A 57,671-nucleotide genomic window follows, 5' to 3' on the forward strand; every position below is an offset into this window, starting at 1 on the left:
CCGATATGGCGTCGCGCTTTCCGCACGAGTTCTCCGGCGGTCAGCGTCAGCGCATCTGCATTGCCCGGGCGCTGGCGCTCGATCCGAAGGTGATCGTCGCCGATGAAAGCGTCTCGGCGCTCGACGTCTCGATCAAGGCGCAGGTCATCAATCTGATGCTGGACCTGCAGCAGAGCCTCAACCTCGCCTTCCTGTTCATCTCGCATGACATGGCCGTCGTCGAACGCGTCAGCCACCGTGTTGCGGTCATGTATCTCGGTGAGATCGTCGAGATCGGCCCGCGTGCTGCCATCTTCGGCAACCCGCAGCACCCTTATACGAAGACGCTGATGGCGGCCGTTCCCGTGCCCGATCCGGATCGCCGGCGCGTGAGACGCGGACTATCGACGGAGGAGCTGAAAAATCCGGTCCGACCGCTAGATTATGTTGGAGCAACGCCGCGTTACCGCGAGATCGGCGCTGGCCATCTCGTCCGGCTGGAACCTGCTGCATCACCGTGATGCGACGTTATTGAAATGTCGAACGTCACGACAATCAATCGTAGAGCTCGCCATGGCCAATCTGCTCTTTTGCAGCGCCACTTATCGAGGAATTGCCCGCCGGGTCAGGGTCCTTGCGATGGGCATCCTTGAGGAAATTTGCCGCCTCCGCAAAAGCGACGGTGATTTCTTCAGTGCCCCATCCTGCTTCGTTGGCGCTTGCAATCAGCTGTTCCAGGGCCTGGTGGGCGGCATCACTTGCTTCTTTGAAGCGTTGGGAAGGGACTTCGGTCATCGGTGATGGGAAGGTCATTGATACATCCTTCAATCGATCATGGATCTCGTAGGTCAACGCGGCCCCATCGAAATGGATGCAGCAGTGAGTACCTTTTCTTAGCCATCGCCATTGTGCGGCTTGATGCAACATCGTTGCGGACCTTTCGAAAAGGCCTCCTTCAGTATGGTAACCACGGCCATCGAAGAATTGGTAGCATATCCGGCCCACCTGGGAACTACCGGCATGATTGGCAATCCGATGCTGCAGGCGCAGCGCATGGTGGTCAAAACCGGTAGTTGGAAACCTAGTCCGGATATTGGAAGTCTTAAGGATGAGTATCAACCGCCGTTCGCAACCCCTTAAAACATTGGATCTTTTGGACAACCGTCGATTGACAGGCTTGTTTATCTCTTATGACGTCGGCCTTGTCATCGCCAACCTCGGACAAGCCGGTCGTGTTTAGCCCATTCATGGCCCTTACGGATTTTTCAACGCGGATTGACGAACGTCCCATCACTGGCAGACCTGCATGACCTCCACCAACGACTTTATCGCCGAAATCATCCGCGCCGCCAACAGGGTCGAAAGGCTAGGCAATGCCGAAAAGCGCCGACTCCTGCAGCGCGCAGTCGTGACAATCAGCAAGCTACGCGAGCGTACCGGGATACCGAGCAGCGATACGGACCACGATGCGGTTTTCGACTTGCAAGCGATCGAAGTGACCGTCGAGCGACGCAAGACCGGTGAAATCAAGCAAGCACTGCTTATGGCCGCCGACATGATCCGGACGCTGCACATCGTGTTGGATTCGGGAACAAAGATCACGACCAAGCTGCCGGAGTAAGCCGCCGCGAATCGCGTCAGCGGGCGCGGCTCTGCAGGCAGAACAGCAGACCGCACCGCTTCAGATCGAAGGCGAAAATCAGATTGCTTTATCAAACGGGATGACGGTCGACCCCAGGGCGCATTCCCCGCGCGGTCGGTACAGCGGTTCCCATCAGTGTGCTCGATCTCATTGCGTCACGCCGCAGCAACAGTCCGGCTCCGAGGCGATCCGACAGAGGCCAACCTGCGCTCCTCGGCCTCATGGCAAGATCAACGTCCAAGCGTCCCAAGCGCCTTCCCGGCCGGGCGGGAACTGTCGTGCATCTTTTACGTCTAGCAGGCATCCCGAGACGCAGCCTTAAACGAGCGTCATGGATGCGTTTGTTAATGAAGGCTCGCGCGCCATACATGGATTGGTACAGCAGCGCGAGGACTTTTGCAGCAAGCCGTGAATAGTCCTTCGGGGGGTGCGCCGGCAATGCCCGCCGAGAGTGACCCCGCGAGCTTTGAAGCATGGCGATGGCTGAGCCGCCTAGGCGTTCCCAATATTGCGGTCGTTGCTCGGTCCGACGAAACGGGGCATATCCTCGATTTCAATCAGCGTCCCTGCCTTCTTGACGAAGCGTTGGAAATTCTGACGCACCGCGCTCAAAGGAAATCTTCCCCAAGCAGTCTCCCCGCACGCACTTTGCCATGTCTCCATAGGAAACATCGCGCGTTAATCCCTCACCATTCGTGAATGAAATCAAAACTTTCATCGATGTTCATAATGTCTTCGATGAAGTTCTTGCGCTAACGTAAACAGGAAGGTCAAGTGAAAACCAGCCATTTTTGCCTCCTTGTCTTCGGCGTGTTGACGCCCAAAATTCAGGAGACGATTTGACGCGTTCAAGACCGCCAGTAAGGCTGCCGCGGACGATATAAAACCCGGGGCCCTCATTGGCTCTCAGGTCTCCAGGTCATGCGGAGGCCCATCGCGTCGGCAGGCTGAAAAGCTGCGAAGATCGTCGAACGAGGCCATATCGCCACCTTTGGTCAATCTGCAGAAGAGACGTTCGCAATTGTCGCAAGTCCGCGCTCGTATTTTAACGTGTCGCCTCCGGCTTGCCGCGCTTGGTCAAGATTGTCCTCGAGATCCGCCTGCTTGACGGGCCGTGCCAGCCGGTTGGCCATCGCCCGCCGCACAAAGACCTCGTCCTCCTCGCCTTGCCTTTTCGTCAATGCATCGACCGCGGCGAGGACGGCTTGGGAAAAGCCCTCTTCCTTCAGCCGATCGAGCGTCCATCCCCAGGCCTTTTCAGGCACATCGTGAAGGTAGGCGACCACTTTCTCGTCGTCGCCAGATACTGCGTCCGCGACCCTTCGACAGTGGTTAAAGTAAGGGTTTCCGAGCTTGTCCTGCTGGCCGTCGTGGGCCTCGGTTGCGATTTGAATGGCATGCTGGAGATGCTGTTCAGATTGCATCTAATTTCTCCTATCGGCGCGATTTTGCCTCGAGGCGAGCGACGATGAAGGGGATCGCTGCTGTCGCAAGCGCACCCAGAGGAACGTGTCTCAGCACCCGCGCGCCGACAGCGGTCGCGGCCATGGCGCCGACAAGCTTCGCCCATGGGTATGTGCCAAGTTGATCATGAGCGCTGGCGTCGGCCCATTCGAGGTTGGATCTGGCAACGATCACCGCTCGCTGCTTGACGAGCGACAGCCTTGAGCGGAGGTTTTCGATCTCGTCCCGCACATGATCAAGGTCATCTCTAACCCGCTGGAAAGGACGTGCTTCCGGCGGGCCGCTGTCGGACGCTGAATAGGTTTCGGCCTCAAGCGCGGCGAGATGAGCCTGCAGCTGGACGTCGGTGTCAAGGCCTTCCGAGAGGGTTGTGTCGCGCTTGGGCATGATGTTTCTCCAATAGATTTGCGGTCACAGCACAGCGCGCCTTGGCACTGCGAACACACGCCGGGCGCCCCTTACGTGCCTCGCCCCTTGACCGGATTGTCCCGTGATCGCTCGTGCGCTCAACTCCTGCCGGAAAGGATTGTTCCTGAGCTGATTGTCGTTTTGACATCGAACCGCCTCGACACTCTTGACTGCCGAAACGGCCGGTGGATGCAGTGCGATCGTCGCCCTTTAGGGAGGCATATGCCACCAGCCACGTCGCCTTCGAAATGGATCTCGATATGCAAAACGAGGTCCGAAACGCTGCAAGGACACTGCGCGAGGCTCTCGTTGCAAAGCGTCGCGGGGATATGATCGAAACCGGAAGTGACCTGGAGCATCCTCGCCAAAAATAGGGTGGTCGCAGATGCTAGGGCGCGCCATGCCATCACCATCGGTTCGAAGGTTCACAACCAAGCCGCTCAGATTTTGGGCGCGTGTGGCTTTCTGGTGATTGCTCATTGCCCGGCGACCGCTATCGTCATCCAAAAACGGGGTGACCATGGCAAAGACGGACTGGCCCAAAGAGCCGCTGACAAGCGAAACCATGAAGATGCTCGATCGCATTCTTCGCGAATGGTGCGCCGAGCAAGATTGCGAGCCATCGAGTGAGGCCGCCATCGTGCAGGCCAAAGCCCTCATTGACTGGTTTGAATTCGGCGTGCGGGATGAGGCGGAGCTTGCGAGACTGCTTCGCGACGAGCTTACGACGAAGCAATCGTAGGAACTCTGAGCGTCTTTGGAAGTTGTGTTGAGACACAGCCAAGGAGACATGAAACGCATTCCCGTCGCCTGCATCGCCACGGCAACCACCTAGGCGCTACAAAACGGTAGGACAATCGTGACCCGAACGCTTGGCCGCACGCTTGTCCAGCTTTCGAGCATCATCTCCAAATGGCCCAAGGACCTTAACACGCGACCCGTGGGAGATCGCCATGCCAAACTATCCAGCCCCGCCCTTCGACACCCCCAAGCAGCCAATGCCCGGATCGACGAACGCCATGTCGCCGTTGCCGGATCATGGCGAACATACTTACCGTGGCTCCGGTCGCCTCAAGGACAAGAAGGCGATCATCACCGGCGGCGACAGCGGTATCGGCCGGGCGGTCGCCATAGCTTACGCCCGAGAAGGTGCCGATGTTCTCATCGCCTATCTGGACGAGGATGATGACGCCAATGAAACGAAAAAATGGGTCGAAAAAGCCGGTCGCAAGGCCATCCTGTTGCGGGGCGACATCCAAAACCCCGAGCATTGCCGCCACATCATCGACACGGCCAGGGCAGAACTCGGCGGCATCGATATTCTCGTCAACAATGCCGCTCATCAGGCAAGCTTCAGCGACATTGGAGACATCAGTGACCAGGAATGGGAGCTGACATTCAAGGTCAATATCCACGCGATGTTCTACCTTTCCAAAGCGGCTGTCGCGCATATGAAACCAGGTAGCGCGATTATCAACACTGCCTCGATCAACGCTGACAGTCCAAGCCCGCACCTGCTTGCCTATGCCACAACAAAAGGCGCCATCCAGAACTTCACCGCTGGTCTTGCCCAAATGCTTGCCGACAAAGGTATCCGGGCAAATGCGGTGGCGCCCGGGCCGATCTGGACGCCACTGATCCCATCAACCCTGCCGGAGGACGCAGTCAGGAATTTCGGAAAACAGGTTCCAATGCACCGCCCTGGGCAGCCGGCCGAACTGGCGACGACCTATGTAATGCTCGCCGATCCCCTGTCGAGCTATGTCTCAGGCGCAACAATTGCCGTTACAGGTGGCAAACCGATCATCTGATCGCAAGCGCCGGCACATTGCGGACCGGCAAAGCAACTTGAAGCGCGCCAGCGAGCGTTTTGCCGGCCGCGTCTGGCGTCGTTCAAGTTCCCGATTCTCCGACTTTGGAACCTTGGACTTGATCAAGGGTTAGACAGCCAGGAACGATCTATAGCGATGGCAGCCGGCAAGCCTGCTTCAACCCCGCAATGACAAACGGAGAACTAAAATGGGCATGAATTTACCGAAGAATGGCCCACCAGGAACCACCGATCAGTCGCCACGTTGGGAAGGCCCCAAGGGGAATACTCCGAGAGGCTATCTCCCGCCGAAAGACGATCCGGACAACGATCGGGACGCGCTTGGTGAAAACAACCGTGATCCAGAGAGAAAAAATCTTTCCGATGCCTTCAAGACAAGAGGAGGAAGCTGACATGGGTGGAAGCCCCAAGAAAGATGCCGCCGGCCAATTCGCGAAGTCTCAAGCAGACAGAAAGGCTTCCGGCGTTCACAGCGCCAAGCCCACCGTCATAACGGGCTCGGAGGATGCCACGGTTCATAAAAATCCTCCAGGCAAGCAAAAGCCAGAAAAAGACTGGGACCTGAACTACGATCCCGCTGAGATGAACGAGGGTCAATCGCACTAGGTGTTGGCATCGGCGGCGCAGAAGAGGCGGCTGCCTCGTTCGTGCTATTCCGCTATCCGCTGGCCTGAGTTGGGTTTCCAGATGCCTGTTGTCGGCGCCGTCATCTATGGCGTAGATGTTGAGAAGAATGGAATTGGCGACGGTATTGGTGATTTCGTCGGCCTGACGGAAAGCTTCCATATCTTACGGCGCTCGGCGTAACTTGTATCTGGCTGCAGCCTTTCTACGCCATTAATCCGAAGCTCGGAATATCAAGATTGCGCCATATGGCTATCGATGGCTCGCTTCGAAGAAGGAGGCCGGCTGATGCATATAGGGTATCATGCGTCCCATGAGCAATTCACACCCTCGGACTTGCGACACTATGTGCAGCGTGCCGAGGCCGCCGGATTCCAGAGCATTATGTCTTCTGATCATTTCGCCCCGTGGAGCGAGCGCCAGGGCCAATCGGGTTTCGTCTGGTCATGGCTTGGAGCGGCAATGCAGGCAACCCGTCTGCCGTTTGGGCTTATCACGGTTCCTTCTGGTTGGCGCTATCATCCTGCGATCACTGCGCAAGCTGCCGCGACCGTGTGCGAGCTCTTTCCGGGAAGGCTGACATGGCTGGCGGTTGGCAGCGGCGAGGCTCTGAACGAGCACGTTGTCGGCGGCGGCTGGCCGTCCAAGGCGGAACGGAACGCCAGGCTGCTTGCCGGCGTCGAGATCATGAAGGAGCTTTGGGCAGGACAGACGGTCAGTCGGCTGAAGCCGATCAAGGTTGACGAGGCGAGACTTTACACGCTCCCGACCGAACCACCGCTGATCGTTGCCGGTGCACTTTCAGCAAGAACAGCCGAGTGGGCGGGCCATTGGGCAGATGCGCTAATTACGGTCAATCAACCCCGCGAGCGACTTGAAGAGATCATAGACGCCTTCAGATTCGGCGGCGGGAATGGAAAGCCTCTCTATCTGCAGGCCCATGTCTCCTACGCAAAAAGTCAGTTCGAGGCACGCGCGAATGCTTACGACCAGTGGCGCAGCAACGCGGTGACAGCGGCGATGGCGGAAGACCTCCGTCTCACTGGGGATTTCGACGATGCCTGTCGGCAGGTCCGCCCTGAAGACATGGATCAGCATGTCCGCATTTCGGCCGATCCTGCAGATCATATCGCATGGCTGGGTGATGATGCGCACATGGGCTTCGAAAAGGTATTCTTGCACAATGTCGGTCGCAACCAAGCGGAGTTCATCGATGTCTTTGCCAAAGACGTCTTAGCCGCGTTCAAAACTTAGGCGCGGAACCTCCCGTCACCCTAGGCTTCCCGCGGCACTGGTGATTAGAGCGTTTTCCCGCATATGCACCTGCCTGGACGACGGGGTCTAAGTGAACCTGTCATACGATCGAGAACTGCAGGACGGTTTCCAGCGCGTTCAATTCCGGCGAGTGCGGCGGCAGCAACGTCAAGATGATCTTGTCCGGCATCTTCAGTCTCAGCGTTTATTGGGCAACATTATTTCTTCCAAACGATTAAGTCTTAAGAGTTGACATTACGCAATGGCGGAAGGTAGCATATTGCATGACGGAATAAATGACATCGTTTTGCCGATACTGACAAGTATCGATATTGAGTAGCCTACACCTTTAAGACACTGTTCCCGCCTAAATCCCTTGCTTCGCGCAAAAATCGGTCGACATTCTTTTAACATAGCCCGCTGCAGCGACATTTATATTTGTACGAGGCGCGCGCTGTGTTGTTTTTTTAACTTTGAAATTCATCGTTAATGTAACACTAAATTCTGGAGCAGCGTGAAGAGCATATGATTAAAATCAATCTTTGCGGGCCTTTGAAAGGCGCTCAGAGCGTCATTGCTCTACGGTCGGGGGCGCTGCATCTCAACTGACCGCTAAACAAAGGGATACGAGGCTGGCAGCATGAAGTTTCACGGAACGCCTTTGGATGGTGCATACGTAATCGAGCCGGAACCGCGCGGGGACGAACGTGGATGGTTTCAGCGCGTCTTCTGCGAGCGAGAACTGGTCGACGCCGGCTTGGAGGGCCGCTTCGTACAAGTCAATAACTCGTTCAACGCCGAAGCTGGCACCCTGCGTGGGCTGCACTACCAACTCCCGCCGTCGCCAGAAGTTAAGATCGTCCGGTGCCTCTCCGGAGCACTGTGGGACTGTATCGTCGATCTGCGACCCGATTCCGCGACGTACCTTGGTTGGCACGCCGTTGAGTTAACGGGTGAGAACCGGCTGGCATTTTATGTGCCCCGCGGCTTTGCCCACGGGTTTGTGACACTAAAGCCCAACACCGAGACGTTGTACCTTGCCAGCGAATTCTATGACCCAAACTCGGAGCGCGGTGTGCGTTGGAATGATCCAAAGTTCGGCATCGCCTGGCCGGTTGAAGGGGTCGTAATTTCCGAGAAAGACGAGAAATGGCCCGACTTCGATGAGGATTTTCATGGCATGGAAAGCCTACGCGGCATCTAGCAGGAGGTTCTGATGGTGATTGACACGCTCCTGAAGAAACGGGAACAGGATGGCCGTCCCGTTAGGGTCGGGATGTATGGCGCGGGCTTTATGGCGAAGGGCATCGTCAACCAGATCTCCAACTCCGTGCCGGGAATGGTCCTTTGCGTGATCTGCAACCGAAACGTGGAGAAGGCTATATTAGCCTACCGCGCTGCCGGCCTTGAGGCATCCTACGCCTGCGATAGCAGCAAGCTCTCCGGCTTGATTGCCGAAGGCACGCCGGCTGTGACTGATAATCCAGCATTGCTGTATGAGTCGGGTGATCTGGATTGCTTGATTGATGCGACGGGTGCGGTCGAATATGGCGCCAACCTCAGCTTAGGCGCAATCGCGCACGGTCGCGATATGGTGACCATGAATGCCGAACTGGACGGTACGGTTGGGCCGCTTCTCAAGAAAAAAGCCGACGCGGCAGGGGTTATCTTCACGGCCTGTGATGGAGACCAGCCCGGAGTACAGATGAACTTGTGGCGCTTTGTCAATTCCATCGGCCTTACGCCGCTGATGTGCGGCAATATCAAGGGCCTACAGGATCCCTATCGCACACCGACAACGCAGGCCGAATTCGCGGCAAAATGGGGGCAGGACCCGCATATGGTCACCAGCTTCGCTGATGGTACAAAGATTAGCTTTGAGCAAGCTATTGTCGCCAACGGCACTGGCATGTCCATCTTGAAGCGCGGCATGACAGGTATCGAGCATCGTGGCCATGTCGATGAACTCGTCAACGCGTATGACATTGAGGCGCTGAAAGCCGTGGGTGGAGCCGTCGACTATGTTGTGGGAGCAACACCAGGTCCGGGTGTCTTTATTCTCGCCTCCCACGACGATCCGAAGCAGCAGCACTATCTGAACCTCTACAAGCTCGGAACCGGACCGCTTTACAGCTTTTACACACCTTACCATCTTTGCCATTTCGAGGTCCCCCTCTCAGTGGCTCGGGTTGTACTTTTACGCGATCCGGTGCTTCAACCGCTGGAGGGGCCAAGGGTGGAGGTCGTGGCGACTGCAAAGCGCGACCTCAATGCAGGCGAAACGATCGACGGTTTGGGCGGCTACATGAGCTATGGCCAGTGCGAGCGCGTCGATGTCGCCGGCGCGCAGGAATTGCTGCCCATGGGGGTTGCAGAGGGATGCGTCTTGAAACAGGCCGTGGCGAAGGATCAAGTCCTTACCTATGCCGATGTGGTGCTGCCGGCTGGCCGCACCATCGATCTGCTGCGCCGCGAACAGACGGCGATGTTTGCTGCGTAGATCCTAGGCGACAACTGGCTCTCCAACCGTACCGTCAAGGATGACGGCGACATCGCCACCCATGGCTCCCCCGCATGGAGCAGGCTCGTCGACCCGCCGACGAAGATCATGTCCATCGGACGCCTCCAATCGGCGCATCGGTCATGATCGCCGCTCGTTCGTGGCAGACTTACCCAAACGCCTTCGAGTGGAATTTTCGACTCCTCTTCCCCAGACAGCTTCTCTCTTCGGCGCTGCTTGAGCGGCCCGGCATGGATTTTGCGTTGGCCATAGCTACCGGGCTAAACAGAGAGCAAGATGTCATGAAAGAAAACAGTTTGGCCTTTCGGCCCGTCGGTCTGACGATGCATTGCATCGCGGAATACGGAGTTGTTCATTCTGTCAGGCGCGCCACCGAAACGCTTCGACAGCGATGGTCGATCGATGACGGTGAGGACCTTTCCGAGGCAGTCATGGTGTGCCTGGAGGGCTTGCATAATCGCGTGCCTCTCGAAAATGTTCGCGCAGCATTCATCAAAGCCATGACGCGATTGATTCTCACAATCGCTTGGCGCGGCAGTAAGAAGGGATCTTGGCCCGCGCCAAGATCCATCACCGGAGCTGCAAAAAAGTCATCACCTAGACAAAAGGCACTATTCTCCTTAGCGGCATTCAGGTGGTCAAAAGCCGATATTCATCTTGAAACCAAACGTCTGAATAGCATTTACCCGTGATTTTACTGCATTGACCCGTCGTCATTACAACGAATACTCTGGTTTGCATTCCGCGTTTTCTTGCACATGTGAGGCGTACCGTGCGGCAGATCTATACTGTTCAATATCTGCGAGGGATCGCAGCAGTCGCAGTTCTCGTATTCCATGTCAGCGAACGACATAATCTCGGCTTTTCAGTCGGAGCCGCGGGTGTCGACCTGTTTTTCGTTATCAGCGGCTTTATCATGTGGATCACGACTGACGGAACAGCCATGACGCCGGGACACTTTATTCAGAAACGCGTCAAAAGAGTTGTGCCACTTTATTGGGTTGTGACGTTTGCAACATTTGCTGCCTTGCTCGTCAAACCGGCCTTTTTCTTCAATCACGATGGATCGTTGCAAAACCTCATTGGCTCCTTGTTTTTTCTTCCACACCTGCAGGACAGCCTTCATCCGGTCGTCGTCCAAGGGTGGACACTCACCTACGAAATGGTTTTCTATCTCGTCTTTTCCCTCACCCTATTCTTCAAGGAACACACGACCAGACTGACCTTGGCAATCGGCTCGCTCTGCATCATGTGCCTTGCGCCGGTCCTGTTTGATTGGTCCTACCTGCGGGCTTTGACAAGCCCCGTCATCTTGGAATTCGCCGCCGGTCTGTTGATTGGCCGTGCATTCGTCCGTGGACCAGATTGTCCGACTTGGCTATGTATAGGACTTGCTGCCGTCGCTCTGATCTGCTTGGCAGCGGCCTCGGCCTTTGATGCAGACCTGCCGCGCGCCATAAAATGGGGTGTTCCCTCGGCGTTTCTCGTTCTTGCCGGGGTGATGTGGGAGCGGCGAAGGAATGTCCAGCCATCCAGCATACTGCTCTTCCTTGGCAACGCGTCGTACTCGATCTATCTTTGGCATGTGTTATTCGGCGTGGCGATCGTCGCGCTTCTTCTGCGAAGCGGGATCCCGCATTGGGCCTTCCCTCCGATCGAAATCGCGGCCGCGCTCGGCCTGTCGCTGATTGCCTATGTTTCCATCGAAAAACCGTTGGGTAGGTGGATCAATCGGCGATTTCAATCCAGACGTCGCGCCCCCCTGGCGGCATCAATCATCTGATGAAAAGGGCCCCAGGCTTGGCCGGGAAGACCGCAGCCGCGTATCTGGAAAGAGCGGAGCGGGCAAGGGTTGTGCGGTGCGCGACTGCAAATCGACCGGCGCAGACTTCAATTGACGCGGGATACGAGCGGGAAATAGCGTTCGACAACGCGAGCGCTGCCAAAATTCGACAGGTGGCCGGAATCGAAATAAAGCATCCTGCCATCGTCAATGTAAGGGCACTCGCCGGCTGCGCAATCCATCGCAATCGGATCAACGAAATCGGCGCCGCCCGCAGCAGCACGCAGCCGCTGGTTAAAATCGTGATCGATCACGGTTGACCAAGAGGCCGCTTTTTGGCCGGCGGCTGCCTTCTTGAAAGCAATGACGTCGACATTTGTTACAAACATTGGCGATTGCCCGATCACTATGACCCGGACGCCCTCCGCCTGAAGCTGCCTGACAGTGTCTTCGAGCATATCCAGGCCGCGGCGTTGCAAATCAACCCATCGGCCCGAGAGCACGACCGTCTTAACGTCAAGCGACCGGATGATGTCTAGAGCCTTCTGATTGAATGCCTGGCAGTTCGGTCTGGCGTAGGAGTAGTAGGCAAGGACCGGAGGGCATCCGGCAAATGTATACTCATAGACGCGGCCATGAATGGACGCAGCGTTCGCGACGATCCCGGGGGCGTAGTGGGCGGCGTAGGAATCCCCCCACAGAAGCGCAACATCACCGGTGTTTGTCGTTAAAGCGCAATCTTCGGGGCGCCATTTTTTAAAGCCGTCGTCGTCTTCGAAAAAGCAGATGCCGTTCCGCCACGTCTGGCCGGCCTGCACTGTCGTATCGGCGCTCGCTACAACTGCGGAAACGTCAAGCATGCGCGCTTCGACCTTGGTTGCATAGCCCGGAAACCGCTGAGGCAAGCCATGAGCGGCAATGCCCGCGTAACCGAACAGCGAGACGATCGACATGCTGGCAAGCGCCGAGCCGATGAGGGCGCGCCGAGGCCAACTCACGGTCTGCAGACGGAACGGCGTTTCGACAAAGCGCCAGGAGCAAATGGCAAGCAGAAGGCTGGCGGCGATAATGCCCATGGCATGGAGCCCGTTGGGTTCCTCAAGGGTCACGTATCGGACGAAGACGGTGATTGGCCAGTGCGCCAGATAGAGCGAATAGGAAATCTTGCCGATGAACACGAACGGCCCGCTCGCAAGGATTTTGCCGACCACAGAACGGCCGCCTGTATAGATGATGAGAGCTGCGCCCGTGCATGGCAAAACGGCGGCGAGCCCCGGAAATGGCGTCGCATCAGTATAGGCAAATACCGAATAGAGGATCAAGATCGCAGCACCGATCGCAACGGCGCTGTTTGTCCGGTAGGACAGCGTGCTTTGTCCTCCCCAAAGCGCCAGCAAGCTTCCAATCAAGAGCTCCCAGCTTCGTGTCGGCAAGAGGAAAAAGTTTGCTGTCGGAGCGACGTCGATCGCATAGATGCTCAGTGCCAGGGACAATGCTAAGGCGAGCGCGAATGCCCACAACCGCATGCGGAAGTTCGCTTTGTAGAGCAGCCACATGGCGATCGGCATGAAGATGTAGAACTGCTCTTCGACCGCAAGCGACCAGGTATGCAGCAGCGGGCGTAAAAGCGCGCTGTTCTCGAAATAACCTGAGAACTTCCAGAAATAGATATTTGAGGTGAATGTCCCGACGGCCACCAGGCTTCGGGCGAAGTCTTCGAAGAATGGTGGCAGGAAAAGCATGTAGGCGGCGATCGCCGTCAGTAAAATATAGAAAACCAGTGCTGGAATGATCCTGCGAAAACGCCGCTCGTAAAATGTCAGTATGGAAAAGCGACCATTTTTGAGATCATCATCCAGAATTCTTGTTATGAGGAAGCCGGAAATAACGAAAAAAATGTCGACGCCGACGAAGCCGCCGGAAAATCCGGCGACGCCGGCGTGGAAAAACAGCACCGGCAATACTGCTATCGTCCGTAATCCGTCAATCTCCGGCCGATATTTCATGAAGATCCTAGTTTTTGAAAGGATTTTCAGGTTTGTTATTCATGGGTAATCAGCTTAGAAGCCGGAGTCAATAGAACAGTTAAACCGGAGAAACTTCCTCATCTGTCCTGTGTAACATGGTTTCTATTTTGTTCAGCGTTTCCGGGATAGCTGTTTGTGTTTTACGTCGATGGCTTACTTCACCAGCCGAAGCGGCCGGCGCCTCACCTAGAGTGCTGGGTTTGATTTACACAGAGTCATACTTGCAGCCTCGAGTTGGTTTCGGCAGTCGCTTGAACAGCAGGCGCAAGGTAGTCGGCGATAACCGGCCAGAATTTGTTGGCGATCCGCCCGGCAGCTTTCCTGAACGCCTGACGAGTGAAGGATGGTTGTCGGCCATCCGTCGTGATCCGCAGACGGTGGAATGTGTTGCATGCACTGGTCAAGGTGGCGCTATGCCATTGAATTTGACGGCAATGCGCCCACGGTGCCTAACCTCGCCTGCGCAAATCGGGACGGCAGGGCGGCCGCCAGCGCCACCCAAAGAGCTGGGCCTGGCGTCAGATGAAATTAAAGCTTGCCTCGGCGATCTTCAGCACCGTCAGGTGGCCAGTGGCCGTTGCCGCCGTGTCGATGGCAACCCGCTGCGGTCCGAAGGTCGGCTGCAGGACAGGTGTATGTCCGTGGATCACGAAGAGCGGCAGACGCGGGCCCTCACTTAAGAATGGCTCGCGGATCCACATGAGGTCCATATCCGTTTGTTTTGACATATCGACGCCAGGCTTTATGCCGGCGTGCACGAAGAGCAATTTGCCCATCTGTAGCGAGACCGGCATCATTTCGATCATGGCGATGTGCTCTTCTGGGACGAGTTCGGCGACGAGACTTTGAAGACCGCGAACCCCTTTCGTCTTGATGACATGCGCAACGTCGATACCGTAGGACGCAAGCGTCTCCGTCCCGGCGAAGTCGAGCCAATCAGCAATGATGGAAGGTTTGCGGAACATGCGGGCAAATTCGTCGTCGTGATTGCCTGAAAGCGCGACCTGCATGAAGCCAACAGGCGGCTCTGCTGTAAGCATGTCGAGAACCTTGCTGCTGGCGGGACCGCGATCAACATAGTCGCCGAGAAAAACGAGCAGCTTTGGGCCAAGATAGGCCCGAGCATCATCGACTATGCGTCGTTGTGCGTCTGCCAGTTCATCAGCGCAACCGTGTATATCGCTGACCGCATAGATCGCATCGAAGGCGTTATCGGACCACAAGAGCCTCTGCCTGCCGGTCGACTGCGGGTTCAAATTGCGGCGCCAACGCATCGGGAAGTGAAACATTGATCCACCGAAAATGACAACGACTCAAATCTCCCTACAGGAAATGTCTTAACTGAAGCTCAAAGAGGAAGCCTCCTGAATCCCGTTATGGTTCATCTCGATGGGATATGATTACAATTTCACCCTCATCCAACGCAATGCACCCTGCTTTTCAAGTAGCAAATGCACGAACCTACATCACATTGAATCTGGTTTTAACACATCATTAATTATCATTTACATGTTGTTTCTTTACTGATAACTTTTTCCCAGTAGCAGTGGAGTATAGTGTACTTGCGTGTATCTAATGCGTATCTGACAAACTTGAAATCCAGCAATCGCTGCACGATTTCGATTTGGCGCCCGTTGCAATATATGCGGCTGGCTCAACAGTTTTTCAGAAAGGACTTCGGCCACTTTGATCTCTCAAGGTGTGGTCCTTTCGCGCTTGGGATATCCCACGGTCACCCCTCCCCGCTCAGCCACTTCACAATGCCGTTAAACACGTCCGTCGACGGCCCTTGCAAAGGCGTACGACGTGTTTTCGGAGGGGGAGAGAACGGTGACCAGCCTCATTAGCAACTTTGAGAACTCGAATGAGTTGCGTCAGCGAGCCAGAAGGTTGATTCCGGGAGGAGCGCATACTTATGCAAAGGGCGACGATCAATATCCGGTCTTATCACCGGGCTTCATCGCCCGGGGGCGCGGCGCCTATGTCTTTGATGTCGACGGCAACAAATATATCGAGTTTGGCATGGGAAACCGCGCAGTCTCCCTTGGCCATGCCTATCCGAAGATCTTGCGTGCTGTCGAGCGGGAGTTGAAAAATGGTGCGAACTTCACGCGGCCGGCAGTCATCGAGTTAGATTGCGCATCGATCTTTCTGGAGACAATCCAAGCCGCCGAAATGGTCAAATTCTGCAAGGATGGCTCACATGCAACCTCTGGCGCCATCCGGTTGGCAAGAGCCGTCACCGGCCGTGACCTTGTTGCTCGATGCGCCGATCACCCGTTCTTTTCGACCGACGATTGGTTCATTGGCTCAACGCCCATGAATGCCGGCATCCCGAAAGCCGTACGGGATATGACGCTATCGTTTCACTATAATGAGATTGACAGTGCCAAAGCACTGTTTGAGCAACATCCCGGCAAGATCGCGGCTGTCATTCTTGAGCCATCGAAAGGTGAAGCGCCGAAGGATAATTTCCTGCATCGTCTTCGTGATCTTTGTCATGCCCATGGAGCACTTTTCATCCTTGACGAGATGATAACCGGTTTCCGCTGGCACCTGAACGGAGCGCAGGCTCTTTACGATATCCAGCCAGATCTATCCTGCTTCGGCAAAGCGATGGGCAACGGCTTTGCGATCTCCGCGCTTGCGGGAAAGCGCGAATTCATGGAGCTTGGCGGTATCGATCAGCGCGAGAAGCCACGCGTTTTCCTGCTGTCGACCACCCATGGCGCTGAAACGCACGCTATGGCCGCGGCAATTGCGACGATGAAGATTTATCGTGAAGAGCCCGTGATCCAGCATCTTTATGAAAAAGGCGAGGCGCTTCGAAAAGGTATTTCGCAGATCGCGGCCAGCCATGGGATTAGCAATCATTTCAGCGTCTTCGGGCTGGCAAGTAACCTCGTTTACGCAACGTTTGACGAAGACGGCCGTCCCTCCCAAGCGTTGCGCACGCTGTTCCTGCAGGAATTGATCAAGCGCGGCGTTCTGGCTCCCTCCTTCGTTGTCAGCTACACGCACGGCGACCCTGAGATTGCAAAGACGCTCGATGCTGTTGACGGTGCGCTTTGCGTTTATCGCAAGGCCCTTGAGAACGGTGTGTCCAATTATCTGGTCGGCCGACCATCTGACGTGGTGTTCCGCGCCACGAACCGCATGACAACCCAGCCTGACGCAGTTCCCGCTCTGGTGCCTGAATTGAGTCGTCGCGTCAAACGTCGCGAGCCGAGCCTTGCCACCGCCGGCCGATAGGGAGGTCTAACGATGCTTCACCACGTATCATTTTCGAAGGAGCCTAAGCTCACGGTCATGTTATGCTGCTAGTTGCTCTGCCGCGAACAGATTAGCAAAGGTAAACGTGTAATAAAGCTGCTATATGTTTCAGACCACGTACTCTTCACCGCATCGTTTCGTCTAGGAGGACGAAGATCATGTCTTCATTCAACTGCCGGTTCTGCAACACCACACTCACTCAGACGGTCGTCGACCTTGGCGCGTCACCGCTTGCAAACTCCTATATCGCCATCGACAAAACGCAGGATGCCGAACCGTTCTTTTCACTACACGCTTTCGTCTGCGACGAGTGCTTCCTGGTCCAGGTGCCTCCCATGGCGCCGCGAGAAGACATTTTCGACAGCGAATATGCCTATTTCTCCTCCTATTCGGCCTCGGTACTGAAGCATGCCCGCGAATATGTTGACCATATGGTCGAGCGGTTTCAATTCGACACTGGCCATCAGGTGATCGAAATTGCCAGCAACGACGGCTACCTTTTAAAAAACTTCAAGGAACGCGGCGTTCCAGTGCTCGGCATAGAGCCATGTGCCAATGTCGCCGCCGTCGCGGTAGAGGCCGGAATCCCGAGCAGGGTGCAGTTTTTCGGTGTCGAAACGGCGAGGCAGTTGGTTGGCGATGGCCTCACAGCTGACCTGCTGATTGGCAACAACGTGCTGGCGCATGTCCCCAATATCAACGATTTCGTCGCCGGCATCAAAATCGTGCTTTCGGCAACCGGCATCGTAACGATCGAATTTCCGCATCTCATGAAGATGCTGGAGTTCAATTACTACGATACGATCTATCATGAGCATTATTCGTACCTGTCGCTCTATAGTGTCGAGAAAATCTTTGCCCATCACGGCTTGACGATCTTCGATGTCGATGAGATCCGTCCACAAGGGGGATCGTTGCGCATTTATGCTCGCCACGCCGAAGATCAAAGCCAGCCAGTCTCGGTGCGTGTCGGCGAACTGCGTGCCCGTGAAATTGAAGGCGGCGTCAATTCTGTCCAACGCTACAGCAAATTTTCCGAGCAGGTTCACCGCACCAAGCGCGATCTGCTGCGCTTTCTGATCGATGCAAAAGAGAGCAAAAAGACCGTTGTGGCCTATGGCGCTCCGGCAAAGGGCAACACGCTTTTGAATTTCTGCGGCGTTGGTACGGATCTCATCGAATATACCGTCGATGTCAGCCCTCATAAGCAGAACCACTTGCTTCCGGGAACCCGCATCCCGATCCACGCACCACAAAAGATTGCGGAGACCAAGCCCGATTACGTCCTGATCCTTCCCTGGAACATCAAGGATGAGATCATCAGCCAAATGTCGGAGATCAAAGGCTTGGGCAGCCGGTTTGTTGTTCCGCTTCCCAATGTCGAGGTCGTTGCTTGAGCGCCGTCAGCGCGCCCGACAAGGAGCCTGCCGGCGCGCGGATGTATGCCCTCATTGAGCGACTTTATCCGATCTGTCGCAGCATCACCGGTCCGGGCGTCGTCGAGACACTGGAGATTATCAGGCAGGAAATTCCGGTTAAGATTCATCGCATAGCAAGCGGCACAGAGATCTTTGACTGGACGGTCCCGCAGGAATGGAGCATCCGCGATGCCTATGTGAAGGACGAGAAGGGTAATCGCGTCATCGACTTCAAGGCAAGCAATCTGCACGTCGTCAACTATTCGCGACCGATCCGCGCGACATTGCCGCTTGCGGCGCTGAAGCCTCGTCTGCACACCGACCCTGCCCATCCCGCTTGGATACCCTACCGGACGAGCTACTACAAGGAGGACTGGGGCTTCTGCCTCTCCCAGAACGCCCTTGAGGCGATGAGCGAGGGATCCTACGAGGTCCTGATAGACTCAACACTTTCAGACGGCGAACTCCTGTGGGGCGAGTGTTTCATCCCTGGCACCACGACCGACGAAATCATTATCTCGACGCATATCTGCCATCCGTCACTTGCCAACGACAACCTGTCCGGCATCGCCGTCTGTGTCGAGCTTGCTAAGCTTTTGATGGCAGCAAAGCGGCGACGCTATTCCGTGCGGATGCTCTTCATTCCGGGCACCATCGGTTCGATTGCCTGGCTTTCGATGAACCGCGAGCGGCTGTCGCGCATCAGACATGGTCTCGTCGCCGTCAACCTCGGCGACCCTGGCATGATGCATTATAAGAAAAGTCGTCACGAAACGGCCGAGATCGATCGGGTGGTGGAGCATGTGCTGAAGGCAGCGGGGCAAGCTCATTCGATTATGGCGTTTTCTCCCTATGGCTATGACGAAAGGCAGTTCAGCTCGCCCGGCATCAACCTTCCCTTCGGCTGTCTGTCACGCACACCCTACGGGCGGTTTGCTGAGTACCATACGTCGGCCGACAATCTTGATTTCGTAAAGCCGGAAGCGCTTGCCCACTCACTCGAAACCTACGCCTGCGTCCTTGACACACTGGACCGCAATCGAGCTTTCCTGAACCTTTCGCCGATGTGCGAGCCGCAACTTGGAAAGCGGGGCCTCTACGATGCCGTCGGCGGCAAATCCGACACGAAGACGCGTCAGTTGGCGCTGCTGTGGGTTCTAAACTACTCGGACGGCAAACATGATCTCCTCGATATCGCCGTAAAATCGGGTCTTGCATTTGATTTGATTGCCGATGCCGCCGATCTTCTGCTTGGCCAGGATCTACTTGCACCGGCGCAGAGGGACTAGGGATCATGGAAAAACCTCTTAAGGGACGGGTGGCGGTGGTGACCGGGGCAGCGGGCGGTATCGGTCAGGCGATCGTTTCAGCCCTTGGTGTAGCCGGCGTGACCGTTCATGCCCTTACCCGCGGCGGCGTCCCGCCGTCGTCCCTTTGCAACGGAGCATCGATCAGCTGGCATCACGTCGATCTTGCCGATGACCGGGCGATCGCCGAATTCGTCGCCCGTTTGCGGGTGACCGATCGCGGCATCGATTACCTGGTGCACAGTGCTGGCGTCTTTCGTTCCGGTGCGGTTGCGCAAAGCCCGGTGGAAGAACTCGATCACGTCTGGCGCGTCAATTTGCGCGCGCCCTATGTTTTGACACAGCTTCTCCTCCCGGCACTGACCAGACAGAAGGGTCATATCGCGTTCATCAACTCAAGCGTGTGGTTGAATCCGAGAATGGAGCTCGCGGGTTACACGATGAGTAAATATGCCCTGAAGGCCTTTGCCGACGTGCTGAGAGCCGAGATCAACAATCAGGACGTGCGCGTCCTCAGCATCTTTCCCGGGAAGACCGCAACGCCGATGCAGGAAACCATCCATGATGCAAGAGCGCTTTCCTATCAGGCAGACGAGCTACTGCAGCCGGAATCGGTGGCAGCGAACCTGATCACAGCCTTGTCGATGCCGTCCACCTGTGAAGTCACCGAGATTTTCGTGCGGCCAGCACGCCCGACGCCGCCGACCTTCAACGACTAGGCATTCTTGGTGAGGCCATCCGCACCGCCAGCGTGATAGAGCACACACTCCCTGCCCTTTCCAGCATTCGGAATGTACCATTATGAAACGGCTGAAGCTGAACTTTGTTCAAAAACAAATCTACGGCGTAAAATCAAGCTTTTAGCTATCAGATTCGTTAATTTTTTGTTGCCTCTTTCAAATTTCTGAAATAACGTTCTCGTAAATACTGCTACGCCGTTCTAGGGATGCCGGTATAGACGATCGCAACTATTTGAATTCGGTCGAATATTGGCAACATCGGCGCTGCAATTCAGGCCGGATAACTATGCGATGATTCCACCGCGCGTTTATTCTGCCTGTATTAAAGGAACTCAGAAAGTATAGCCTGGAATTTTTAGTGCCGACGTCCCCGCGCCATTTGTTTCTCGTACTCGCTTCGGGTTGCTACTATGAATTTCGATCGACCTTCACATGCTGACCGTGCGGTTAGGGGTCAGGCCTTCAGTTGCATTTTCCCGCAGATCTTTTCACTGATCTTGCTAACGTGTGCGCTTGCCCCAAACGTCCAAGCCGCGGACGAGCGCCCTGCAGCGTCCTTCTTTGAGAGCTTTGACCGGCTCGATCCCAACTTCTGGTATATTTCAGACGGCTGGACGAACGGTGATCATCAGAACTGCATCTGGTCGGCAAAAATGATCAAGATTGCCGACGGCTTTGCGTCGCTGATGCTCGCAAAGGACACTGTCGATCAGAAGGCCCTGCTGTGCGCAGAAATCCAGACGAAGCAACGCTACGGCTTTGGTACCTATGAGGCACGGATAAAGGCGGCGACCGGGTCGGGCCTTAACTCGGCGTTTTTCTCCTATATTGGCCCCGCCGACCAGGAGGAGCACGACGAGATCGATTTCGAGGTGCTGGGGAAGAACAGTGCTGCTGTCCAGGTCAACCAATATGTGAAAGCGAAGGGCGGCAACGAAAGGCTCGTTTCGCTCGCTGGTCCGGCAGACGAGGGTTTCAGCCATTTTGCCTTTACCTGGGAGCCCTCCAGGCTGCGGTTCTTCGTCAACGGCTTCCTCGTCAACGAGGTGACCGATCCGCTCCGCATTCCGACGGCAAGGCAAAAAATCTTCTTTAGCCTGTGGGGAACCGATACGCTGACAGGCTGGATGGGGCCCTTTGCCTACAAAGGACCGGCGATCATGCAGGTCGACTGGGTGAGCTTTACCGCTACCGGCGAAAGATGTCTGTTTGCAGGCTCTCTGACCTGCGACGGGGCCATCCCCGTCAGCGCCCCTGCAAAGCCGCAGGAGAACCTTTGATGGCGCACGTGCTTTACCTAGTCCATGATCTGTCCGATCCGGCAGTTCGCCGGCGCTTGATCATGCTGACACGCGGCGGCGCGACGGTTGGCCTTGCAGGCTTTTCGCGAGCAAAGATCCCAGGCGAGATCGAAGGCATCAAGCCGGTCAACCTCGGCAGGACGGCCGATGGTCGCTTTGTCCAGCGCACCTGGGCCGTTCTCAAGGCAATGGCAAGGCTGCGTTCCGTCCTTGCGGGCCTCAGCAAGCCGGACGTGATCGTCGCCCGCAATCTCGAAACGCTGGCATTGGCAAACCGCGCCAACGGTTATTTCGGCGGGTCCGTGCCAATCGTTTACGAGTGTCTCGATATTCACAGGCTGCTCATCGGCATGGGTCCCGTCGCGCGCTCGATGCGACTTGCCGAACGTTGGTTTGGCCGAAACGTCAGTGCGATCGTCACCAGTTCGCCAGCCTTCAAGAGCAACTATTTCGATGTGCTGTCTTTTCTGAAGATCCCGGTCATGCTCGTCGAGAACAAAGTCGTCGCGGCCATGGATGACGGCCTTCTTCCCGCTCCGCAAAAACGCGAAGACCGGCCATGGCGCATCGGCTGGTTTGGCGCGCTGCGTTGCAGGAAATCATTGAAGCTGCTTGCGCACTTCTCAAGGATGGCGAATGGCAGGTTCGAGATCATTCTGCGCGGCCGGCCGGCTTATTCGGAATTTGACGATTTCGACGCCTTCGTGGCGAACGAGCCCTTCATGCGTTTTTATGGTCCCTACCGAAACCCGGAGGATCTGGGTGCAATTTACGGCGAGGTCGACTTTGCCTGGACGGCCGATTGTTTCGAGGAGGGCCACAATTCCAAGTGGCTGTTACCGAACCGGCTTTACGAAGGATGCCTGCACGGGGCGGTACCGATTGCCGTTCAAGGCACCGAGACGGCTGAGGCGCTTCGGCGCAACAATATCGGCCTGATCTTGTCGGATGCCACGTCCTTTGCGCTAAGCATGGCGATGGAAGGGCTGGACGTTCGGCGCGTTAGGTACCTGAAGTCCGCCGTTGCCGCGTGCGATCGGCGCAACTGGGCGATCGATGAGGCTGACTGCAAGAGCTTGGTCGCCTGGCTCGCCGGCTTGGCGCCAGCCGGGCCTCGCAAAACTTCAGATCACTTTCCGATCAGTTCATCATTTGCCATATAGGATTGAACGCGATGAATAAGCACGTAAGTCCAGAAGATTGCTGCTTGATCGTCATTCCATGCCTTAACGAGCGAAACCACATTGGTGCGCTTTTGAACGGTCTGAGCATGGAACTTCAAGCTCCGGGCTGGCGCATTGTGGTGGCCGATGGCGGCAGCAAGGACGGCTCGCAGGATATCATTAAGGCCGCCTGCGCCATCGATCCACGCATCATCTTCCTTGACAATCCGAAGCGCCTGCAAAGTGCGGCGATCAATCTTGCAGTGGCCCGCTACGGCCGTGATTTTGAATATTTCGTGCGCATGGACGCGCATGGACAATATCCGAAGAATTATTGCCAACAGCTCATTGCTGATGCCGAGATGACCGCTGCTGCCTCCGTCGTCGTCGCCTTGGAGACGACGGGTTTCAATACGATCCAGAAAGCAGCCGCGATTGCCCAGAACTCCAAGATCGGCAATGGCGGTTCTGCGCATCGCAACCTGTCGACAGGCGGCTACGTCGACCACGGACACCACGCCTTGATGCGCGTCAGCGCCTTTCTCGCCGTCGGCGGCTACGATGAAACCTTTTCTCATAACGAGGATGCCGAGCTTGACTTCCGCCTGAGGAAGGCTGGCTACAGGATCTGGATCAGCGGCACGACAAGCATGGTCTATCATCCCCGCGCAAGCGTTGGCGCACTGTTTTGCCAATACCTCAATTACGGCCGCGGACGGGCGCGCAATATCCGCAAACACAAGACAATGCCAGCTTTGCGCCAAATGCTGCCGCTTACAGTCGCGCCCGCCGTTGCCGGCGCCGTGCTCGCCTTGTTTTACTGGGCGGCGATCGTTCCAGCTTTCGCCTGGGCGTTTACCTGTATCGGCTATGGCTTTTATCTTCGCGTGCGCCAGCAGATGCCCCACGGACCATTGGCCGGACTGCTTGCTATGGTCATGCATGTAGCCTGGTCAACCGGTTTCTGGCTGGAGATGCTGTCGCTTGGTCCAAGAAGGAGCGCTTCATGAGCCGGCCGCTTCTCATCGAAATTGCAGTCTGCACATACCGGAGGAGCTCGCTCAGCGACACGCTGGCGTCGATTGCGGCGGTTGCCGTACCTGAGCAGGCCGCTCTTCGCATCATAGTCGCCGACAACGACATTGAAGAAAGCGCCAGGGGTGCCATCGAGGCAATCAGAGCCCAAATTGCCCATCAGGTGATTTACCTTCATTGCCCTGCTGGCAACATATCGATTGCCCGCAATGCCTGCCTCGATCAGGCGACAGGCGACTATCTGGCCTTTGTCGACGACGACGAGTTGGTCACGTCGGGCTGGCTCACCGCCCTGCTGGCTACCGCCAAGCAGACGAATGCAGCAGCCGTGCTCGGCCCCGTGTCGGCGCGCTACGGCAAGAATGCCCCCGCTTTCATGATTGACGGCGACTTTCACTCGACGAAACCGGTCCTCGTCAATGGCGAGATCAAGACGGGCTACACCTGCAATCTCCTGCTCGACAGGAACGCCGAAGCCTTCCGCGGCCGGCGCTTTGACCTGGCCCTTGGTCGCTGCGGCGGCGAGGACACGACATTCCTTGCCGACCTCCACGCGGCCGGCGGCAAGATCGCCTTTGCGAACAAGGCACTGGTCATCGAACCGGTTGCCGAGGAACGGGCCTCAATCGGATGGCTCGCCGGGCGCCGGTTCAGGTCCGGACAAACCCATGCACGCATCCTGCACAGGACTGCAGTCGCACCTGGGTTGGCGCTGGAGATCGTGCGCGCCGCGCTGAAGGCACTGGTCTGTTTTGGCGCATGCCTTGCGATGTGGTTCCTGCCCGTTGATCGTTGGCGCCATGCCTTGAGGGGAATTCTGCATCTCGGCGTCATTGCCGGTCTGCTTGGCGTCCATGAAGCGACGCACTACGGAGGACCGAGTCCAGCCGCAAGGAGCACTCCCGATGTTGCCTGACACCCCGGACATCTCCTACATTATTGCCGCCTACAATGCCGCAGGCACGGTCGCACGCGCCGTTGAAAGTGCGCTTGCCCAGGAAGGTGTCGATGTCGAGGTGATTGTCGCCGACGACTGCTCGGTCGATGAGACGGCTCACATCGTGCGCTCCTATGCCGGCGACAAGGTGCGGCTCGTCAGCCTGCCAGAGAACCGCGGACCTGGTGCCGCCCGCAATGCGGCGATCGCCGACGCGAGAGGCAGATGGATCGGAATTGTCGATGCCGACGACGAGATCCTGCCTCAAAGGACGCGACGGCTCCTTGCGTGCGCCAATGTTCCGGGCGTCGACGCCGCCGTCGATAATCTTGTCATCAAGGCGGACGGCAAGGAGCGGCTTTTACACCGCACGGCCGATCTCGCCCGGCTCGGGAATTTGAGTCTTGCCCATTTTATCGACCACAACATGCTCTTTGCCGGCCGCTTCAATCTTGGCTATCTGAAGCCACTCGTTCGCCGCGACTTTGTTCGGGCAAACGGCATTGCCTATGACGATCAGCTACGCATCGGCGAGGATTACCTGTTCCTCGCAAAGACGCTGTCGCGCGGCGCATATTGCGTGGTTGAACCGGAGGCAGGCTACATCTACCATTCCGCCAAGGGCTCGATCTCTCACGTTATGAATCTGAACTACGTCCAAGCCATGCTTCGTGCGGATCGTGATTTTCTGGTCACCTTCCCGATCGATGCCGCAGCCCGAAGAGCGCAACTCAGGCGAATTAAGAACCTCGAGGAGGCGGCTGCCTTTCTGACCCTCGTTGACCATATCAAACGGCGTTCTGTTGCGGATGCTGTGAAGGACGTCCTGCGCAATCCGGCAGCAGCCCGTCATCTCAAGATGCCGATCGCGGCATGCATCAAGTCAGCGATGATGGCGCTGCAGACGCCTATTTCGGCCGTTAGGCGGGTGTCGCAATGAACGAGTTCATAAGCAAGGCAAAGATGATGCAGGAAGCAATACGCCCCTATCTCGGTCAGCCGGGCACGGCCAAGCAGCCTGGGGCCGGCGATGAGAGGTTCATAGACGTCGACCGCCTGATGCAGATCGCCAGGCGTCAGGCAAAGCTCGTGGTCCTTTTTGCCGCCATTGGCCTGCTGCTCGGCGTTACCCGGCTGGTGTTTGCAACCTATTATTACACGGCAGGCACCAGCGTCCTCATCGATGACAATCTGAGCCGGTTTGCTGGGGACGTTTCACCGGCGCCTGCAAACATGGAATCTGACAAGAAGATCATGAGCCAGGTGGCGATCTTGAGGTCAAGCTCGCTTGCGGCAAAGGTGGTCGACAGGCAGAAGCTTTACGAAAAGCGCGAATTCGTCAATCCTCCACTCTCGGTCACCCAGCAGATCAAGGGCCTTGCCAAGATGGCGATGGACGTGTTTGCCGGTATAGGCACGGAGATGGCAGATGCCGATAGCGTCGATGCGCGCAAGGGCACTGCCGTGGCAGTTCTCATGGAAAATCTGAGGGTCGAGCAGCAACCGCAGAGCTTCGTGATCGACCTCTATTACACGTCGACAGACCCCACCTTGTCGGCGCAGATCGCTAATGCCTATGCCGAGGCCTATCTGTCAGACAAGCTCGATGCCAATTTCGACGCGTCGCAAAGGGCGACGGTCTGGTTGCGCGCTCGGCTGACCGATCTGAAGGATCAGTCGCAGGAAGCGGCCCTGAAGGTCGAACGCTACCGCACCGAAAACGGCCTCACCTCGGCAAAAGGTGCCCTCTTGTCGGAAGAACAGCTCTCCGACATCAGTGGCCAGTACATCTTGGCACAGGCGGACAGCGCCAAGGCGCTTGCGCTATACAACCAGTACAAAACGATCGTCGCCGCCGGCCAGCAGACTGCCGTCGATAATGCCGCAACCGTCTCCGAGCAGGAAGGCTCGACAGTCATTTCTACGCTCAGAGCGCGCTATCTCACGGTCACCAAGCGGGCCCAGGAGATCGAAGGCCGTTTCGGTACCGAACATCCGCAGGCCATCACGCTGCGTAGGGAGCAGGACGACATTGGGCGGCAGATATTTCTAGAGCTCAAGCAGATGACGGAAAGCTACCGCAATCAGTATGAGGTTGCGGTCTCGCGCGAGGCATCGCTGAAGGAGGGACTGTCGAGGATCACCGGCCAAACCTCGGCGGCGAATGAATCGCTCGTGCAATTGAAAGACTTGGAACGCAACGCCGAAGCCATTAGCGACCTCTACAAGACCTATCTGACGAAATATCAGGAAACGGCCCAGAACCAGTCGTTCCCGATATCAGAAGCGCGCGTCATCTCGCCTGCCTCGCCGCCGACCGAGGCATCCAGCCCCAAGCGCACCCTGACGCTTGGTGGCTCGCTGATACTTGGCGCGATCTTCGGTATCGGACTTGGTCTGTGGCGCGAGATTAGGGAAGGCACGTTCCGCCTTGGTGAGGAATTTACGACGCTCGGCCTGAAGTTCTTGGGTTACCTGCCGCCGATCCCGGGGGCCACGCGTCCCTCTCCCGATGACGAAAGGAAGCTCATCGCCAATCCCGGTGTCGAAACCATGCGGTTTGCGGTCAAATCGGGCGGCACCAAATTTACCGAGACCTTACGGCATGCAAAGATCGTGACCGATACGATGCTCGGCAGCCAGAACTGCAAGGTCATCGGCATCGTCTCAGTATTGCCAGGCGAAGGCAAGACGACGATCGCGGCAAATTTCGCGACGCTCGCGGCATCCAGCCCAGCCAAGGTGCTGATGATCGACGCTGATCTTAGACGTGGATCGCTAACGCAGGGTCTTGGCATCCGCTTTGAAACCGGCTGGACAGAGGCGCTTGCTGGAACAACGAGATGGCAAGACACTCTGGTTGTCGATCCGCAGACGGGTGCGAGCCTTCTCGCGACACCGCGCCAGGTAAAGGCCTTCAACACGAGCGAGCTGATCTCAGGTCCTTCCATGGCAACTCTGTTGGAAGAAGCCCGCTCCATGTTCGACTATATAATCGTGGACCTTCCACCAATCGGGCCGGTCTTTGATGCCAAAGCTTTTGAGCCCTTGGCCGATGGTTTCCTGCTCGTGTCGGAATGGGGGGCCACACCACGGGCCCTTTTGAAGTCAACGCTTGAACAAGAACCGGCGATCGCAGCGAAATTGCTCGGCGTTGTGCTCAACAAGGCCGATCAGGAGAAACTTTCTACCTATGGCGGGCTTGGCAGTTCCGAAAAGCTCTATTCCCGGTATGCGAGCTACTACCTCGAGCAGGGCGAGCCGATCATGAAGGCGCGGGGCCGCAGACGGCGAAAGGCGCGCGTGCACCCATCGAAGGAGCTCTAACGAGACGCGCAAGAAGCACTGATCCAATGCAACGTTGGTGTGAAGCAACCCCCTGGTTTGCGCCATGCCGATTTTAATGACAGTCACCAGTTCCGGAGCGTTTGAAATGAAGATCTTAATCACAGGAAATATGGGCTATGTCGGGCCCGCTGTCGTCTCTCACCTACGCCGTGAGATACCTGATTGCTTGCTTGTTGGCGTCGATACTGGCCTTTTCGCGCATTGCCTCACCCAAGCAAACCTGCCCGAGCGTTTGCTTAATAGTCAGGTCTTTGCCGATGTCCGCGACCTGCCCGCCGAGCTATTCGACGGCGTCGATACGGTCGTGCATCTGGCAGCCGTTTCCAACGACCCGATGGGCGGCCGCTTTGAGGCGGTGACCGACGAGATTAACCACCGCGCTACACTGAGAACAGCCGAACTCGCCGCCAGCATGGGCGTCAGAAGTTTTGTTTTTGCCTCCAGCTGCTCCATGTACGGATTTGCCGAGGGCGGCGCGCGCACCGAAGCAGATGAGCTTAATCCTCTGACCGCCTATTCACGTTCGAAGGTTGCGGCGGAGACAGGGCTTGGCGAGATCGCCCGCAACAGCCAAATGACGGTCACCGCGCTGCGCTTCGCGACTGCCTGCGGCTTTTCCGGACGCACGCGACTGGATCTCGTCCTTAACGATTTTGTGGCCTCGGCGCTGAGGACCGGACGGGTTTCGGTCCTCTCTGATGGCACGCCCTGGCGGCCGCTCATTCATGTCAACGACATGGCAAGGGCAATCGAATGGGCGCTGCTCAGGCAGGATGGCGGAAATTTTCTCGCCGTCAATGTCGGTTCCGAGGACTGGAATTATCAGGTCCGCGAGCTCGCGGAGGCCGTCGCCGCCTCGGTTCCGGGGACGGTCGTCGAAATCAACAAGGACGCTCCACCGGACCGACGTTCCTATCGGGTTAATTTCGATCTCTACCGGAGCCTGGCACCGGCCCATCAGCCAGAAGTAACGCTTGCAGGCGCTATTGCCGATCTGAAAACCGGCCTTGATGCGGCGGGTTTGAAGGATCCCGATTACCGCTCTGCGCAACTCGTGCGATTGAACGTGCTTACACAGGCGATCGACGGCGGCAGCCTTGGTACCGATCTGCGCTACACGGCCGATCCGTCCGACCGTACTTTCATTCCTGGTTTCAAGGACCCGGCTCATCGGACGCGCGAAGCCATGCCTGGCTGAACCGATCATGTGACACAGTGACTTTAAAGCCGCGTACGGCGGGCAACGCTTCAAAGGACGAGAGGACGCAATGAAAGTTGTCATTTTTGCAGGAGGCTACGGGAGCCGTCTTTCGGAGGAGACTACACTTCGGCCAAAGCCTATGGTCGAGATCGGCGGGCGACCGATCATCTGGCATATTATGAAGATCTATTCGCACTACGGCTTCAACGACTTCGTTGTGCTTGCCGGTTATAAAGCGGATTACATCAAGGACTACTTCATCAACTATGCAATGATTAACAGCGACTTCACAGTCGACCTGGCGACAGGGGAGTTCAAGTGGCTCCGCCGCTCGCTGGAGCCGTGGAAGATCACCGTGCTCGATACCGGGCTGAACACGATGACTGGCGGACGATTGAGGCGCGCCCGCGACGTCATTGGCGATAGGCGGTTCCTTCTGACCTATGGCGACGGTGTCTCCGATACCGATATCGCCGCGACCATTGAGCTTCATGAGCGGGACGGAAACTGGATCACGCTGACCGCCGTCAGCCAGCCGGGCCGCTATGGCGCGCTTGGCCTGTCGGACGACGGAACTCGTGTCCATGCCTTCCGCGAAAAACGCATTGGCGATGGCGGTCTGATCAACGGTGGCTTCTTTGTCTGCGAGCCTGAGGTCTTCGACCTCATCGAAGGTGATGACACCGTCTGGGAAGAGGGGCCGATGGAAAGAGCGCTTCACATGGGCAAGGTTGGCTCGCACTGGCACCAGGGCTTCTGGCAAAGCATGGATTCGCTGCGAGACAAGATGGTGCTCGAAAAGGCCTGGGAGAGCGGCAATGCGCCATGGAGGCTCTGGGACCCGACACCGGGGTGAACCGAACCGCTGACCAGCGACACGTCGCCTCTGCGGTTTGGCCACCCGAACAAAACTGAACAATACCGTCTGTGCAATGGAATATTGCCTGCGAACTGCGCGAAATATAGTTCCAATCTGTATCACTATGTTACATTAAGTATATTTCGATTATAATGAATCTTTTTCTATTGCCTTTTTGAAGGCTTTAGTTACTAATTTCTTAACATTCTGCTTTCGGGGAGCTTCATGATGAAGCATGATGTCGAATTAGCCGATGCCTCTATTTTCTCGCACTACACCCAGTGGCTGCCAATGAGGCCATTGGGCGGGTTGCGCAAGAGGGTGTTTGACGTTGTCGGCGCCCTCATTCTGCTCGTCCTGTTTTCCCCACTCTTCTTGCTGATCGCGATTGCCGTAAAGCTTGATGACCGCGGCGCCGTTCTTTTCGGTCATCAGCGCGTTGGCCACAACGGAAAGTCATTCCGTTGCCTGAAATTCCGAACCATGGTTACCGAGAGCGATGCGCGGCTTGCTGCCTATCTCGCCGAAAATCCCGCCGCCCTTGCTGAATGGGCAACGACCCGCAAGCTGCGTCACGACATCAGGGTAACCACCACCGGAAAGGTGCTGCGAAAACTCAGTCTCGACGAGTTACCGCAATTGCTCAATGTCTTGCGCGGCGATATGAGCCTTGTTGGCCCGCGTCCAATCATGGGCGAAGAAATGGCCCGTTATGGCGATTGCGGAAGGCACTACCTCCGCTCGCGCCCAGGTCTCACCGGCAAGTGGCAGGTGAGCGGGCGAAGCGACACGACCTATGAAGAGCGCGTTCAGCTCGACAGCCAGTATGTCGAGCACTGGTCCTTCGTCGGCGACGTCTGGATCATTTTGAAGACCGTGCCGGTGGTCCTGTTTGCGCGGGGTGCCCGCTAGCACGCCGACGCCTTTGCCAGGCAAAGATAGGAAAGAACCATGGGGTCAATTCGTCAGCTTTCTCCTTTCGCGCGTAACGCCATTTACGCGCTAGCGCGGCTGTGCCTTGCAACGCTTGCCGCAGTCGTCTGTCTTGTTCAACCGGCGTTGCTGTCGGCTGCGCACGCTGATCCCTATAAGTTAGGAATCATGGACAAGCTGTCCGTCCGCGTGGTCGAATGGCAGACTGCCGAGGGGCAGTTTCGCGAGTGGCCGGGTATTACAGGCGAATACATTGTCGGTCCGAACGGTGATCTGGCTCTGCCGTTTGCCGGTGAACTGAAAGCTGCCGGCCAGTCGACCTCGGAGGTGGCGCGCGAGATCGCACGCAGTCTCCAGGAGCGTTTCGGGCTTCCCGATCCGCCGGAAGCTTCGGTCGAGATTCTTGAATTCCGGCCGATTTTCGTAGCTGGCGAAGTCCACACGCCCGGCAAATATCCCTACGATCCGGAGATGACGGTCCTGAAGGCGATCAGTCTTGCCGGCGGCATGCGTCGTGGACTGGACGAAGGTCAACGGTTCGAACGCGACTTCATCAACGCCAGGGGCAGTCACGAGGTACTTGTTGCCGAGCGCGCCCGTCTGATGGCGAAGAAAGCGCGACTTGCCTCCGAGGAGGCCGGCGAGGAGAAGATTGTGATTCCCGAAGACCTTGCCGCCGTCCCGCAATCGCGAACGCTGATCGAGGATGAAATGGCAATCATGGAAACGAACCGCAATGCGTTCGACCTTCGCCTCAAAGGCCTTGATGAGCTGCAAACCCTCTACGGCAACGAAATCACCTCACTCAGCAAGAAGGTCGACAACCAGACCCGGCAAGTGGACCTTTACAAGAGGGAACTTGAAAAAACCGCCAAGCTCGTCGATCAGGGTCTGGCAGTCAGCTCCCGGGCGCTGGGCCTTGAGACGACGCTTGCCGATACCCAGAGCAATCTGCTTGACCTCGACGCTGCCACGCTGCGCGCCAAGCAGGAGATGAACAAGGCCGCCCTCGACACGATCGACTTGAAGAACGAGCGCAAATCGAAGATTGCGCTCGATATGCAGGAAACCAAGTCGCAGCTGGACGAAAATGCTCTGCAGCTTCAGATGTACCGGCAACTGATGGCTGAGGCGCTGGTGAATGCGCCAACGGCCTCGCAATTAACCGGAAGCGACGCCGCCAGGCTCATCAGCTATTCGATCGTACGAACGGTCGCAAGCAAGATCCAGGAGATTCCAGCGACCGAAACGACGCCCGTGCAGCCGGGAGATTTGGTCAAGGTCAGTGTCACCAACGAAAAATCATAGGACTTGGGGTCGGCAGATCAGCATGCGTATCAGTATCAACGCTTTCTTATCGCCTGGACAGAACGCCCCCTTTGCGATCTCTGCTATGGTCGCGACGATGTTTTTGATCGCCTATGCGCAGCTGTTTGGCTCTGTCTTCATTTTGTTGTTCTATCTCGTGTGGCTGCCTCTTCTTGCCATGGATCCGCGCGCAGTCATCGGCGATCCACGGCCTCTCTATTGGATTTTTGCCTTTTCCATCTTTGCATGTCTGTCCTTTTTCTGGTCTGCGGTTCCCGGGCTCAGCCTGCGCGGCGGGCTTCAATACCTTTCAACGATTGTCTGCGCGTTGGTTGCCGCACGGGTCGTGCCTGTAAAGGCGATGATTTTGGGCATGAGCCTCGGCGCATCGCTGGTACTGCTCTACTCGCTGATATTTGGACACTTCAGCTACGACCCTCTTGATGGCGTCTACAGCTTCATCGGCGCCTTCGGGTCGAAGAACCAACTCGGCATGTTTGCCGCGCTCGGCGTCTTTGCCTCCTTCTCGCTGGTTTTCATTCTGCGCGTGCAGATGATGTGGCGCATCCTGGCCCTGATCTCCGGCGTCTTCGGCGCCTTTTCGCTGCACGCCGCCCAGTCGGCGACCTCCACGATCACGATCGCCGCAACGATTGCCGTAACGGTGGCTTCGGGGTTTCTGAAGCGGTTCTCACCGCGGCACCGGACGGTCCTCTTCCTGTCGATCGTTCCGGCAGCAGCCGTCGGACTACTGATTGCACTGAGTACCGGGCTGTTCGGCGCGATCCTCGGCGTCTTCGGCAAGGATGCGACGTTGACAGGGCGGACGTATCTTTGGCAGCGCGGCATCGAAATCGCCCACGAACAACCTATCTTCGGCCTCGGTTTTCAGGGTTTCTGGGTCCAGGGCTTTTCTCAACCGGAGGTCTTGTGGCAGCAGTTTTATATTACTTCGCGTTTAGGATTTCACTTTCATAATACCTACATCGAGGCCGCGGTCGAACTTGGCTATATCGGACTGATCTTGCTCAGTGCCGTTATTCTTGGCCTCTTCGCTGGATACCTCAGACGCCTCCTGTCGTCAGGCGCGCGAAACGAGGATGTGGTCCTCTTCGGTCTCGTCATGCTGTTCATCGGTCGCTCCTTTTTCGAGGTCGATTTTCTGAATCAATACACGATCGGATCCTTCCTCATCTACTACTGCGCCGGTGCGCTCGCGAAACCGGTCACGGAAACGGCAGGCAATGCCTCAGTGCGGTTCGATCCTCAATACGCTGGCAGTGAAGGTTTTCATGTGCCTCGCCGTGGCGGTCACGGGTGACTGTTGATCATGACCGCCGACAAACGGTGAGGCAACAGATACAAGGTGTTGATAACATTCAATTATATGCGCTTCATCTGCGGCGCGGCATAGCTGCGATTCTCGTCATTCTCCTGCATCTTCACGGCTATCTGAGCGATGAACCCAATTTGGTCCCGAGTGGGCATTTAGCCGTCGATCTGTTCTTCGTGCCAGCGGTTACGTGATTGCCCATTCCTACGACGGCAAGCTCCCGGACGGATTTTCCGCGCGAAGTTCATCCCTGCCCGCGCCATCGGCCTGTTTCCGCTGTATGCGCCTTCGTTGCACTGAGTATTCTGGGGGCACTGCTTCTGTCGACTGTGGTCAGCCTGATGTACGACCGTCCGCTAAGGAAAACGTTGACGCGGCATTTTTTAGGTTCTGCCCGCCTCCCCAAGCTCGGCAAGGGCTGATGCCGAAGCCTCGTCAGAAAGGTCTCAAGTCGCGTTGCACAGGAATGCAGCCAAGATCTTTGATAGTCAGCTATACAGAGGATCGACAATATCTCAATAATAAATTGGATTCTACGCTAAGCCATTATTGACTCGCATCACCTGAACTATAACATAGCTTTAGTTCTTCTTTGGATTTCTTTCGCGTTGTGGAATGTACAATGTCTTTGCCGCTTGTCGCTGTTGTGACCCCGACGTATAATGGCGGACGGTTCTTGGCTGAAACGATGGAATCCGTCCAGCAGCAAGATTGGCCAAATCTTATTCACGTCGTGCTCGACAACAATAGCAGCGACAATACCGAAGAGATCGTCGCCGCCTATTTGAACAAGCGCATCCCTGTCCTTCGCTTCCGCAATGAAAAGACGCTGGATCAGCGTGAAAACTGGACGAAAGCTTATCGCCTGGTACCCCGGGACGCAGTCTATGTTCGCTATCTCTGCGACGATGACACGATCAGCCCGACGTCGATCTCCAAGATGGTGACACTCGGCGAAACCTTTCCCAATGTCGGGGTCATAGGCAGCCTGCACGACTGTGCGGGTGCCGTTCAAGATTTCTTTTGGCCACCCGGCAAGCCGGTTTTCCCCGGCAAGGAAGCCATGCGTATGGCGCTGCTGCGCCAGGGCATTTTAATGCCGGTCCAGATGATGTGGCGCCGGCGCGTGACTGACGCGCTCGAACCGCTTTTCGCCAACGCCATGGACGGCAGCTGGGACCTCGATACGGTCTTCCGGATGCTGGCAATCAGCGATTTCGGCTTCGTGCATGAGGCGCTTGGCTTTACCCGGGTACACGACAACACGGTCACTGCCTTGCATTATGCCGGCAAAACTCGCGCCTGGACGCGCGATGGCCTTGATCTCATCATGCGCCACGGCCCGGCCGCCTTCGGGACCGACTACCGCCGCCAGCTTCTCGCGTTTCGCCGCTATTATGTGCGCCGCATTCTGACCTGGTGGCGCGAAGATCGCGGTCGCGAGCATCTGCAACCCCATTTTGATGCCCTGGCAAGGGCCGGCTTTGGTGTCAACGGCATGCTTGTCGTCGATGCCGTGCTGGACTGGATTTACGTCAAGCTTGGCATGCGCCGCGCCTGGACCGGATATCCGGGCTGGCAATAGGCGGCAAACGTTTCGATGACATGAGACAGGAGCATGAGGCTCCTGCTTGGAGGGGTAATGAGTGATCCCGCATTTGAAGGAAATCTGGCATCTTCTGCCATGGGCGCCTTGCCGATGAAGACTGCCAGTTTCCGGTCAATCGCCGAAGGCCTGAACGGTCGCCCCCTTGCCGAACCTCTACTTGAGGCAGCAATGCAGCGATACAGCCGCCCGCGCCCGCAAGCATCGGACGTGACAATCGCCTTTGGACTCGATACCGCGTACCTGCCGCATGCAGCTGTTGTGCTGGCATCGCTTATCGCTAACGCGCCGGGCGCAAAATTTCGTTTTCTGATCGTCCATGATGGCATTTCCCCCCAAGCCCGTTCGACCTTCGAACGCTGTGCTGAAGGACATCGGTTTGATTGGCTCGAGATTAGAGGCTCAAGTGTCCTTGCAATGCCCGGCAAACGTCATATCAGCCGCGCCGGCTACTATCGCTTGATGCTTGCCGAGCTTGCGCCGCCAGATATCGATCGCGTCCTCTATCTCGATGCCGACCTCGTCGTCATGGGTGATATTCGGGAACTCTATGGCTGCGATCTGGGCGAGCATGCAATCGGCGCGGTCTGCGACGTCGGCATGGATGGCGAGGTGTTCGCCGAGCGTTTTCAACTGCAGCCCAAGCGTCTTGGCTACTTCAATTCCGGTGTTTTGTTGATGGATCTCACCAAGCTGCGTGCCAGTGACGATCTTTCCAAAGTCATCACTGTTTTGGAAACGCGCATCGACGACATGGAGTATGGCGATCAGTGTGCGCTAAACGTTGTCTTCTGGAGCCGATGGAAACAGCTTGACATATTGTGGAACGTCCAACGTCGAATGCTGATGCCGCAGGAAGGCAAGCCCTGCTATGCAACCGCAGCCGAAATGAAAAAAGGGCGCCGGCCAAAGATCATCCATTTCACAGAGCACAACAAACCGTGGTCGACGGACGGATGGCATCCGTTGATCTGGACCTACTACCGCTATCTGAAAAAGACCCCGTATCGAGCGCAGGTCCACAAGCTTGGCGAAGTCCATTTCGTCAAGGATCTGCGTCGGAAAATCAAGACCATCGTCAACTGGTACCGGTTGCAGGCGTGAGGAAGGCCTGGTTTTCCAGGCGCACATGCTTGATTATGACGCGCGGCGGCGCAATGACGCCGGTTACACCTTGCACAGATGGGATGGTCCATGTCTGAAACGTCGCTAGCAACGGCACTTCGAAATGGCATTGCCTGGAATACCATCAACGCGATCTTTTCGCAGAGCGCCGGTTTTGTCATCTTCCTCGTTCTTGCGCGCATGCTGGAACCGGCCATCTTCGGAGCAGTCGCGCTCTCTGCTGTTGTTGCCGACTTCATCGCCAATGACGGCCGCTATGCCGGCATGGATGCGATCCTGCAGCGTGGTGATTTCGACAAGAAAAGCTTAAACGCGGCCTTCATTTCCCTGTCTTTGGTCGCCTCACCCTTCGCGCTCGTTCTGGTCATGGCCGGGCCTTTGATCGCTGGCTCTGAGAACGCGCCACTGGTCGGTTACTATATGCCGATTTTTGGCCTTCTCTTGCTCTTTACGCCGTGGCTGTCGGTGATGGATGCCCTCATAATGCGCGAACTGGGCTTCAAGACGTTTGCCAAGCGCAATATGATTTCGACCCTTGCGGGCGGTGTCGCCGGCATCACGTTGGCGTTCTCACCGCTGGCGATTTGGGCGCTGCCTGCCCAGCGCATTATCTCGACAATGGCGGTTGTTGTCTTTGAGTTCCGTTATACCGGTTGGCTTCCCGGGCGCCATACCGAGAAAGGCGCGTGTCGCGAAATTCTTCGCCGCTTCCTGCCTCTGTGGATGGTCGCCGCCATTAACATATCCATGCAGCGCGCTGCCGTGCTGGTCTTCGGCATCCGCTTCGATGGCGCGACCGTTGGTCTGTTCCGGGCTGCCGACAGGATCAGCGAGTCGCTGCAAAATCCCCTGGTCAGCCCGCTCTTTGCGCTTTGGTTTCCGTTGATGAGCAAGGTGCGCGGCAACCTTGCGGCGGAACGCGAAGTATTTACCGCCATCATCCGCACCGCTGCCTTCGTGACACTGCCAGCCTTTACCGGACTGATCGTCGTCGCCGATGATGCGGTGGCGTTGCTGTTGCCCTCGTCCTATGCCGGGGTCGCACCCATTCTTCGCGCTGTGGCGATCACCTCGCTGATGATTCCGATCGTCTGGTTCAACCCCATTGCAATGAACGCGCTTGGCTTGAACCGCATGTCGCTGCAATATTCCACCATCGTTGCCTTGACTTGTATCGGTGCGCTCATCGTCGTACCGACAAGCACCCCGGGCGCAGCGATTTTGGTAATGTCGTCGCCGGCGCTCGTCTATGGCGTGATCGGCAATGTCTTGTTACTGCGCCGGCTGAACCTGCAGCCGAAGGTGCATTACATGGGGCTCGCGCCGGCCGCGGCGGCGGCCCTCGCCATGGGTGTCGTCGTATACTATGTGCAAGCAACAGCAATGATTGGCATGCAACCTTCCTTCCGCCTCGCTATCTCGGCGAGCCTTGGCATGGTCATATATTTTGGCTGGCTCACCTGCTTCAGCCGAAGCTGGATGATCGAACGTATCCAGCTCCTGCTTGGGCAAGGCAGATGACGCACAGCGTCGCAGACAGGCGATAGCCCCCACGCAAGCTTCACCGCCTATCCTTCTCTCATGCGAAAGCGGGAGAGCGACATGAAAAAAGCGACGTTGCTGAATGCCACCGGGCTTTCCTTGCTACTCTGGCTTTTTATCCTGCTCGCGGTCGTCTGTCTGCTGCGCTAGCGCAAACAGAAACGATCGGCGCGCCAAAAGCTGCTCCAGGCTCGCCTTTCTTATCACTGGATAGAAATCCGTAGATCATCTGCGAGAATATCCTGAGGCATTTATGTCTCATTATCCAGAGAGTGTAACATTCATTGCCGAAAAGCGAAGTTTTTATCTAGCCTTTAGCAGGATATGCCTTCATATTGTTAGCGCCTCTACGCGTGGTATAGTGATGTTACTCAATGATACCGTATTTCCTGCCGTTCAGGCAGCATCAGTCTGCGTTCTGGACAGGCTTTTGGTCTGCGAGGGCGCCGAGCTATCATTTTTGTACTTTCACTATGAGGGTCGCTTCGTCCTTATCATGCGCGCAGCGGGTGCGCCGGCAAGGTGTGAAATCATTGAAGATTTCGAGGAAAAAACCGGGGCGGCCGCCGACACCTACTTCCGCGACTTTGCAGCGGCTGTGCTCGAAGCCAGATCCAGCGAGCTCGGACTTTATCTGACATCTGCAATTTCTCCCGCAGAGGGCTTGGCAAATGGTGCGGTCGGGATCGCACGGCGTGCTGGGCGACGGAGCGACGCGCTTGCCCTGGAAAAGCTGACCGCTGCGAGCTTTCTGATTGGCCAGTTACTCAAAACGTTTACCGAGATCGCAAGCGATGTACCGCAACACGACGCCCTGCCCGGACTGGTCTTACACCGAGCCCTTGACGCGCTGACCATCCTTTTTGATCTACGGGTATCTTCGCTGCGCAGTTTCGACGGCATTGAAGCTTATCGGGAACGACTGCTGATCCTGATCATCGCGCTGTCGACCATGGCAGCGAGCGCACAAGAAGCAGAGGCCGTCAGTGTCGAGATCGCAGGCGGGGCAGCAGAAAGGTCGGTGACCTTCATCCAGAAAAACGCCACACTCATGTTTCCATTCATGAGCGGCCGGGACGCCGCGATCCTCAGGCGCGCCGTCAATGGCCTTGGCGCGCGGCTGTCGGTCCAGCGTGATAACCAAACCAATATTACCCGCGTCCAACTTGTGATTCGCGAGTGAGGGCCGCAACGGCTGCCTACTTGCTTACACGCACAAGCACGGTCCTGAGCCGCGCCGCCATCAGCGGTCATCTCAATGATCGAGCTGGAACCTTTCAGCTTGGAAAAGACCACCAATCGCGCGGACCAGAATTTTCAAATCACCCAAAAAACTCCACTGCGCGGCGTAGGAAGCAGCCGCCATTTCCCAGTTCCTCACGTCGTCAGCCGTGGCGCGGCAATCGCTGATCATGCCTGGTCTGCAGAATTGTGCCGACATGTTGCCCCTTTTTACATAGCCGCGATCTACAGGCAGCGATGGCGGACCAACGAAGCTCATGTCACCGAGAAGCACGTTGAGAAGTTGCGGCAGATCATCAAGACCTGTTCGATGAAGAACTCGTCCAACCGGCGTTAGCAAAATATCGTCCTTCAACGTTTCCGTCATGATCCAGCTTGCAAGCTCGTCTGGATGGCGCGACAGATGCTGGCCAAGCCGGGGGCGCCAGTCGACCGGCAATTTCCGGAAGCTGTAGCAGTCAAACGCCTCCCCCCCCGCTGATCGCCGTCTTTCCAAGTGAAGGATCGGTCCGCGATCGGCCAAACGAACAAGCAACGCGATCGCAATCATCAGCGGAAGAAGGCAAATGATAGCCACACCCGCCAGAACGACGTCAAAAATCCGCTTCTGTGCACCGCCCGCAGGCTGCGGGATGTGTCGATCGCCGTGATCGCGCGAGGGATTTGCAAATTCGGCATCGTATTTCATTTTGAGGCCTCCACAGCGCTGGCCATTTAAATCGCAATGATTAGTATTTTCAAGCAGAATCTGATGTATACCTCGAAAGCATGAACTACGTCCTGGAATACCCTACGTTACCGTAGGTAGCGTTACGTCACGATCGATTAGCACGACCAAATTCATCTGGCGTATAGACTTCTGAATTTCGGCGATGATTCACTATCTTATATTTTGTAAGCTTCTATCTTTCCGGTTACTGACAGGCTTTCGCCATTTACCGCAAAGCTCGTCATGAAATATCGCGTTTAATGACTTTTTAACGATGACATCTTTTTGACATCTTGTCTGTTGAAGGTTTCCAACGACGCATTAAGCATGGTAACACTGCATCAAAGAACTCAGTTATCTCTGATTATGCGAAGTATTGCGGGACGATAGATGAAGGTCCCAGATCAGAGTGTGCGTCGTGAGGCCGGAGGGGAGTTCATGTACGCACCCAGGGTATTTGTTTCGATGGCCGCCGTGCTCATCGCTTTCTTTTGCGCGATATTGTGGATGCAAGGGTCCGTCGTCAGTGCGTTTGCCGATAGTCTTTTATGCGCTGTCCTGATCCAGAGCGGGTATTTTCTCGGTGTCCTGTTTCTGGTCTGGCACGAGGACGTGTCCAGGCCTTCTCGCGCCCTTGATATTTCGAGCCAGGCCGTCGGTCCCCGATCCCGATGAGGTCACAATCCTTCCGAGCAGCCCCAAGCATGTTCAGACCAGCCGAGGGGTGAGGTGTTATCCGCTCTCGCATGATGAGAATCTGCGTCGCTTTGCACCCTGCAGAATTGACTTCGCTGCTCAGAGGTCAGATGAAGGAGCGTGGTTCATGCGTGGCGGCGGTTGGTGAGATGAGAGCCGGATGAGCAGATTGTTTGTCGACGCCATTGTCGTTGGCGCAGGCGTCATCGGCCTGGCGGTCGCACGCAAGCTCGCGCTTTGCGGCCTTGAAACCGTCATTCTCGAGCGCGCCAGCGCAATCGGCACAGAAACCTCATCCCGGAACTCGGAAGTTATCCACGCCGGTCTTTATTACCCGCAGGGTTCGCTGAAGGCGAGGGTCTGCGTCGAGGGCCGGGCAGCGCTTTACCACTACTGTACCCGCCGTGGCGTGGAAGCGCGACGGGTAGGCAAGATCCTGCTTGCCGCAAGCCCCGAGGAATTACCCAAGCTTGAAGCGATCGCTGCGGCAGCCAAACGCAACGCCGTTTTCGATCTCGTGCCGCTCACACCGAGCGACGTCGCCAACCTCGAACCGGAGCTGCACTGCGCCGGCGCGCTGCTCTCGCCATCGACGGGCATCATCGACAGTCACGGCTACATGCAGGCGCTGCGCGAGGATTTCGAGACCGCCGGCGGCATGCTCGCCTTCCACACGCCCGCTGTGGCAATCAGGTGCGGTGGTGCGCGGATCGGCCTGACCACGGGCGGAGCGGAGCCCACCGAAATTGAGGCCAGCTTCGTGGTCAATGCCGCCGGTCACGGTGCCCCCGGCCTTGCGGCAAGAACAGCGGGACTTTCCCCCAAGATGGTGCCGCCGCAGTGGTACGCCAAGGGCAACTACTTCGCGCTTTCCGGACGCCAACCCTTTTCGCACCTCATCTATCCAATGCCCGACCATGCCGGCCTTGGAGTCCACGCAACACTTGACCTCAACGGGCGCTGCCGTTTCGGGCCTGATGTCGAATGGGTCGATGAGAATCATTCACTCGACGTTGCTGCCTCTCGCGCGGAACAGTTCTATGACGCGATCCGCCGCTATTGGCCAGGTTTGCGTGACGGCGCCTTGCAACCGGATTATGCCGGGATACGGCCGAAGCTTCACGACGCAACCATGCCAATGCCGGACTTCCGTATCGACGGGCCGCACCTGCACGGCGTCAAAGGTTTGGTCAATCTGTTCGGGATCGAGAGCCCCGGCCTGACGGGATCGCTTGCGATCGCGGATATGGTTGCGGTCGCGCTTGGAGTTGCAAGCGAAAAAGAAGCACCCCCCTCTGACCGATAAGCGGTTCTCGTGCTCTATCTGCCTGACAGAGGTACATGCGGCCGTGTTTAACGCGGAGCGAGCGGTCTCTTCGACCCGAAGTCCCCTGTAAGTTGGCGATAAATGCCGGAAATGATCAATATCGGAATTCCGGATCCTTCCGAGGCGTCATATCGAAAATTTTTGAGTACAACGTCGCAGTATTATTAACTTTATACTAGTAAATAAACTATCGTTACACGCAATGATCGTAGACAATATTGATTACATTCCTAATTCGAACACATCACAAATGATGCATTTTTACATATACATAACGTGATTGAACACTATTTCAAACTTATGATAGTAAATAAATACTCCAAGAAATTCAAAACCAAGCTGCCGCATCTTTCGTGAGAGTCATTGGTTTTTTTTAATCCGAAATCTTCTTGAATCCATACCCGCATGCTCTTTTGCAATGAATGCATTACAACATATCGCATCATATCTAACATTGTGACGGGGCCGCAATGATTTCAGGGCGTATTGATGACATGCCAGGTGACATCGATGTCCTCATCGTCGGATCCGGACCCGTCGGCCTCACCCTTGTCAAAGAGCTTCGGAAGGCCGACAAGCGCGTGCTCGTTGTTGAGTCGGGCGGGTTAGACCCATCTGCGGCTTCGAACGAACTCGCCGGCGCCTTGATCCTGGAGCCCGCCACCCACGACGACGTCCGCATCTGCGTCTCGCGCCAATTCGGCGGAACAAGCAACCTTTGGACCGGGCGATGCCTTCCCTTTGATCCGATCGACTTTGAAGATCGATTTCCCGATGGGCGGTGGCCCATTTCCTATGACGAGATACGACCGTTCTACGACCGTGCCGTTGAATACGCCAACTGCGGCCAGGGGTTCGTCGAGAAGGCGCCACTTGCGTCGGTGGACGCCCGTTTCGAACTAACGCACCTTGAACGTTACAGTCGTGATCCGAAACTGTTTCGCGCGAGCCTTCAGCAATTCAGTGAGGATAGGGGACTGACAATCCTCCTGAACACCACTGTCGTGGATCTGGTCCTGACGGAAAATAGCAGCGTCAGCCATGTCGTGGCCCGTCACAAAAACGGTCTTGCTTATCGCATTTCATGCAAACTCGTGGTTCTTGCCTCAGGTGGGCTGGAAGCGGCGAGATTTCTGCTCAACATCCAGCGGCGTCACCCGCTGATGTTTGGGGGGCCTCATGGAGCGCTCGGCCGTTATTACATGGGCCATCTTTTCGGGCATGTTGCTGCGCTCAGATTTTCGAACAGACCGGCCGAGGCACTTTTCGACTTCCACCGGGACGAAACAGGCGCATATGTGCGCAGACGCATCGTGCCGAGCGATACGCTCATCAACCAGCATCATTTGCCGAATGTGGCGTTCTGGCCCGACGTGCCGGCCCTTTCAGATCCGCAGCATGAAAGTGCCTTTTTGTCCGCCGCTTACCTTGCCTTGAGCTTTCGTCCACTCGGACGGTTCCTCACGCCTGAAGTCATCCGCCGGCATCATGCAAGCCGCCTTGATGCAATCACCGGCCATCTCAAGAACCTCGCCGCTAACCCGACCGAGATTGTCAGGCAGCTACCAGGCTATCTGCGCAATCGCTATGGGCGAAGTACCAGGAAGCCTGGCTTCTTCATCAATAACAGCCGTCGGACGTATAGGCTCGCTTTCCATGCCGAACATTTCCCAGACAGGCAAAGCCACGTGCGTTTGTCTGACAGTGTCGATGCCTTCTTCGTGCCGCGGTTGACGATCGACATGCGCGTGCCTGACGAAAATATCCGTGCACTCGTTCGCACCCATCGACTCCTGAATGACTGGCTTGAAAAAAATGACCTGGGTCAACTCGATCTGAATCGTAGTGACGATACGCTTGCAAGTGCCATCGCTACGCGCATCCGCCATGGCACGCATCAGATTGGGCTGACACGCATGGGAACGAACCGCAACGACGCCGTCGTCGACGGGAACTTGAAGATCTTCGATCTTGCTAATGCATATATTGCGAGTTCCTCTGTCTTTCCGACGTCGAGCCAAGCCAACCCAACATTGACAGCAATGGCCCTTGCAATTCGCCTCGCGCAGCACATCATCCAGCCGGCGCCCTAGCGTTTCCCTTCTGGTGCATACCTGCGAAGCCTAAAGGGGGATTCGTTTGCGAATTTCGACGTTGTCGATTGCCGAGATGACTTTCAACTAGCCTCGGTGGGGCAGCTTAAGGTTCCAATTGATCTCCATAGATCTTATAGATTAATTTACTGCGACGGCGCCAAATATCGGCTAGGCCGAGCCTCAAAGATGCGTCAAGCTCCTCCCAAATCTCGGACCCAGTTGGATCAGCAGCAGTGACGAAAAACGAAACGGATAGCGCCAAAAGACCGGTCATTGCCATTGTTGGCGGCGGCGTTTCCGGTGCGGGTGTGGCCTTTCATCTCGCAAGGACAATACACGAGCTGCCGCGCGTCATCGTCTTTGAGCCGCGCGGCGAATTGGGCCGAGGGCTTGCCTATGATACGAACGACCCTTCCCACCGCATTAATGTTCCGGCAGCCCGCATGAGCCTGCTTCCCGATGAACCGGAGGATTTTCTTGATTGGATTGCCGACAGCGATGGCGTCGCGAACGATCCAGAAGCGTTATGGCCGAATGGCAATCTCTTCCCGCAACGCCGGCTCTTCGGCGCCTATGTCGCTGCGAGACTGCGCCCATACCTTGAAAACGGTGAGGTCGAGCACAAGAGGACGCTCGTAAGAGGGGTGTTACCCGGCCCAAAGGAATGGTTGATCACCGACAGCAATGGCGATGAGACACGCGCAGATTTCCTCGTGATCGCCACCAGCCATCCAGCGCCCTCAGCACCGCGCAGCCTCTCCGTCGGATTGGCCGGTCACCCGCGCTTTGTTGCCGATCCGACGCGCCCCGGCTCACTCGATGCCATTCGCCCGGACGATCGGGTCCTCATTGTCGGCAACGGCTTGACATCCGCCGACATCGTCGCGTCGCTAACACGCAGCGGGCATCATGGACCGATCACCTCGATTTCCCGCCGCGGGCTTCGTTCGCGCGGCCACCCACCCTGCCCGCAGGAGCCCTTCGGCGACTTCCTTTCCGAGCCGGCTACAAGCGCTGCAGCACTCCTCCGGAACGTTCGAAAGACGATCGCGGGGGCAGCCGAAATCGGCGAAAGCTGGCATGCAGTCATCGATCAGGTCCGCAGCAACGGCCATGAAATCTGGCGCAATCTGCCTATTGCCGAGCGGCAGCGCATCGTCCGCCATTTGCGGCCTTACTGGGACGTCCATCGCTTCCGTATCGCACCGCAGGTCGAAGAGGTGCTGGACCGGGCGATCGCTGAAGGACGCCTCGAGATCCTTGCCGCTTCCGTTGCCGGCGTCAAAACCGACGGAGCGGCGATCGATGTGTTTCTGCGTAGGCGAAGCGGCGAGCGCGGGGAGAGACGCTTCGATGCCGTGGTCGTGACCACCGGTCCTGCCCATGGCAGCATTCTCCAAAGCCAGATATGGCTGCATGAGCTCAACCGGAACGGTCATCTAAAGCTCGATCCGACCGGCCTCGGCATCGCCTGCAACGAGAGCTCGGAAGCTCTCGGAACGGATGGTCTGGCAGATTCGTCACTGCTGATCTCGGGTCCGCTTGCGCGCGGCACCTTCGGTGAACTGATGGGACTGCCGCAGGTAACCGAACATGCTGTCTTCATCGCAGCCGAACTTGCAAAAAAACTGAAAGCGATCCGATAGCGTCATGTAACTGCCGCCGAAGACACATAGGGTGCACGAAGATTAACCAACTGTAATTCTTACATTTTTGCAATGAAACCGTAATGAACATTTAATTTGTAAATGCGGCCTGACCAGAGCATATCTCTCCAAGACGCCATTTCTTGAAACCGGCAGCATTCGCTACAGTTTCGATGATTGTCCTGGAGGCAAAAGGATTGGCGCCACGTTCACCCGACGCCCGCGTTCCCCGGCATGGAACCAAGACGCCGCCATGCAGTATTTTCGCAAGGACCTGTCACCATGTTACCGATCCTCTCCAAGCATCGCACCGCAGCGCTGATCGGCGCTGCGATTATCGCCGGCACTGCCGTCGCGCCGTTTGCCATCAACGCATCCAATGCCGCCGCCGCTCCGGCCGAAACCAACGGCGCGCTTTCGTCCAGCGGCTCTTTCGCCTCCGTCGTCGATGCCGACAAGCCTGCCGTCGTCACTATCACCACAACGACGAAGGCCGACGCCAGCGCCGACGACGACCAGTCGCCGATGGACGAGCAATTCCGGCAGTTCTTCGAACAGCAGGGCATACCATTTCCGAAGCAGGTGCCGCAGCATCAGCACGGTGAGCGCGCCATGGCGCTCGGCTCCGGCTTCATCATCAGCTCCGATGGCGTCATCGTCACCAACAATCATGTGATCGACAATGCTTTGGGCATCAAGGTGACCCTTGATGACGGAACGGAGCTCCCGGCCAAGCTGATCGGTGCCGATCCGAAGTCTGATATCGCCGTCTTGAAGATTGAAGCTCCGAAGCCACTTGCAACGATCGCTTGGGGCGATTCTGACACGCTAAAACTTGGTGATCAGATCCTGGCCATCGGCAATCCCTTCGGCATCGGTACGACAGTCACGGCCGGTATCGTGTCGGCCCGCGGCCGCGATCTGCACAGTGGTCCCTACGACGACTTCATCCAGATCGACGCCCCGATCAATCACGGCAATTCCGGCGGTCCACTCGTCGACCACGACGGCAGTGTCGTCGGTATCAACACGGCGATTTATTCACCAAACGGTGGCAGTGTCGGCGTCGGTTTTGCCATTCCCTCCGATGAGGCCAAGGCGATCGTCGCCAAGCTTCAGAAGGACGGTTCGATCGAGCATGGCTACATCGGCGTGCAGATCCAGGCAGTTACCAAGGATGTTGCAGATGCCGTTGGGCTCAATGCCTCGCAGGGTGCGCTCGTTGCAGCCGTAACCGGGGGAACCCCTGCCGCACGCGCCGGTGTCAAGACGGGCGATATCATCACCGCCTTAGGCAGCGAGACGGTAAAGACGCCTAAAGACCTCTCGCGTCTCGTCGCCGACATGTCGCCGGGCGCCAGAGAGACGCTCACTGTCTGGCGCGGCGGCCAGAGCACCGATCTCACCGTCACCATCGGCGGCAACGGCAACGGCGAGAAGCAGGCAGCAGCCGAAGAGAGCAGCGGCAGGACACAGGCCGGTCCGGGCATCGGAATTGCTCTTGCCGATCTGACGCCGGATACCCGGGAGGAACTGAACCTGCCCAGAAGCGTCACGGGCGCGGTCGTCGCCAGTGTCAATCCGGACAAGCCGGCCGCCGAAGCAGGCATTCAGACGGGCGATGTTATCGTCTCGGTCAACGACAGGACCGTGCATAATGCGGGCGATGTGAAGAACGCCGTCGCCAATGCTGCAAAATCCGGCCGCAAGTCGGTGCTCCTGCTTGTCGAACGTGGCGGCAATAAGATCTTCGTAGCGGTACCCTTCGCAGCGGCTTAACGCCGATTATCGTGCGCTCTGCATTCAACCGGATGCGAAGCGCTATTGCTCCAAGGCCTGCGCCACCTCAACCTCGCTGAGCGCAGGAAGCGAACTCCGGTGGGCGCCAGCCAGCATTGGCGGCGTCCAGATCAGTGATGGCAGCTAGAAGTTCCGCATCCTCGCCCGCTTCCAGCTTCGCCAGTCAGACATCTGCGACTTCGAACGAAAAATGCGCTGACACCCGCTACTCAAGCAAGCGTTCATTGCACTGGTCGTAAGAGCGGCTCATAAATTGCCGGAATGCTATAATCAGACAATTCCATCGTGATGTTCTCGACGCACCTGTAATCTACAACCAGGAGGCCGGTGATTTGGGCAGTCGGCCCTCTGGATCGATTGCGCGAAGCTCCGGTGCATCCGGCATATTCCATTCCCACAGCGCGACGCATGTGCCGCCGAGCGACATGAAGGATGGATAGATCACGCCATGATATCGCGACGCAATCAGTCGTTCGCGCAACTGGTGGGGTGCAGGCACCTTGCTTTCATCCATCAGCATGCGCCATTCGCAACGATGGATGTCCGCAGTAACGTCAAACTTTCGAAGAAGCACCTGGTCTGTCGTGTCGGCGAGGCGCGCCCCTTTGAGTTCCAGTTGCACGATCATCGCCGGATGCTGGACAAAGCCCTGGTTATATTCGGCCCAGGCCGTGGACAGTTCGCAGGCCGCATAGATGGTCGGGGCACCCACCGGATTCCACCGGCCACCAAAACGGCTGGCGCCCTCGCCAGAAAGCGGCGCATGGGCCCATCGTGGAACGAAGGCGCGCCACAGATGCACGTCCGGTCTCAGGCATAGACGCCGGAGCGGACGGCCTCGAGATAGGCGAGAACCCGGTCGGACCTGCCTTCACCGACAAGATCAAACGCCGTCTTGCCGCCCCAGCCGGGGATCGGCTGATGCTTGAACCATATGACCGCGCGGTTATCGTCGCCGGCCATTTCGCTTGCCATCGCAAGGATGCGGACGACGTTGCTCAGCGCACTATCCACTTTACGGGCGCTCGATTTCGCCGCCAGCGTATTGCGCGCAACCCCGATCAGCCGGGCCAGCTCGGAGAGCGTTACGCCGAGTTGCTCGGCGACGCGCCGGGCCGATAGAAACGACGAATGTTCATCGCCGAAGCGGGCAGCGACATTGCTGAGGCCTGTGGCTGCCATGATGGATTTCCTCGCATATTTTGATCAATACTCAATCAAAGTATGCTCAAAGTGCGCTCAATTCAAGCATCACTTCGCCAGGATGGCTCCCGTCGTTCGAAAAAGGCGACAATGCCTTCGCGCGCCTCTTCCGTTTCCCAAGTGTCGGCTAATTGCTCGATGACACTTTCGATGACCGCGTCCGTGATCGGCATACCGAGCGAGCGCGCAAGTGTCTTGGCTCTTGCCACTGCATCAGGCGACGCCTTCAGGAAATGCCCGACTTCGGCCTCGACTGCCGCATCTAGATCCACCGCGGGTACAACCTGCGCGACCAGCCCGGCCCCCTTTGCCTCCGATGCGCTGATCAGTTTACCGGACATGATGAGGGGCCGGGCAACTCCTTCGCCGATCCGCGCGACGACGAAAGGACTGATCGTTGCCGGGATGATGCCGAGCCGAACTTCGGTCAGCCCGAAACGGCTGCTTTCAGCGGCGATCACAAGATCGCAAACACTGAGAAGGCCGACACCGCCCCCAAAGGCATTGCCCTGAACACGGGCGATCACTGGCTGCGGAAGATCATTCAATGCACGGAACATGGTGGCAAGCCGCCTTGCCTCGGAAATCCGCTCAGCCCGCCCCGCCTCAAACTGCGCGCGCATCCAGCCGAGATCGCCGCCCGCGCAGAAGCTTGTCCCCTGCGCGGCAAGCACGATAACCCGAACGCTGCGATCTGCCCCGAGAGCCTTTGATGCGGCGGTCAGTTCATCCATCATCTGGGGCGAGATCGCGTTGTGCTTTTCGGGGCGCGCAAGCGTCAGCCGCGCAAGGCCGCGGGCGTCGATATCGATGTGAAGCGTTTCAGGCATCACGACTTACTCCTCAGCTCACGGGCAAAGGCGGCTGTCTGCCGCAGCTTGTCTTGCGCAAGCCCTGTCGAAAAACCTCTTGCCGCGAGATGCTGCGTGACGGCCATGGTGTCGACATTGCCCTTTGCACCCGGTGCGTAAGGACAGCCTCCGAGCCCGCCGATCGAGGCATCGAAGACGCGAAGCCCATGGTCGAGCGCAACGTCGATATTTTCGAGCGCACGGCCTGAGGTGTCGTGGAAATGGCCGGCAAGCATTGTGGCAGGCGCCTCGTCAAGCACGGCGGCGAGCATCCTCGCCACGGCTTCCGGTGTCCCGCGGCCGATCGTATCGCCAAGGCTGACCTCATAGCATCCAAGTTCCCTCAGTAATGCTACGACCTTCGCGGCATTGGCCGGCGGTACGGCCCCTTCATAGGGGCATTCGACGACACAGCTGACATAGCCGCGCAGTGGAATGCCGTGCGCTCTGCTTGCCTGCGCGACGGGGCGGAAACGCTCGATGCTCTCGGCAATCGAGCAATTGATATTATGCTGCGAGAAGCTTTCGGAAGCAGCAGCAAAGATCGCGATCTCGTCCGCCCGTGCCGAAAGTGCCGCCTCAAAGCCCTTCATGTTGGGGGTGAGGACGGCATACCGCACGCCAGGTACGCGGCGAATTCCGGCCATCACTTCGGCTGCGTCGACAAGCTGCGGCACCCATTTCGGACTGACGAAACTTGTCACCTCGATGCGCTCGTAGCCGCAATCGGAGAGCATATCGACAAGAGCAATCTTGTCTGCCGTCCCGATGAAGTGTTCCTCATTTTGCAGACCGTCACGCGGTGCCATCTCGACGATGGAAACATGTTGCTGGTGTGAAGCCGTCATCATGCCTCTCCAGCCTTCAGGGTGACGAGGACGGCGCCCTCGGAAACCTGCTGCCCCTCACTCGCGTGAACGCTTTCCACGATGGCGTCTCGCGCGGCGGTCAGCGTCAGCTCCATTTTCATGGCCTCCATGACGATCAGCGGTGCGCCCTTCAAGACGGTCGCACCTTCGCTTGCCCGCACGATCTTGACGAAGCCTGGCATCGGCGCGATCAGGCGATCGCCGACCTCCGCTTCTGAGGCAGTACCGTCCAGCGGATCGGGCAGCGCAAAGAGGTGCGAAATGCCGTCAAGCCGCAGGCACAACCGATGCGTCCCGCGCTCCACCTCGACAGAAACCTGTCTGCCATCGGTCTCCACTTGCAAATGGTCGGCATGGCGGCTGACGATCTTAATGGGAATCACCCGGCGGCCGTCATGGACCGCGAACATACCGAAGCCTCGGGCGACGACGCACAGACTTGCAAGACTGCCTGCATGTTCCAACGTCACTTTACGCTGCATTTCGCCCCAGAGCTGCCAATGGCCGAGCGTGTCCCACGGATCGCTGCCGTGGCTCTTTCCCTCCAGCGACAGCACCGCCGCAAGCGCAATCACCGTGTCTTCGGCAGCTGGAATTGCGGTCAGGGTCTCAAGATTGCGCTCGATCAGACCAGTGTCCGGGTGGCCGGAGACAAACTCCTCCTGACGGCTCAAGTTGGTGAGAAAGCCGATATTGCTCACCGTCCCGGCGATGTGGGATGCCTGCAGTGCCCGCGTTAACACCCCAAGCGCATCGGAGCGATCCGCGCCATGCACGATCATCTTGGCGATCAGCGGATCGTAATGGGCAGAAATCCGATCGCCCGTCCTGACGCCCGCATCGATCCGCACGCCGTCCTTTGGGAACCGCATCTCGTCGATCACGCCCGTGGCGGGCAAAAAGCCCCTTGCCGCGTCCTCCGCGTAAATGCGCGCCTCGAAGGCCCAGCCGTCGATCTTCAGCTCGGATTGTTTTTTCGGAAGCGGCTCACCGGCTGCCACCCGCAATTGCCATTCGACAAGATCAACGCCCGTAATCGCCTCCGTTACCGGATGCTCGACCTGCAGACGCGTGTTCATTTCCATGAAGAAGAAGCGGTCCGGCCGCAATCCCTTCGAGACATCGGCGATGAACTCCACGGTCCCGGCGCCGCGATAATCGATCGCCCGCGCAGCGCGCACGGCCGCTTCGCCCATGGCGCGACGCACCTCGGCGGTCATGCCCGGAGCCGGCGCTTCCTCGATGACCTTCTGGTGGCGCCGCTGGAGTGAACAATCGCGCTCGTAAAGATGGACGACATTGCCGTGCCGGTCTCCGAAAACCTGTACCTCGATGTGACGCGGTCGAAGCAGGTATTTTTCGATAAGAACGGCATCATCGCCGAATGCCGCCTTCGCCTCGCGCTTTGCCGCCTCCAGGGCAGATGGAAGCTCTTCGGCCCGGTCGACTCGGCGCATGCCCTTACCGCCGCCGCCCGCGCGCGCCTTGATAAGAACGGGGAAGCCGATCTCGGATGCCTTGCCCGCCAAAAGGTCCGGATCTTGGTCGTCGCCGTGATAGCCGGGCACGATTGGAACGCCGGCGCTTTCCATCAGGGCCTTGGCGGCATCCTTGCGGCCCATTGCCCGGATCGCCATTGGCTGCGGACCAATGAAGACTATTCCCGCCGCCTCGACAGCCTCGGCGAACTCGGCGTTTTCCGAAAGAAAGCCATAGCCCGGATGGATCGCATCGGCGCCAGCCCGCTTGGCCGATTCGATGACACGCTCGATCGAGAGATAACTTTCATGGGCCGCCGCACCCCCGATGCGGATCGCTTCGTCAGCAAGCTCGGCGTGCAGCGCGCCGCTGTCGGCATCGGAGTAGACCGTGGCTGTGCGCACGCCCAGGCGGCGGGCGGTACGAATGATACGGCAGGCGATTTCACCACGGTTCGCAATCAGGATCTTTCCAAACATCGCAGCCTCACATCCTAAACAGGCCGAAGCGCGTGTCCTCGATCGGCGCATTCAGCGCCGCTGACAGCGACAGGCCGAGCACATCGCGGCTCTTTGCAGGACAGATGATGCCGTCGTCCCAAAGGCGGGCGGAGGCATAGAGGGGATGGCTCTGGCCTTCGAAGAGATCGAGAACCGGCTTTTTGAAGGCCGCCTCGTCTTCTGCACTCCAGGGCGTTCCGGCGCGGATCAGTGCTTCGCTGCGAACGGTCGCAAGCACGCCTGCCGCCTGCTCGCCGCCCATTACGGAAATCCTGCTGTTCGGCCAGGTCCAGAGGAAGCGCGGCGAAAAGGCGCGGCCCGCCATGCCGTAATTCCCGGCGCCGAAGGAGCCGCCGATCAGCATGGTGATCTTCGGTACCTTGGTGGTTGCCACAGCCGTGACCAGTTTGGCGCCATGCTTGGCGATACCTTCCGTCTCGTATTTGCGCCCAACCATGAAGCCGGTGATGTTCTGCAAAAAGACCAGCGGGATTTTCCGTTGCGAGCAGAGCTCGACAAAATGTGCGCCCTTGACCGCAGATTCAGAAAACAGGACGCCGTTGTTGGCAAGGATCCCGACAGGGATGCCATGGATATGCGCAAAGCCGCAGACGAGCGTGGCGCCGTAGCGCGCCTTGAACTCGTCAAAACGCGAACCGTCGACGATGCGGGCGATGACCTCGCGGACCTCGTAGGGCGTGCGAAGGTCGGCGGGCACGATACCGGCGATTTCCTCCGGATCGTAGTGCGGCGGCTCTGCCTGGCGAAGCTCGACCGTATGTGCTTTTTGCCGGTTCAGCGAGGCAACGGCGCGGCGTGTCAGCGCCAGGGCATGGGCATCGTCGCGCGCCAGATAGTCGGCAACGCCAGAAAGGCGCGTGTGCACGTCGCCGCCGCCGAGCTCTTCGGCGGAGACCACCTCGCCCGTCGCCGCTTTGACAAGCGGCGGCCCCGCGAGGAAGATCGTTCCCTGCCCTTCCACGATGATGGCTTCGTCAGACATGGCAGGGACATAGGCGCCACCTGCCGTGCAAGAGCCCATCACCACGGCAATCTGGGGGATTCCGGCCGCCGACATATTGGCCTGGTTGAAGAAGATCCGGCCGAAGTGATCACGATCGGGAAAGACCTCGTCCTGGTTGGGCAGATTGGCGCCGCCGGAATCAACCAAATAGATGCAGGGTAGGTTGTTCGCCGCTGCGATCTCCTGCGCCCTTAGGTGCTTCTTCACCGTCATCGGATAGTAAGTGCCGCCTTTGACCGTCGCATCGTTGCAGACGATCATGCATTCGCGACCTGCGACGCGGCCGATTCCCGTGATCAGCCCGGCAGCCGGCGCCTCATCGCCGTACATGCCGTAAGCAGCTGTCGCGGCAATTTCCAGAAACGGTGTTGCCGGGTCGATCAATCCCATGACCCTGTCGCGCGGCAGCATCTTGCCGCGACCCACATGCCGCTCGCGTGCCGCCGTCCCGCCGCCGTTCTGGGCCGATCGCGCGACGTCCTCAATAAGCCTGATAGCCTCCTGCATGGCCGCCTGATTGGCCCTGAAGGTTTCAGAATTGATCGCGATCTGAGATTTGAGTACGGTCATGCCGTCTCCGCAAAGAGCTCGCGTCCGATCAGCATTCGCCGGATTTCGGAGGTTCCGGCGCCGATCTCGTAGAGCTTGGCGTCCCTCAAGAGCCGCCCTGCGGCATAATCATTGGTGTAGCCATTGCCGCCAAGCGCCTGGATCGCTTCGAGCGCCATGCCAGTTGCCTTTTCCGCTGCATAAAGAATGCAACCTGCAGCGTCCTTGCGGGTCGTCTCGCCGCGGTCGCAGGCCGCCGCCACGGCATAGACATAGGCGCGCGCCGTATTCAGCGTCACATACATGTCGGCGAGCTTGGCCTGCATCAACTGGAATTCGCCGATCGCCCGGCCGAACTGCTTGCGTTCATGCAGATAGGGCAGAACAAGATCCACGCAAGCCGCCATGATGCCGAGGGGACCGGCAGAAAGCACCACGCGTTCGTAATCCAGGCCTGACATCAGTATCTTCACGCCGTCGCCGATTGCGCCCAGCACGTTCTCCTCGGGCACTTCGCAATCTCGAAAGATCAGCTCGCAAGTGTTCGAACCCCGCATTCCGAGCTTGTCGAGTTTCTGGCCTGTCGCAAACCCCTGGAAGGTCTTCTCGACAAGGAATGCCGTGATGCCGCGCGGTCCGGCCTCAGGGTCGGTCTTGGCATAGACCACGAGAAGATCGGCATCCGGGCCGTTGGTGATCCACATCTTGTTGCCGTTCAGGAGATATCGGTCGCCGCGCTTTTCGGCCTTGAGCTTCATCGAAACGACATCCGAACCGGCATCCGGCTCCGACATAGCGAGTGCGCCGACATGTTCGCCCGAGATAAGCTTGGGCAGATAGCGGCTCTTTTGCGCGTCATTGCCGTTGCGGTTGATCTGATTGACGCACAGGTTGGAATGCGCCCCATAGCTCAAGCCGACCGAGGCCGAGGCGCGGCTGATCTCCTCCATGGCGACGCAATGGGCGAGATAACCGAGACCCGCACCGCCATAAGCGTCGTCCGCCGTGATGCCGAGCAGGCCCATATCTCCCATCTCCCGCCAGAGCGGTGCTGGAAAATTGTTACTGCGATCGGTCTCGGCCGCCAGCGGTGCAATGCGTCCACTCGCAAACCGCCTGACACTTTCGCGCAAGGCTTCGATCTCGTCGCCGAGTGCGAAATTCAACCCACCTGAATACATCCGGCCTCTCCCCTTAGCCGTCGATCGCGCCGCATCGTCACCGGCATCTGCTCTCCTCCGAGGTCGCAGTGTTGATCCATGATACTGGAAGCATTGCTCCTCCGCTTCATCAGTCCATGTCAGAACGATAGCACCCGATCCGCAGAATTTCCCCACCAAAAATGCTGCCGTTGCGCATCAATCGAAAAGCGAACGGCCAGGCTCGCGATATTTTCATAAAGGTGCTTGATCGGCGGTTATTGAACCATCTGCCGCCGCGATTGTGATGCGGCAAGCAGCCGGCCCGCAGCCGGCGCTGTTTGCACGCGCGACCGCACATTCCTGATCAATTGATCTTCACGCCCTTCGAGCGCATGCGCGAAACGGTCTCACGCTCGGCCCGCTTGCACCGCATCGGCGGCAAACCGCGGTCCATCAGGTCCATGTCCTCCAACACCATGTCGCCCATCTTCTTGAAGGCACTGTCGAGTGCACCGGCACGATGGGCTGAGCGGCAAGCAGCCGGCCCGCAGCCGGCGCTGTTTGCACGCGCGACCGCACATTCCTGATCAATTGATCTTCACGCCCTTCGAGCGCATGCGCGAAACGGTCTCACGCTCGGCCCGCTTGCACCGCATCGGCGGCAAACCGCGGTCCATCAGGTCCATGTCCTCCAACACCATGTCGCCCATCTTCTTGAAGGCACTGTCGAGTGCACCGGCACGATGGGCTGAGCGGATGAACCCTTTCAAACTGCGCACCGGATGGTTAAGCGGCAGCGGCTCTTCCGGATATACGTCGCTTGCCGCAACGATATGGCCTGATGCGACGGCGGCCATCAGTGCATCGAAATCGACGACATCGGCCCGACTGAGCAGGATGAACGCCGAGCCGGGCCGCATGCTGGCAAAAGCCTCAGCATTAAGGAATTGCTTGTTCTCACTGGTCACCGCCGCAACGACAAAAACGAAATCGCTCTCGGTTAGCACCTCTCTTAGGCTCGCCGCTTCGACGCCGTTCTCCTCCAGGATGGAGCGCGGCAGCCAGGGATCGAAGACCCGGATCTTCGCCCGAAAACCGCAAAGCACGCGCCGGAGTGCCTTGCCGAGGTCGCCGAAGCCGATGATGCCGATCTCGGAGCCTGCAATCAGCCGGGAACTTGTATTGCCCTCTCCGCCCCAAAGCTCTCTGCCTTTACGAAAAGCCAAGTCCTGGTCGACGATGCCGCGCGCGAGCGAAAGTGCAAAACCCAGACCGATCTCCGCCACGGGTTCGGCAAAGACCTGTCCCGTTGTGACGACGTGAATGCCGCGCTGGAAGAGGATTTCATAAGGCATATTGTTGATGAGATTGCTTTCGACGTTCAGCACGCAGCGTAGTTCGGGCATGCGCGCCAAGGTCCCGGCCGACAAAGGCGGCTGGCCGATGATGTAACGCGCCTTGCCGAGAACACCATCGCCGAGCCCGGCGATATCCTCCGGATCGGCCTCGATGATCTGATATCTGGCGTGCAACTGTTTTCGCGCCTCGTCGGTAAAGATCAGATCGAGCGTGCGCGGTTCCGGTGCGCTGATCGCCAGCGGCCGCTCGTCATATGCCATCTCTTCTCCTCCCGCAGCACTTCAGGGCTGCCTGCATAACTTATCCTAGAGCAACCCGCATTCGTTCGGAGGTCAGCCCCGAAGTTTCGGGACGCCATTTCAAGGGCGCGTTGTGGTCGCCGCCCTGACGAGCGCGCGGTTTCGAGAAGGTCTATAGCATATCAGGCGCAGGCAACACCCTCTGCCTGTGGCAGACGCCTCAGTGATCGAGGTCAAGTTTGAGTTGCTCGCCGCCGCGCGTCTTAACGAGATATCGGTTCGGCGGTCTCATCAACTGGATCCGCTCGAGCAGCTTTTCACGGCGTTCCAGATCGCGCTCGCGCGCCGAGCGCGATGCAGCAACAAAGGCCAAGGCATTCTGTATAACGAGTTCTGCGTGCGTCATGAGCATCTCCGTTACCATTTGTTCCCTTTATGTTCTCATTTGTCGATAAAGTCAACCCGGCGACGCTCCGATCCACGGCGATTTCCAGCGTCCTTTCACGGACCACGGCTGAAGTGAGCCCTGCGGCCTCACTCGCGAGCGATTGCCGACGATATCATCGGGGCGCTCGCTCAAAGTCCGTTTCGCGCGCAGCATCGGCCATCGTCGAGAGGCCGAGGCGAAGAGAACAAGACGGTGTTCGGCGGCCTAGCTGTTGATCCTAATGCGCTTGGCGGTCGACTGCGCCGTTTCGGAGCGTGGCAGGGTGATCGTCAAGACGCCGTTTTTGAACGAAGCGTCGACCTTGTCTTCCTGCACCTCGTTATTGAGGGACAGACGGCGCTCGAAGCGGCCATAGAACCGCTCGGAGAATTGCCGGTCCTTATCCTCGCTGTCGGCCCGCTTTTCACCGCGGATCGTCAGGATGCCATTGTCGATCAAAAGTTCGATATCCTCCTCGTCCATTCCTGGGATTTCTGCGACGATACGGATGTCCTTGTCGGTCTCCGAGACTTCGATCTTCGGCCAGGCCG

The 57,671-nt window shown here is 57.6% G+C and carries 52 protein-coding genes and 1 pseudogene (1 of these 53 running past the window's edge); 36 read left to right on the top strand and 17 right to left on the bottom strand.

What is annotated here, in order from left to right:
• Positions 1-500: ABC transporter ATP-binding protein (locus A3C3_RS39795; RefSeq protein ID WP_033419914.1), on the top strand; the 500-nt coding region annotated here is incomplete at its 5' end.
• 34 nt (positions 501-534) lie between these two features.
• Here A3C3_RS39795 and A3C3_RS0131775 read toward each other — a convergent pair.
• The gene (locus A3C3_RS0131775) at positions 535-792 is read right to left on the bottom strand and encodes a hypothetical protein (protein WP_022718589.1); all 258 of its coding nucleotides are present in this window, start codon (positions 790-792) and stop codon (positions 535-537) included.
• Positions 793-1,087: 295 nt separating this feature from the next.
• Between A3C3_RS0131775 and A3C3_RS48020 the strand changes: the two genes are divergently transcribed.
• Both A3C3_RS48020 and A3C3_RS0131785 read left to right on the top strand, forming a co-directional pair.
• Positions 1,088-1,219 (top strand): hypothetical protein, encoded by a 132-nt coding sequence (locus A3C3_RS48020; protein WP_267903787.1) that lies wholly within the window; start codon positions 1,088-1,090, stop codon positions 1,217-1,219.
• A gap of 66 nt (positions 1,220-1,285) precedes the next feature.
• On the top strand, positions 1,286-1,600 hold the full coding sequence (locus tag A3C3_RS0131785; RefSeq protein WP_022718591.1) for a hypothetical protein: 315 nt from the start codon (positions 1,286-1,288) through the stop codon (positions 1,598-1,600).
• Between the two features lie 1,016 nt (positions 1,601-2,616).
• Here the strand turns inward: A3C3_RS0131785 and A3C3_RS0131795 are convergent.
• Together A3C3_RS0131795 and A3C3_RS39805 are read right to left on the bottom strand one after the other, a co-directional pair.
• Positions 2,617-3,045: an HD domain-containing protein gene (locus A3C3_RS0131795; RefSeq protein ID WP_022718592.1), complete on the bottom strand. Its 429-nt coding sequence runs from the start codon at positions 3,043-3,045 to the stop codon at positions 2,617-2,619.
• A 10-nt stretch (positions 3,046-3,055) separates the two neighbouring features.
• The gene (locus tag A3C3_RS39805; protein ID WP_022718593.1) at positions 3,056-3,472 is read right to left on the bottom strand and encodes a hypothetical protein; all 417 of its coding nucleotides are present in this window, start codon (positions 3,470-3,472) and stop codon (positions 3,056-3,058) included.
• A gap of 541 nt (positions 3,473-4,013) precedes the next feature.
• On the opposite strand from A3C3_RS39805, the gene A3C3_RS0131810 reads away from it, so the two are divergent.
• The 9 genes from A3C3_RS0131810 (at position 4,014) to A3C3_RS39815 (ending at position 11,506) form a co-directional block, all read left to right on the top strand.
• On the top strand, positions 4,014-4,235 hold the full coding sequence (locus A3C3_RS0131810) for a hypothetical protein (protein WP_022718595.1): 222 nt from the start codon (positions 4,014-4,016) through the stop codon (positions 4,233-4,235).
• A gap of 211 nt (positions 4,236-4,446) precedes the next feature.
• Positions 4,447-5,304, top strand: a complete 858-nt coding sequence (locus A3C3_RS0131815) for an SDR family oxidoreductase (protein ID WP_022718596.1) — start codon at positions 4,447-4,449, stop codon at positions 5,302-5,304.
• A gap of 208 nt (positions 5,305-5,512) precedes the next feature.
• A complete protein-coding gene (locus A3C3_RS47435) occupies positions 5,513-5,716 on the top strand; it encodes a hypothetical protein (RefSeq protein ID WP_084797081.1) in 204 nt (67 codons plus the stop codon).
• A 1-nt stretch (position 5,717) separates the two neighbouring features.
• Positions 5,718-5,930: a hypothetical protein gene (locus A3C3_RS0131820; protein ID WP_028740173.1), complete on the top strand. Its 213-nt coding sequence runs from the start codon at positions 5,718-5,720 to the stop codon at positions 5,928-5,930.
• Between the two features lie 303 nt (positions 5,931-6,233).
• Positions 6,234-7,202: a TIGR03885 family FMN-dependent LLM class oxidoreductase gene (locus A3C3_RS0131830; protein WP_028740174.1), complete on the top strand. Its 969-nt coding sequence runs from the start codon at positions 6,234-6,236 to the stop codon at positions 7,200-7,202.
• A gap of 640 nt (positions 7,203-7,842) precedes the next feature.
• On the top strand, positions 7,843-8,406 hold the full coding sequence (rfbC, locus tag A3C3_RS0131840; protein ID WP_022718601.1) for a dTDP-4-dehydrorhamnose 3,5-epimerase: 564 nt from the start codon (positions 7,843-7,845) through the stop codon (positions 8,404-8,406).
• A gap of 90 nt (positions 8,407-8,496) precedes the next feature.
• The gene (locus A3C3_RS0131845; protein WP_198019867.1) at positions 8,497-9,702 is read left to right on the top strand and encodes an NAD(P)H-dependent oxidoreductase; all 1,206 of its coding nucleotides are present in this window, start codon (positions 8,497-8,499) and stop codon (positions 9,700-9,702) included.
• A 74-nt stretch (positions 9,703-9,776) separates the two neighbouring features.
• Positions 9,777-10,415 carry a DUF982 domain-containing protein gene (locus A3C3_RS42785; protein WP_051154541.1) on the top strand — a complete coding sequence of 213 codons (639 nt, stop codon included), beginning with the start codon at positions 9,777-9,779 and terminating at the stop codon, positions 10,413-10,415.
• Positions 10,416-10,495: 80 nt separating this feature from the next.
• Entirely contained in the window at positions 10,496-11,506 is a 1,011-nt protein-coding gene (locus A3C3_RS39815) for an acyltransferase family protein (protein WP_022718604.1), read from the top strand.
• A 107-nt stretch (positions 11,507-11,613) separates the two neighbouring features.
• Here A3C3_RS39815 and A3C3_RS0131860 read toward each other — a convergent pair whose 3' ends face one another.
• Both A3C3_RS0131860 and A3C3_RS0131865 read right to left on the bottom strand, forming a co-directional pair.
• Positions 11,614-13,512: an acyltransferase family protein gene (locus tag A3C3_RS0131860; protein ID WP_028740175.1), complete on the bottom strand. Its 1,899-nt coding sequence runs from the start codon at positions 13,510-13,512 to the stop codon at positions 11,614-11,616.
• 539 nt (positions 13,513-14,051) lie between these two features.
• Complete coding sequence (locus A3C3_RS0131865; RefSeq protein WP_022718605.1) at positions 14,052-14,822, bottom strand: metallophosphoesterase; 771 nt, start codon at positions 14,820-14,822, stop codon at positions 14,052-14,054.
• Between the two features lie 541 nt (positions 14,823-15,363).
• On the opposite strand from A3C3_RS0131865, the gene A3C3_RS0131870 reads away from it, so the two are divergent.
• The 19 genes from A3C3_RS0131870 to A3C3_RS0131970 all read left to right on the top strand — a co-directional run bounded on the left by A3C3_RS0131870 (position 15,364) and on the right by A3C3_RS0131970 (position 39,145).
• Positions 15,364-16,785, top strand: coding sequence for a glutamate-1-semialdehyde 2,1-aminomutase (locus A3C3_RS0131870; RefSeq protein ID WP_022718606.1), 1,422 nt, complete (start codon positions 15,364-15,366; stop codon positions 16,783-16,785).
• 179 nt (positions 16,786-16,964) lie between these two features.
• Entirely contained in the window at positions 16,965-18,203 is a 1,239-nt protein-coding gene (locus A3C3_RS0131875) for a class I SAM-dependent methyltransferase (protein WP_022718607.1), read from the top strand.
• A 41-nt stretch (positions 18,204-18,244) separates the two neighbouring features.
• Positions 18,245-19,513: a DUF4910 domain-containing protein gene (locus A3C3_RS0131880; protein ID WP_033419920.1), complete on the top strand. Its 1,269-nt coding sequence runs from the start codon at positions 18,245-18,247 to the stop codon at positions 19,511-19,513.
• A 5-nt stretch (positions 19,514-19,518) separates the two neighbouring features.
• A complete protein-coding gene (locus A3C3_RS39820) occupies positions 19,519-20,250 on the top strand; it encodes an SDR family NAD(P)-dependent oxidoreductase (RefSeq protein WP_033419916.1) in 732 nt (243 codons plus the stop codon).
• Positions 20,251-20,681: 431 nt separating this feature from the next.
• The gene (gene exoK / locus A3C3_RS39825; protein ID WP_022718610.1) at positions 20,682-21,551 is read left to right on the top strand and encodes an endo-1,3-1,4-beta-glycanase ExoK; all 870 of its coding nucleotides are present in this window, start codon (positions 20,682-20,684) and stop codon (positions 21,549-21,551) included.
• Entirely contained in the window at positions 21,551-22,735 is a 1,185-nt protein-coding gene (locus A3C3_RS46290) for a glycosyltransferase (protein ID WP_051154542.1), read from the top strand. The genes exoK and A3C3_RS46290 overlap by 1 nt, the downstream gene beginning before the upstream one ends.
• A gap of 11 nt (positions 22,736-22,746) precedes the next feature.
• Positions 22,747-23,745 carry a glycosyltransferase family 2 protein gene (locus A3C3_RS46295; RefSeq protein ID WP_028740176.1) on the top strand — a complete coding sequence of 333 codons (999 nt, stop codon included), beginning with the start codon at positions 22,747-22,749 and terminating at the stop codon, positions 23,743-23,745.
• Positions 23,742-24,686: a glycosyltransferase family 2 protein gene (locus A3C3_RS0131905; protein ID WP_022718611.1), complete on the top strand. Its 945-nt coding sequence runs from the start codon at positions 23,742-23,744 to the stop codon at positions 24,684-24,686. The genes A3C3_RS46295 and A3C3_RS0131905 overlap by 4 nt, the downstream gene beginning before the upstream one ends.
• Complete coding sequence (locus A3C3_RS39835; protein WP_022718612.1) at positions 24,676-25,647, top strand: glycosyltransferase family 2 protein; 972 nt, start codon at positions 24,676-24,678, stop codon at positions 25,645-25,647. The genes A3C3_RS0131905 and A3C3_RS39835 overlap by 11 nt, the downstream gene beginning before the upstream one ends.
• Positions 25,644-28,034 (top strand): polysaccharide biosynthesis tyrosine autokinase, encoded by a 2,391-nt coding sequence (locus A3C3_RS39840; RefSeq protein WP_022718613.1) that lies wholly within the window; start codon positions 25,644-25,646, stop codon positions 28,032-28,034. Before A3C3_RS39835 ends, A3C3_RS39840 begins: the two co-directional genes overlap by 4 nt.
• Positions 28,035-28,140: 106 nt before the next feature.
• Positions 28,141-29,253 (top strand): NAD-dependent epimerase/dehydratase family protein, encoded by a 1,113-nt coding sequence (locus tag A3C3_RS39845; protein ID WP_022718614.1) that lies wholly within the window; start codon positions 28,141-28,143, stop codon positions 29,251-29,253.
• A gap of 70 nt (positions 29,254-29,323) precedes the next feature.
• The gene (gene rfbF / locus A3C3_RS0131925; RefSeq protein ID WP_022718615.1) at positions 29,324-30,112 is read left to right on the top strand and encodes a glucose-1-phosphate cytidylyltransferase; all 789 of its coding nucleotides are present in this window, start codon (positions 29,324-29,326) and stop codon (positions 30,110-30,112) included.
• A gap of 294 nt (positions 30,113-30,406) precedes the next feature.
• Positions 30,407-31,027 (top strand): sugar transferase, encoded by a 621-nt coding sequence (locus A3C3_RS0131930; RefSeq protein ID WP_145611739.1) that lies wholly within the window; start codon positions 30,407-30,409, stop codon positions 31,025-31,027.
• Positions 31,028-31,066: 39 nt separating this feature from the next.
• Positions 31,067-32,356, top strand: coding sequence for a polysaccharide biosynthesis/export family protein (locus A3C3_RS0131935; RefSeq protein ID WP_022718617.1), 1,290 nt, complete (start codon positions 31,067-31,069; stop codon positions 32,354-32,356).
• A 22-nt stretch (positions 32,357-32,378) separates the two neighbouring features.
• The gene (locus A3C3_RS0131940; RefSeq protein ID WP_022718618.1) at positions 32,379-33,677 is read left to right on the top strand and encodes an O-antigen ligase family protein; all 1,299 of its coding nucleotides are present in this window, start codon (positions 32,379-32,381) and stop codon (positions 33,675-33,677) included.
• 634 nt (positions 33,678-34,311) lie between these two features.
• Positions 34,312-35,274: a glycosyltransferase family A protein gene (locus tag A3C3_RS0131950; protein WP_022718620.1), complete on the top strand. Its 963-nt coding sequence runs from the start codon at positions 34,312-34,314 to the stop codon at positions 35,272-35,274.
• Between the two features lie 57 nt (positions 35,275-35,331).
• Complete coding sequence (locus A3C3_RS0131955; RefSeq protein WP_167521916.1) at positions 35,332-36,399, top strand: glycosyltransferase family 8 protein; 1,068 nt, start codon at positions 35,332-35,334, stop codon at positions 36,397-36,399.
• Between the two features lie 90 nt (positions 36,400-36,489).
• A complete protein-coding gene (locus tag A3C3_RS0131960) occupies positions 36,490-37,941 on the top strand; it encodes an oligosaccharide flippase family protein (RefSeq protein WP_022718622.1) in 1,452 nt (483 codons plus the stop codon).
• A 385-nt stretch (positions 37,942-38,326) separates the two neighbouring features.
• Entirely contained in the window at positions 38,327-39,145 is an 819-nt protein-coding gene (locus tag A3C3_RS0131970; protein ID WP_145611632.1) for a hypothetical protein, read from the top strand.
• A 72-nt stretch (positions 39,146-39,217) separates the two neighbouring features.
• Here the strand turns inward: A3C3_RS0131970 and A3C3_RS42790 are convergent, their stop codons facing one another.
• A complete protein-coding gene (locus A3C3_RS42790) occupies positions 39,218-39,892 on the bottom strand; it encodes a sugar transferase (protein ID WP_022718625.1) in 675 nt (224 codons plus the stop codon).
• A 528-nt stretch (positions 39,893-40,420) separates the two neighbouring features.
• On the opposite strand from A3C3_RS42790, the gene A3C3_RS48710 reads away from it, so the two are divergent.
• The 5 genes from A3C3_RS48710 to A3C3_RS0132000 all read left to right on the top strand — a co-directional run bounded on the left by A3C3_RS48710 (position 40,421) and on the right by A3C3_RS0132000 (position 47,457).
• Entirely contained in the window at positions 40,421-40,588 is a 168-nt protein-coding gene (locus tag A3C3_RS48710; protein WP_368360515.1) for an exopolysaccharide production repressor protein, read from the top strand.
• A gap of 181 nt (positions 40,589-40,769) precedes the next feature.
• Positions 40,770-41,915: an NAD(P)/FAD-dependent oxidoreductase gene (locus A3C3_RS0131985; protein ID WP_022718627.1), complete on the top strand. Its 1,146-nt coding sequence runs from the start codon at positions 40,770-40,772 to the stop codon at positions 41,913-41,915.
• 515 nt (positions 41,916-42,430) lie between these two features.
• Positions 42,431-44,029, top strand: a complete 1,599-nt coding sequence (locus A3C3_RS0131990; RefSeq protein WP_022718628.1) for an FAD-dependent oxidoreductase — start codon at positions 42,431-42,433, stop codon at positions 44,027-44,029.
• 236 nt (positions 44,030-44,265) lie between these two features.
• Positions 44,266-45,678 carry an FAD/NAD(P)-binding protein gene (locus A3C3_RS0131995; protein WP_022718629.1) on the top strand — a complete coding sequence of 471 codons (1,413 nt, stop codon included), beginning with the start codon at positions 44,266-44,268 and terminating at the stop codon, positions 45,676-45,678.
• A 282-nt stretch (positions 45,679-45,960) separates the two neighbouring features.
• Complete coding sequence (locus A3C3_RS0132000; RefSeq protein ID WP_022718630.1) at positions 45,961-47,457, top strand: DegQ family serine endoprotease; 1,497 nt, start codon at positions 45,961-45,963, stop codon at positions 47,455-47,457.
• Positions 47,458-47,788: 331 nt separating this feature from the next.
• On the opposite strand, the gene A3C3_RS0132005 is transcribed toward A3C3_RS0132000, so the two are convergent.
• The 11 genes and pseudogenes from A3C3_RS0132005 to A3C3_RS0132060 form a co-directional block, all read right to left on the bottom strand.
• Complete coding sequence (locus A3C3_RS0132005; RefSeq protein WP_022718631.1) at positions 47,789-48,280, bottom strand: RES family NAD+ phosphorylase; 492 nt, start codon at positions 48,278-48,280, stop codon at positions 47,789-47,791.
• A gap of 8 nt (positions 48,281-48,288) precedes the next feature.
• Positions 48,289-48,660 (bottom strand): MbcA/ParS/Xre antitoxin family protein, encoded by a 372-nt coding sequence (locus tag A3C3_RS0132010; RefSeq protein WP_022718632.1) that lies wholly within the window; start codon positions 48,658-48,660, stop codon positions 48,289-48,291.
• A gap of 62 nt (positions 48,661-48,722) precedes the next feature.
• Complete coding sequence (locus A3C3_RS0132015) at positions 48,723-49,511, bottom strand: crotonase/enoyl-CoA hydratase family protein (RefSeq protein WP_022718633.1); 789 nt, start codon at positions 49,509-49,511, stop codon at positions 48,723-48,725.
• Positions 49,511-50,380, bottom strand: a complete 870-nt coding sequence (locus tag A3C3_RS0132020) for a hydroxymethylglutaryl-CoA lyase (RefSeq protein WP_022718634.1) — start codon at positions 50,378-50,380, stop codon at positions 49,511-49,513. The genes A3C3_RS0132015 and A3C3_RS0132020 overlap by 1 nt, the downstream gene beginning before the upstream one ends.
• Positions 50,380-52,359, bottom strand: coding sequence for an acetyl/propionyl/methylcrotonyl-CoA carboxylase subunit alpha (locus A3C3_RS0132025; RefSeq protein WP_022718635.1), 1,980 nt, complete (start codon positions 52,357-52,359; stop codon positions 50,380-50,382). The genes A3C3_RS0132020 and A3C3_RS0132025 overlap by 1 nt, the downstream gene beginning before the upstream one ends.
• Before the next feature lie 7 nt (positions 52,360-52,366).
• Positions 52,367-53,974 carry a carboxyl transferase domain-containing protein gene (locus A3C3_RS0132030; protein WP_022718636.1) on the bottom strand — a complete coding sequence of 536 codons (1,608 nt, stop codon included), beginning with the start codon at positions 53,972-53,974 and terminating at the stop codon, positions 52,367-52,369.
• The gene (locus A3C3_RS0132035) at positions 53,971-55,134 is read right to left on the bottom strand and encodes an isovaleryl-CoA dehydrogenase (RefSeq protein ID WP_022718637.1); all 1,164 of its coding nucleotides are present in this window, start codon (positions 55,132-55,134) and stop codon (positions 53,971-53,973) included. Before A3C3_RS0132035 ends, A3C3_RS0132030 begins: the two co-directional genes overlap by 4 nt.
• 325 nt (positions 55,135-55,459) lie before the next feature.
• Positions 55,460-55,627: pseudogene (locus A3C3_RS45625) on the bottom strand (hydroxyacid dehydrogenase); the annotation flags it as partial.
• 55 nt (positions 55,628-55,682) lie between these two features.
• Positions 55,683-56,714, bottom strand: coding sequence for a hydroxyacid dehydrogenase (locus tag A3C3_RS0132050; protein WP_022718640.1), 1,032 nt, complete (start codon positions 56,712-56,714; stop codon positions 55,683-55,685).
• A 199-nt stretch (positions 56,715-56,913) separates the two neighbouring features.
• Positions 56,914-57,099, bottom strand: a complete 186-nt coding sequence (locus A3C3_RS0132055; protein ID WP_028740180.1) for a hypothetical protein — start codon at positions 57,097-57,099, stop codon at positions 56,914-56,916.
• Positions 57,100-57,345: 246 nt separating this feature from the next.
• Positions 57,346-57,671: the 3' portion of an Hsp20/alpha crystallin family protein gene (locus A3C3_RS0132060; protein WP_022718642.1), read on the bottom strand. 181 nt of this gene lie beyond the right edge of the window; the window shows 326 of its 507 coding nt (coding positions 182-507); its start codon lies beyond the right edge, outside the window; its stop codon occupies positions 57,346-57,348.

The sequence above is a fragment of the Rhizobium mongolense USDA 1844 genome, assembly GCF_000419765.1.
In the GTDB taxonomy this organism is placed as follows: domain Bacteria; phylum Pseudomonadota; class Alphaproteobacteria; order Rhizobiales; family Rhizobiaceae; genus Rhizobium; species Rhizobium mongolense.

Coding starts and splice junctions, on each gene's coding strand:
- A3C3_RS0131935 (WP_022718617.1), top strand. CDS start 31,067: ATGGGGTCAATTCGTCAGCTTTCTCCTTTCGCGCGTAACGCCATTTAC.
- A3C3_RS48020 (WP_267903787.1), top strand. CDS start 1,088: ATGAGTATCAACCGCCGTTCGCAACCCCTTAAAACATTGGATCTTTTG.
- A3C3_RS0131860 (WP_028740175.1), bottom strand. CDS start 13,512: ATGAAATATCGGCCGGAGATTGACGGATTACGGACGATAGCAGTATTG.
- A3C3_RS0131955 (WP_167521916.1), top strand. CDS start 35,332: ATGAGTGATCCCGCATTTGAAGGAAATCTGGCATCTTCTGCCATGGGC.
- A3C3_RS0132000 (WP_022718630.1), top strand. CDS start 45,961: ATGTTACCGATCCTCTCCAAGCATCGCACCGCAGCGCTGATCGGCGCT.
- A3C3_RS0131970 (WP_145611632.1), top strand. CDS start 38,327: ATGTTACTCAATGATACCGTATTTCCTGCCGTTCAGGCAGCATCAGTC.
- A3C3_RS0131950 (WP_022718620.1), top strand. CDS start 34,312: ATGTCTTTGCCGCTTGTCGCTGTTGTGACCCCGACGTATAATGGCGGA.
- rfbC (WP_022718601.1), top strand. CDS start 7,843: ATGAAGTTTCACGGAACGCCTTTGGATGGTGCATACGTAATCGAGCCG.
- A3C3_RS39820 (WP_033419916.1), top strand. CDS start 19,519: ATGGAAAAACCTCTTAAGGGACGGGTGGCGGTGGTGACCGGGGCAGCG.
- A3C3_RS0131810 (WP_022718595.1), top strand. CDS start 4,014: ATGGCAAAGACGGACTGGCCCAAAGAGCCGCTGACAAGCGAAACCATG.
- A3C3_RS0131880 (WP_033419920.1), top strand. CDS start 18,245: ATGTATGCCCTCATTGAGCGACTTTATCCGATCTGTCGCAGCATCACC.
- A3C3_RS0132055 (WP_028740180.1), bottom strand. CDS start 57,099: ATGACGCACGCAGAACTCGTTATACAGAATGCCTTGGCCTTTGTTGCT.
- A3C3_RS0131775 (WP_022718589.1), bottom strand. CDS start 792: ATGACCTTCCCATCACCGATGACCGAAGTCCCTTCCCAACGCTTCAAA.
- A3C3_RS42785 (WP_051154541.1), top strand. CDS start 9,777: ATGGAGCAGGCTCGTCGACCCGCCGACGAAGATCATGTCCATCGGACG.
- A3C3_RS48710 (WP_368360515.1), top strand. CDS start 40,421: ATGCAAGGGTCCGTCGTCAGTGCGTTTGCCGATAGTCTTTTATGCGCT.
- A3C3_RS0132025 (WP_022718635.1), bottom strand. CDS start 52,359: ATGTTTGGAAAGATCCTGATTGCGAACCGTGGTGAAATCGCCTGCCGT.
- A3C3_RS39835 (WP_022718612.1), top strand. CDS start 24,676: ATGTTGCCTGACACCCCGGACATCTCCTACATTATTGCCGCCTACAAT.
- A3C3_RS0131845 (WP_198019867.1), top strand. CDS start 8,497: ATGGCGAAGGGCATCGTCAACCAGATCTCCAACTCCGTGCCGGGAATG.
- A3C3_RS0132050 (WP_022718640.1), bottom strand. CDS start 56,714: ATGGCATATGACGAGCGGCCGCTGGCGATCAGCGCACCGGAACCGCGC.
- A3C3_RS0132015 (WP_022718633.1), bottom strand. CDS start 49,511: ATGCCTGAAACGCTTCACATCGATATCGACGCCCGCGGCCTTGCGCGG.
- A3C3_RS0131905 (WP_022718611.1), top strand. CDS start 23,742: ATGAGCCGGCCGCTTCTCATCGAAATTGCAGTCTGCACATACCGGAGG.
- A3C3_RS0131985 (WP_022718627.1), top strand. CDS start 40,770: ATGAGCAGATTGTTTGTCGACGCCATTGTCGTTGGCGCAGGCGTCATC.
- A3C3_RS0131865 (WP_022718605.1), bottom strand. CDS start 14,822: ATGTTTCACTTCCCGATGCGTTGGCGCCGCAATTTGAACCCGCAGTCG.
- A3C3_RS0132035 (WP_022718637.1), bottom strand. CDS start 55,134: ATGTATTCAGGTGGGTTGAATTTCGCACTCGGCGACGAGATCGAAGCC.
- A3C3_RS0131875 (WP_022718607.1), top strand. CDS start 16,965: ATGTCTTCATTCAACTGCCGGTTCTGCAACACCACACTCACTCAGACG.
- A3C3_RS0131820 (WP_028740173.1), top strand. CDS start 5,718: ATGGGTGGAAGCCCCAAGAAAGATGCCGCCGGCCAATTCGCGAAGTCT.
- A3C3_RS46290 (WP_051154542.1), top strand. CDS start 21,551: ATGGCGCACGTGCTTTACCTAGTCCATGATCTGTCCGATCCGGCAGTT.
- A3C3_RS0132030 (WP_022718636.1), bottom strand. CDS start 53,974: ATGACCGTACTCAAATCTCAGATCGCGATCAATTCTGAAACCTTCAGG.
- A3C3_RS0131930 (WP_145611739.1), top strand. CDS start 30,407: ATGAGGCCATTGGGCGGGTTGCGCAAGAGGGTGTTTGACGTTGTCGGC.
- A3C3_RS39805 (WP_022718593.1), bottom strand. CDS start 3,472: ATGCCCAAGCGCGACACAACCCTCTCGGAAGGCCTTGACACCGACGTC.
- A3C3_RS39840 (WP_022718613.1), top strand. CDS start 25,644: ATGAACGAGTTCATAAGCAAGGCAAAGATGATGCAGGAAGCAATACGC.
- A3C3_RS0131990 (WP_022718628.1), top strand. CDS start 42,431: ATGCCAGGTGACATCGATGTCCTCATCGTCGGATCCGGACCCGTCGGC.
- A3C3_RS47435 (WP_084797081.1), top strand. CDS start 5,513: ATGGGCATGAATTTACCGAAGAATGGCCCACCAGGAACCACCGATCAG.
- A3C3_RS0131785 (WP_022718591.1), top strand. CDS start 1,286: ATGACCTCCACCAACGACTTTATCGCCGAAATCATCCGCGCCGCCAAC.
- rfbF (WP_022718615.1), top strand. CDS start 29,324: ATGAAAGTTGTCATTTTTGCAGGAGGCTACGGGAGCCGTCTTTCGGAG.
- A3C3_RS0131960 (WP_022718622.1), top strand. CDS start 36,490: ATGTCTGAAACGTCGCTAGCAACGGCACTTCGAAATGGCATTGCCTGG.
- exoK (WP_022718610.1), top strand. CDS start 20,682: ATGAATTTCGATCGACCTTCACATGCTGACCGTGCGGTTAGGGGTCAG.
- A3C3_RS39845 (WP_022718614.1), top strand. CDS start 28,141: ATGAAGATCTTAATCACAGGAAATATGGGCTATGTCGGGCCCGCTGTC.
- A3C3_RS0131815 (WP_022718596.1), top strand. CDS start 4,447: ATGCCAAACTATCCAGCCCCGCCCTTCGACACCCCCAAGCAGCCAATG.
- A3C3_RS0132010 (WP_022718632.1), bottom strand. CDS start 48,660: ATGGCAGCCACAGGCCTCAGCAATGTCGCTGCCCGCTTCGGCGATGAA.
- A3C3_RS0131795 (WP_022718592.1), bottom strand. CDS start 3,045: ATGCAATCTGAACAGCATCTCCAGCATGCCATTCAAATCGCAACCGAG.
- A3C3_RS42790 (WP_022718625.1), bottom strand. CDS start 39,892: ATGAAATACGATGCCGAATTTGCAAATCCCTCGCGCGATCACGGCGAT.
- A3C3_RS46295 (WP_028740176.1), top strand. CDS start 22,747: ATGAATAAGCACGTAAGTCCAGAAGATTGCTGCTTGATCGTCATTCCA.
- A3C3_RS0132020 (WP_022718634.1), bottom strand. CDS start 50,380: ATGACGGCTTCACACCAGCAACATGTTTCCATCGTCGAGATGGCACCG.
- A3C3_RS0131940 (WP_022718618.1), top strand. CDS start 32,379: ATGCGTATCAGTATCAACGCTTTCTTATCGCCTGGACAGAACGCCCCC.